This window comes from Synechococcus sp. GEYO (assembly GCF_900473955.1).
GTDB lineage: Bacteria > Cyanobacteriota > Cyanobacteriia > PCC-6307 > Cyanobiaceae > Synechococcus_C.
The window spans coordinates 443,415-497,861 of sequence record NZ_UCNL01000008.1 but is presented as its reverse complement, the minus strand read 5'-3'; the positions used below and the strand labels follow the sequence as shown (position 1 = coordinate 497,861).

At 55.2% G+C, this 54,447-nt stretch carries 61 protein-coding genes, 1 tRNA gene, 1 pseudogene and 1 riboswitch (2 of these 64 running past the window's edge); of the genes and pseudogenes, 36 read left to right on the top strand and 27 right to left on the bottom strand.

Annotated elements, in window-relative coordinates:
• The 7 genes in view from lysA to DXY37_RS09865 are tightly spaced (at most 27 nt apart) and all read left to right on the top strand, a layout consistent with a single transcriptional unit that may run on beyond the window.
• Nucleotides 1-1,309, top strand: the 3' portion of a protein-coding gene (gene lysA, locus DXY37_RS09895; protein ID WP_115126435.1) for a diaminopimelate decarboxylase. Its footprint begins 53 nt before the window's first position; the window shows 1,309 of its 1,362 coding nt (coding positions 54-1,362); its start codon lies beyond the left edge, outside the window; its stop codon occupies nt 1,307-1,309.
• A gap of 27 nt (nt 1,310-1,336) precedes the next feature.
• Entirely contained in the window at nt 1,337-2,170 is an 834-nt protein-coding gene (gene cdaA, locus DXY37_RS09890; RefSeq protein ID WP_170951845.1) for a diadenylate cyclase CdaA, read from the top strand.
• Nucleotides 2,167-2,964, top strand: coding sequence for an isoprenyl transferase (locus DXY37_RS09885; RefSeq protein WP_115126433.1), 798 nt, complete (start codon nt 2,167-2,169; stop codon nt 2,962-2,964). Before cdaA ends, DXY37_RS09885 begins: the two co-directional genes overlap by 4 nt.
• A gap of 26 nt (nt 2,965-2,990) precedes the next feature.
• On the top strand, nt 2,991-4,001 hold the full coding sequence (gene bioB / locus DXY37_RS09880; RefSeq protein ID WP_115126547.1) for a biotin synthase BioB: 1,011 nt from the start codon (nt 2,991-2,993) through the stop codon (nt 3,999-4,001).
• Entirely contained in the window at nt 3,998-4,978 is a 981-nt protein-coding gene (locus tag DXY37_RS09875; RefSeq protein ID WP_115126432.1) for a rhodanese-related sulfurtransferase, read from the top strand. Before bioB ends, DXY37_RS09875 begins: the two co-directional genes overlap by 4 nt.
• A complete protein-coding gene (locus tag DXY37_RS09870; protein WP_115126431.1) occupies nt 4,975-5,979 on the top strand; it encodes a DUF952 domain-containing protein in 1,005 nt (334 codons plus the stop codon). Before DXY37_RS09875 ends, DXY37_RS09870 begins: the two co-directional genes overlap by 4 nt.
• Nucleotides 5,979-6,476 carry a hypothetical protein gene (locus DXY37_RS09865; protein ID WP_115126430.1) on the top strand — a complete coding sequence of 166 codons (498 nt, stop codon included), beginning with the start codon at nt 5,979-5,981 and terminating at the stop codon, nt 6,474-6,476. The genes DXY37_RS09870 and DXY37_RS09865 overlap by 1 nt, the downstream gene beginning before the upstream one ends.
• Here DXY37_RS09865 and lipA read toward each other — a convergent pair.
• Both lipA and recR read right to left on the bottom strand, forming a co-directional pair.
• Nucleotides 6,458-7,468 carry a lipoyl synthase gene (lipA, locus tag DXY37_RS09860; protein ID WP_371638079.1) on the bottom strand — a complete coding sequence of 337 codons (1,011 nt, stop codon included), beginning with the start codon at nt 7,466-7,468 and terminating at the stop codon, nt 6,458-6,460. The genes DXY37_RS09865 and lipA overlap by 19 nt on opposite strands.
• Before the next feature lie 3 nt (nt 7,469-7,471).
• The gene (gene recR, locus DXY37_RS09855; protein ID WP_304623071.1) at nt 7,472-8,041 is read right to left on the bottom strand and encodes a recombination mediator RecR; all 570 of its coding nucleotides are present in this window, start codon (nt 8,039-8,041) and stop codon (nt 7,472-7,474) included.
• Between the two features lie 117 nt (nt 8,042-8,158).
• Between recR and psbP the strand changes: the two genes are divergently transcribed.
• Entirely contained in the window at nt 8,159-8,713 is a 555-nt protein-coding gene (gene psbP / locus DXY37_RS09850; protein WP_115126428.1) for a photosystem II reaction center PsbP, read from the top strand.
• A 113-nt stretch (nt 8,714-8,826) separates the two neighbouring features.
• On the top strand, nt 8,827-9,342 hold the full coding sequence (locus tag DXY37_RS09845; RefSeq protein ID WP_115126427.1) for an aromatic acid exporter family protein: 516 nt from the start codon (nt 8,827-8,829) through the stop codon (nt 9,340-9,342).
• 229 nt (nt 9,343-9,571) lie between these two features.
• Here the strand turns inward: DXY37_RS09845 and DXY37_RS09840 are convergent, their stop codons facing one another.
• The 3 genes from DXY37_RS09840 to DXY37_RS09830 are packed head-to-tail and all read right to left on the bottom strand — an operon-like array spanning nt 9,572 to nt 14,465.
• Nucleotides 9,572-10,474, bottom strand: coding sequence for an LCP family protein (locus DXY37_RS09840; RefSeq protein ID WP_115126426.1), 903 nt, complete (start codon nt 10,472-10,474; stop codon nt 9,572-9,574).
• Between the two features lie 56 nt (nt 10,475-10,530).
• On the bottom strand, nt 10,531-12,657 hold the full coding sequence (locus tag DXY37_RS09835) for a cation:proton antiporter (RefSeq protein WP_115126425.1): 2,127 nt from the start codon (nt 12,655-12,657) through the stop codon (nt 10,531-10,533).
• Nucleotides 12,657-14,465 carry an ABC transporter ATP-binding protein gene (locus tag DXY37_RS09830; RefSeq protein ID WP_115126424.1) on the bottom strand — a complete coding sequence of 603 codons (1,809 nt, stop codon included), beginning with the start codon at nt 14,463-14,465 and terminating at the stop codon, nt 12,657-12,659. Before DXY37_RS09830 ends, DXY37_RS09835 begins: the two co-directional genes overlap by 1 nt.
• A gap of 101 nt (nt 14,466-14,566) precedes the next feature.
• On the opposite strand from DXY37_RS09830, the gene DXY37_RS09825 reads away from it, so the two are divergent.
• On the top strand, nt 14,567-14,764 hold the full coding sequence (locus DXY37_RS09825) for a hypothetical protein (RefSeq protein ID WP_136975591.1): 198 nt from the start codon (nt 14,567-14,569) through the stop codon (nt 14,762-14,764).
• Between the two features lie 19 nt (nt 14,765-14,783).
• Here DXY37_RS09825 and DXY37_RS09820 read toward each other — a convergent pair whose 3' ends face one another.
• The 8 genes from DXY37_RS09820 to DXY37_RS09785 form a co-directional block, all read right to left on the bottom strand.
• On the bottom strand, nt 14,784-15,137 hold the full coding sequence (locus DXY37_RS09820) for an RNA-binding protein (RefSeq protein WP_115126422.1): 354 nt from the start codon (nt 15,135-15,137) through the stop codon (nt 14,784-14,786).
• A 290-nt stretch (nt 15,138-15,427) separates the two neighbouring features.
• Nucleotides 15,428-15,697: a hypothetical protein gene (locus tag DXY37_RS09815; protein WP_115126545.1), complete on the bottom strand. Its 270-nt coding sequence runs from the start codon at nt 15,695-15,697 to the stop codon at nt 15,428-15,430.
• Between the two features lie 32 nt (nt 15,698-15,729).
• Nucleotides 15,730-17,556 carry a DEAD/DEAH box helicase gene (locus DXY37_RS09810; RefSeq protein ID WP_115126421.1) on the bottom strand — a complete coding sequence of 609 codons (1,827 nt, stop codon included), beginning with the start codon at nt 17,554-17,556 and terminating at the stop codon, nt 15,730-15,732.
• 107 nt (nt 17,557-17,663) lie between these two features.
• Nucleotides 17,664-18,011 carry a phosphomannose isomerase type II C-terminal cupin domain gene (locus DXY37_RS09805; RefSeq protein WP_115126420.1) on the bottom strand — a complete coding sequence of 116 codons (348 nt, stop codon included), beginning with the start codon at nt 18,009-18,011 and terminating at the stop codon, nt 17,664-17,666.
• Entirely contained in the window at nt 18,008-19,696 is a 1,689-nt protein-coding gene (locus DXY37_RS09800; RefSeq protein ID WP_115126419.1) for an ATP-dependent RecD-like DNA helicase, read from the bottom strand. Before DXY37_RS09800 ends, DXY37_RS09805 begins: the two co-directional genes overlap by 4 nt.
• Nucleotides 19,696-23,352 carry a UvrD-helicase domain-containing protein gene (locus DXY37_RS09795; RefSeq protein WP_115126418.1) on the bottom strand — a complete coding sequence of 1,219 codons (3,657 nt, stop codon included), beginning with the start codon at nt 23,350-23,352 and terminating at the stop codon, nt 19,696-19,698. The genes DXY37_RS09800 and DXY37_RS09795 overlap by 1 nt, the downstream gene beginning before the upstream one ends.
• The gene (locus DXY37_RS09790) at nt 23,349-26,663 is read right to left on the bottom strand and encodes an exodeoxyribonuclease V subunit gamma (RefSeq protein WP_115126417.1); all 3,315 of its coding nucleotides are present in this window, start codon (nt 26,661-26,663) and stop codon (nt 23,349-23,351) included. The genes DXY37_RS09795 and DXY37_RS09790 overlap by 4 nt, the downstream gene beginning before the upstream one ends.
• Nucleotides 26,657-27,313: a metallophosphoesterase gene (locus DXY37_RS09785; RefSeq protein WP_115126544.1), complete on the bottom strand. Its 657-nt coding sequence runs from the start codon at nt 27,311-27,313 to the stop codon at nt 26,657-26,659. The genes DXY37_RS09790 and DXY37_RS09785 overlap by 7 nt, the downstream gene beginning before the upstream one ends.
• A 64-nt stretch (nt 27,314-27,377) precedes the next feature.
• On the opposite strand from DXY37_RS09785, the gene DXY37_RS09780 reads away from it, so the two are divergent.
• Complete coding sequence (locus DXY37_RS09780) at nt 27,378-27,647, top strand: hypothetical protein (RefSeq protein ID WP_244277033.1); 270 nt, start codon at nt 27,378-27,380, stop codon at nt 27,645-27,647.
• Nucleotides 27,648-28,002: 355 nt separating this feature from the next.
• On the opposite strand, the gene DXY37_RS09775 is transcribed toward DXY37_RS09780, so the two are convergent.
• Nucleotides 28,003-28,611 (bottom strand): HupE/UreJ family protein, encoded by a 609-nt coding sequence (locus DXY37_RS09775; RefSeq protein WP_115126416.1) that lies wholly within the window; start codon nt 28,609-28,611, stop codon nt 28,003-28,005.
• 33 nt (nt 28,612-28,644) lie between these two features.
• Nucleotides 28,645-28,794, bottom strand: a riboswitch (cobalamin riboswitch).
• Between the two features lie 245 nt (nt 28,795-29,039).
• Entirely contained in the window at nt 29,040-29,312 is a 273-nt protein-coding gene (locus DXY37_RS09770; protein WP_115126415.1) for a DUF3104 domain-containing protein, read from the bottom strand.
• Nucleotides 29,313-30,140: 828 nt separating this feature from the next.
• Here DXY37_RS09770 and DXY37_RS09760 point away from each other — a divergent pair.
• The 3 genes from DXY37_RS09760 to DXY37_RS13100 are packed head-to-tail and all read left to right on the top strand — an operon-like array spanning nt 30,141 to nt 31,184.
• The gene (locus DXY37_RS09760) at nt 30,141-30,608 is read left to right on the top strand and encodes a hypothetical protein (RefSeq protein WP_115126414.1); all 468 of its coding nucleotides are present in this window, start codon (nt 30,141-30,143) and stop codon (nt 30,606-30,608) included.
• Nucleotides 30,601-30,969, top strand: a complete 369-nt coding sequence (locus DXY37_RS09755) for a hypothetical protein (RefSeq protein ID WP_115126413.1) — start codon at nt 30,601-30,603, stop codon at nt 30,967-30,969. The genes DXY37_RS09760 and DXY37_RS09755 overlap by 8 nt, the downstream gene beginning before the upstream one ends.
• A gap of 5 nt (nt 30,970-30,974) precedes the next feature.
• On the top strand, nt 30,975-31,184 hold the full coding sequence (locus DXY37_RS13100) for a hypothetical protein (RefSeq protein WP_136975589.1): 210 nt from the start codon (nt 30,975-30,977) through the stop codon (nt 31,182-31,184).
• Between the two features lie 241 nt (nt 31,185-31,425).
• Here DXY37_RS13100 and DXY37_RS09745 read toward each other — a convergent pair whose 3' ends face one another.
• Nucleotides 31,426-31,641: a hypothetical protein gene (locus tag DXY37_RS09745; RefSeq protein ID WP_115126411.1), complete on the bottom strand. Its 216-nt coding sequence runs from the start codon at nt 31,639-31,641 to the stop codon at nt 31,426-31,428.
• Between the two features lie 180 nt (nt 31,642-31,821).
• Here DXY37_RS09745 and DXY37_RS09740 point away from each other — a divergent pair, with 180 nt between their 5' ends.
• A complete protein-coding gene (locus tag DXY37_RS09740) occupies nt 31,822-32,031 on the top strand; it encodes a hypothetical protein (RefSeq protein ID WP_067096821.1) in 210 nt (69 codons plus the stop codon).
• Between the two features lie 246 nt (nt 32,032-32,277).
• Nucleotides 32,278-32,469: a hypothetical protein gene (locus DXY37_RS13095; protein WP_136975588.1), complete on the top strand. Its 192-nt coding sequence runs from the start codon at nt 32,278-32,280 to the stop codon at nt 32,467-32,469.
• A gap of 393 nt (nt 32,470-32,862) precedes the next feature.
• On the opposite strand, the gene DXY37_RS09735 is transcribed toward DXY37_RS13095, so the two are convergent.
• The gene (locus DXY37_RS09735) at nt 32,863-33,057 is read right to left on the bottom strand and encodes a hypothetical protein (protein WP_115126410.1); all 195 of its coding nucleotides are present in this window, start codon (nt 33,055-33,057) and stop codon (nt 32,863-32,865) included.
• Nucleotides 33,058-33,181: 124 nt separating this feature from the next.
• Here DXY37_RS09735 and DXY37_RS09730 point away from each other — a divergent pair, with 124 nt between their 5' ends.
• The 4 genes from DXY37_RS09730 (at nt 33,182) to DXY37_RS09715 (ending at nt 35,669) form a co-directional block, all read left to right on the top strand.
• Nucleotides 33,182-33,580, top strand: coding sequence for a hypothetical protein (locus DXY37_RS09730; RefSeq protein ID WP_115126409.1), 399 nt, complete (start codon nt 33,182-33,184; stop codon nt 33,578-33,580).
• 229 nt (nt 33,581-33,809) lie between these two features.
• On the top strand, nt 33,810-34,862 hold the full coding sequence (locus DXY37_RS09725; RefSeq protein WP_115126408.1) for a fatty acid desaturase: 1,053 nt from the start codon (nt 33,810-33,812) through the stop codon (nt 34,860-34,862).
• Nucleotides 34,863-35,185: 323 nt separating this feature from the next.
• Complete coding sequence (locus DXY37_RS09720; protein ID WP_170951842.1) at nt 35,186-35,362, top strand: hypothetical protein; 177 nt, start codon at nt 35,186-35,188, stop codon at nt 35,360-35,362.
• A 37-nt stretch (nt 35,363-35,399) separates the two neighbouring features.
• The gene (locus tag DXY37_RS09715; RefSeq protein ID WP_115126542.1) at nt 35,400-35,669 is read left to right on the top strand and encodes a DUF1651 domain-containing protein; all 270 of its coding nucleotides are present in this window, start codon (nt 35,400-35,402) and stop codon (nt 35,667-35,669) included.
• Between the two features lie 154 nt (nt 35,670-35,823).
• Here DXY37_RS09715 and DXY37_RS09710 read toward each other — a convergent pair whose 3' ends face one another.
• The 3 genes from DXY37_RS09710 to DXY37_RS09705 all read right to left on the bottom strand — a co-directional run bounded on the left by DXY37_RS09710 (nt 35,824) and on the right by DXY37_RS09705 (nt 37,590).
• Nucleotides 35,824-36,372, bottom strand: coding sequence for a hypothetical protein (locus DXY37_RS09710; RefSeq protein ID WP_115126406.1), 549 nt, complete (start codon nt 36,370-36,372; stop codon nt 35,824-35,826).
• 68 nt (nt 36,373-36,440) lie between these two features.
• Nucleotides 36,441-36,593, bottom strand: coding sequence for a hypothetical protein (locus tag DXY37_RS13360; RefSeq protein ID WP_170951841.1), 153 nt, complete (start codon nt 36,591-36,593; stop codon nt 36,441-36,443).
• 166 nt (nt 36,594-36,759) lie between these two features.
• The gene (locus tag DXY37_RS09705; protein WP_244277031.1) at nt 36,760-37,590 is read right to left on the bottom strand and encodes an alpha/beta fold hydrolase; all 831 of its coding nucleotides are present in this window, start codon (nt 37,588-37,590) and stop codon (nt 36,760-36,762) included.
• A gap of 360 nt (nt 37,591-37,950) precedes the next feature.
• Here DXY37_RS09705 and DXY37_RS13355 point away from each other — a divergent pair, with 360 nt between their 5' ends.
• From DXY37_RS13355 to DXY37_RS09680, 5 genes are all read left to right on the top strand, one after another.
• Nucleotides 37,951-38,112: a hypothetical protein gene (locus tag DXY37_RS13355; protein ID WP_170951840.1), complete on the top strand. Its 162-nt coding sequence runs from the start codon at nt 37,951-37,953 to the stop codon at nt 38,110-38,112.
• Between the two features lie 78 nt (nt 38,113-38,190).
• Complete coding sequence (locus tag DXY37_RS09695; RefSeq protein ID WP_115126404.1) at nt 38,191-38,643, top strand: hypothetical protein; 453 nt, start codon at nt 38,191-38,193, stop codon at nt 38,641-38,643.
• Nucleotides 38,644-38,910: 267 nt separating this feature from the next.
• The gene (locus DXY37_RS09690) at nt 38,911-39,090 is read left to right on the top strand and encodes a hypothetical protein (protein ID WP_115126403.1); all 180 of its coding nucleotides are present in this window, start codon (nt 38,911-38,913) and stop codon (nt 39,088-39,090) included.
• A 143-nt stretch (nt 39,091-39,233) separates the two neighbouring features.
• Entirely contained in the window at nt 39,234-39,464 is a 231-nt protein-coding gene (locus DXY37_RS09685; protein ID WP_067096852.1) for a DUF1651 domain-containing protein, read from the top strand.
• Nucleotides 39,465-39,490: 26 nt separating this feature from the next.
• On the top strand, nt 39,491-39,760 hold the full coding sequence (locus DXY37_RS09680; RefSeq protein ID WP_115126402.1) for a hypothetical protein: 270 nt from the start codon (nt 39,491-39,493) through the stop codon (nt 39,758-39,760).
• Between the two features lie 63 nt (nt 39,761-39,823).
• Here the strand turns inward: DXY37_RS09680 and DXY37_RS09675 are convergent, their stop codons facing one another.
• Nucleotides 39,824-40,591, bottom strand: a complete 768-nt coding sequence (locus DXY37_RS09675; RefSeq protein WP_170951839.1) for a sulfite exporter TauE/SafE family protein — start codon at nt 40,589-40,591, stop codon at nt 39,824-39,826.
• 222 nt (nt 40,592-40,813) lie between these two features.
• Between DXY37_RS09675 and DXY37_RS09670 the strand changes: the two genes are divergently transcribed.
• Nucleotides 40,814-41,110 (top strand): hypothetical protein, encoded by a 297-nt coding sequence (locus DXY37_RS09670; protein ID WP_115126401.1) that lies wholly within the window; start codon nt 40,814-40,816, stop codon nt 41,108-41,110.
• Nucleotides 41,111-41,461: 351 nt separating this feature from the next.
• Here the strand turns inward: DXY37_RS09670 and DXY37_RS09665 are convergent, their stop codons facing one another.
• Nucleotides 41,462-41,926 (bottom strand): DUF6717 family protein, encoded by a 465-nt coding sequence (locus DXY37_RS09665; RefSeq protein ID WP_115126400.1) that lies wholly within the window; start codon nt 41,924-41,926, stop codon nt 41,462-41,464.
• Nucleotides 41,927-42,074: 148 nt separating this feature from the next.
• Here DXY37_RS09665 and DXY37_RS09660 point away from each other — a divergent pair, with 148 nt between their 5' ends.
• The 4 genes and pseudogenes from DXY37_RS09660 to DXY37_RS13350 all read left to right on the top strand — a co-directional run bounded on the left by DXY37_RS09660 (nt 42,075) and on the right by DXY37_RS13350 (nt 43,812).
• Nucleotides 42,075-42,269, top strand: coding sequence for a hypothetical protein (locus tag DXY37_RS09660; RefSeq protein ID WP_244277029.1), 195 nt, complete (start codon nt 42,075-42,077; stop codon nt 42,267-42,269).
• Between the two features lie 154 nt (nt 42,270-42,423).
• Nucleotides 42,424-42,570, top strand: a pseudogene (locus DXY37_RS09655) (DUF3104 domain-containing protein); the annotation flags it as partial.
• Between the two features lie 29 nt (nt 42,571-42,599).
• Entirely contained in the window at nt 42,600-43,367 is a 768-nt protein-coding gene (locus DXY37_RS09650) for a hypothetical protein (RefSeq protein ID WP_115126398.1), read from the top strand.
• Nucleotides 43,368-43,494: 127 nt separating this feature from the next.
• Entirely contained in the window at nt 43,495-43,812 is a 318-nt protein-coding gene (locus DXY37_RS13350) for a hypothetical protein (RefSeq protein WP_115126397.1), read from the top strand.
• Nucleotides 43,813-44,190: 378 nt separating this feature from the next.
• Here DXY37_RS13350 and DXY37_RS13345 read toward each other — a convergent pair whose 3' ends face one another.
• The 3 genes from DXY37_RS13345 to DXY37_RS09640 form a co-directional block, all read right to left on the bottom strand.
• On the bottom strand, nt 44,191-44,352 hold the full coding sequence (locus DXY37_RS13345) for a hypothetical protein (RefSeq protein WP_170951838.1): 162 nt from the start codon (nt 44,350-44,352) through the stop codon (nt 44,191-44,193).
• An 8-nt stretch (nt 44,353-44,360) separates the two neighbouring features.
• Nucleotides 44,361-44,495, bottom strand: coding sequence for a hypothetical protein (locus DXY37_RS13690; protein WP_256377375.1), 135 nt, complete (start codon nt 44,493-44,495; stop codon nt 44,361-44,363).
• 723 nt (nt 44,496-45,218) lie between these two features.
• A complete protein-coding gene (locus DXY37_RS09640) occupies nt 45,219-45,422 on the bottom strand; it encodes a hypothetical protein (protein ID WP_115126396.1) in 204 nt (67 codons plus the stop codon).
• Between DXY37_RS09640 and DXY37_RS09635 the strand changes: the two genes are divergently transcribed.
• Nucleotides 45,421-45,627: a hypothetical protein gene (locus tag DXY37_RS09635; protein WP_115126395.1), complete on the top strand. Its 207-nt coding sequence runs from the start codon at nt 45,421-45,423 to the stop codon at nt 45,625-45,627. The genes DXY37_RS09640 and DXY37_RS09635 overlap by 2 nt on opposite strands.
• A 116-nt stretch (nt 45,628-45,743) precedes the next feature.
• Here the strand turns inward: DXY37_RS09635 and DXY37_RS09630 are convergent.
• A tRNA-Ser gene (locus DXY37_RS09630) sits at nt 45,744-45,830 on the bottom strand.
• Between the two features lie 73 nt (nt 45,831-45,903).
• On the bottom strand, nt 45,904-48,240 hold the full coding sequence (gene nrdJ, locus DXY37_RS09625) for a ribonucleoside-triphosphate reductase, adenosylcobalamin-dependent (protein ID WP_115126394.1): 2,337 nt from the start codon (nt 48,238-48,240) through the stop codon (nt 45,904-45,906).
• A gap of 137 nt (nt 48,241-48,377) precedes the next feature.
• On the opposite strand from nrdJ, the gene DXY37_RS09620 reads away from it, so the two are divergent.
• The 5 genes from DXY37_RS09620 to DXY37_RS09600 all read left to right on the top strand — a co-directional run.
• Entirely contained in the window at nt 48,378-50,606 is a 2,229-nt protein-coding gene (locus tag DXY37_RS09620; protein WP_170951837.1) for a mechanosensitive ion channel family protein, read from the top strand.
• A 26-nt stretch (nt 50,607-50,632) separates the two neighbouring features.
• Nucleotides 50,633-51,316 carry a trans-aconitate 2-methyltransferase gene (locus tag DXY37_RS09615; RefSeq protein WP_244277027.1) on the top strand — a complete coding sequence of 228 codons (684 nt, stop codon included), beginning with the start codon at nt 50,633-50,635 and terminating at the stop codon, nt 51,314-51,316.
• Nucleotides 51,313-52,950 (top strand): peptide chain release factor 3, encoded by a 1,638-nt coding sequence (locus tag DXY37_RS09610; protein ID WP_115126393.1) that lies wholly within the window; start codon nt 51,313-51,315, stop codon nt 52,948-52,950. The genes DXY37_RS09615 and DXY37_RS09610 overlap by 4 nt, the downstream gene beginning before the upstream one ends.
• Before the next feature lie 610 nt (nt 52,951-53,560).
• Nucleotides 53,561-53,782: a hypothetical protein gene (locus tag DXY37_RS09605; protein ID WP_170951835.1), complete on the top strand. Its 222-nt coding sequence runs from the start codon at nt 53,561-53,563 to the stop codon at nt 53,780-53,782.
• Between the two features lie 75 nt (nt 53,783-53,857).
• Nucleotides 53,858-54,447, top strand: the 5' portion of a protein-coding gene (locus DXY37_RS09600; RefSeq protein WP_115126392.1) for a CPP1-like family protein. It continues 100 nt past the right edge of the window; the window shows 590 of its 690 coding nt (coding positions 1-590); it begins with the start codon at nt 53,858-53,860; the stop codon falls past the right edge of the window.

The window sequence follows — 54,447 nt, the reverse complement described above, 5'->3', positions numbered from 1 at the left end:
CGCGCCGATCACCGCAGAACTTGACGATCAGGGACGTCTTGCCGTTGGCGGTTGTGTTCTCAGCGAGCTGGCCGAGCGTTATGGAACACCTTTATATGTGCTGGATGAAGCCAGCATCCGCAAGGCCTGTCAGGCCTATCGCGATGCCCTGAAGCGTCATTATCCAGGACCCTCACTGGCGATCTATGCCTCGAAGGCCAACAGTTCAATGGCTCTGACGGCTCTTGTGGCGTCGGAGGGTCTGGGGCTTGATGCCGTCTCGGCGGGTGAATTGATGACGGCGCTCGACGGCGGCATGCCTGCTGAACGGATGGTGCTGCATGGCAATAACAAGTCGGTCGAAGAGCTTGAGTTGGCCTACAGCAAGGACGTGATGGTTGTTGCGGACAACCAGCACGACCTGGATTGCCTGCAGACGATTGTTCCGGAAGGAGGACGGCCTGTACGCCTCATGCTTCGCTTCACGCCTGGTATTGAGTGCCATACCCACGAGTACATCCGCACCGGCCACCTCGACAGCAAATTCGGCTTTGATCCTGATCAGCTCGAGCCCGTGCTCCGCAAGCTTCAGGGATGTTCCTGGGCGAGGGTTGAAGGCCTGCATGCCCATATTGGTTCACAGATTTTCGAGCTCGAGCCCCACCGCGACCTGGCTGCTGTCATGGCGGATGCCCTGCGTTTGGCCCTTGAGCTCGGTCATCCCGTTCGGGATCTAAATGTTGGTGGTGGACTGGGAATCCGTTACGTGGAAAGTGACGATCCGCCGTCGATCGATGCCTGGGTGAAAGTGGTGGCTGAAGCCGTCGTAACGGCCTGCAGAGAGAGAGATCTTGCGTTGCCGCGTTTGCTGTGCGAGCCAGGCCGATCGCTGGTTGCGACTTCAGGAGTGACTATCTACACCGTCGGCTCTCGCAAGGTGGTTCCGGGGATCCGTACTTATCTATCTGTTGATGGGGGTATGAGCGACAACCCCAGGCCAATCACCTATCAATCCCTTTACACCACTTGTCTGGCGGACCGCCCTCTGGCCAATGCTGAAGAGACCGTCACTCTCGCGGGCAAACACTGTGAGTCGGGAGATGTGCTGCTCAAGGATCTTGCCTTCCCCAGATGCAGCAGCGGTGAAATCCTGGCGGTCTTTGCCACTGGGGCTTACAACGCGTCTATGAGTTCCAACTACAACCGCATTCCAAGACCAGCTGCGGTGCTTGTGCATGCAGGAGATGCTGAGCTGGTTCAGCGTCGAGAGCAGCCGGAAGATCTGCTGCGTTACGACCTGATGCCTGAACGGTTGCGCTCTGTAAACTGAGAACACTAAAGGGCGAAGGAGAAGGTGTTGGAGGTGTTGCAACTGCGCCTTCTTCTCGACGTTCTCTGCGCTTCTCTCCTCGGCTTTCTGCTCTTCACCAGGGTTAATGAGCAACGCACGCTCTGGTTGTTGCGTGGATATCTCTTACTTGTGGCGCTTGCTTGGTTCGTCAAGCGCTTTTTCAATCTTCCACTCACCTCAACGCTGATTGATGCGTTGGTTCTGGCTTGCTCACTGTCGCTCGCCATCCTTTGGCAAGGAGAGTTGCGTCGGTTGATGGAACTGCTCGGCACGGGCCGTCTTGCTGTGTTGCTGGGGAATCCCCAAAGCAAAATGAGAGCGACTGCCAGCACCGTGGCTCAGCTCACCGACGCGGCAGGCCGTCTCTCCAAGAGTCGTCGAGGAGCCCTGATCGTTGTCGATCTCGGCAGTGATCTAAGACCGGAAGACTTCCTCAACCCGGGGATCACCATTGATGCCCAGCTGAGCAGCGAACTGCTGTTGAATCTGTTCGCTTCCGATACGCCTCTTCACGACGGTGCCGTCGTGCTTAAGGGCAGCCGCATCATCTCTGCGGGGGTGATTCTGCCGCTGTCACGGCAGGGCATCAGTCGCTACGGCACCCGTCATCTGGCCGCTCTGGGGATCACTGAACGCTTTGATCGCTGCATCTGCGTGGTGATTTCCGAGGAGACCGGAACCCTGTCACTGGCCAACCAGGGACGTCTGGAACGTCCGATCACCAGTTCACGTTTGCAGGATCTGCTCACCGAGTTGATTGCCGCGTCTGTGTCGACCGCGCCTGTGAAATCACCATCTCCGCGTAGCGTGAGTTCAGGCACTAAGGATTCCTTGCCTTGAGCCAACGACTGGCCGTCAGTACTGATCTAGCTGCACCACGGTGCTGTCCTGAAGCACTGGATCCACGCAGGATGCCTGGCCATGTCGCCGTGATCATGGACGGCAACGGACGCTGGGCCAAAGCTCGTGGCCTGCCACGGGTCATGGGACACAGGGCCGGTGTCGAGGCGCTCAAGTCCACCCTCCGGCATTGCAGCGACTGGGGGGTTGAAGCACTCACTGCCTATGCCTTCTCCACCGAGAACTGGTCTCGGCCAGGGGACGAGGTGAATTTTTTGATGACTCTGTTTGAAAGCGTTCTGCAGAGAGAACTGCAGGCGCTTGAGCAGGAACAGGTGCGAATTCGCTTCCTTGGAGACCTGGACGCATTGCCGGTCAAGCTCCAGGCACTGATCGCTGAGGCCACGCAGCGGACATCCGCAAACAGCGGCATTCACTTCAACGTCTGCACAAATTATGGAGGTCGTCGTGAGTTGGTGCGTGCCAGCCAGCGTCTGGCGGAGCGCGTTTCTCGTGGAGAGCTGGAGCCATCGCAAATCGATGAAAATGCCCTGGCCGCAGAGTTGTTCACGGCGGGCGAGCCTGATCCGGATCTGCTGATTCGTACCAGTGGCGAGCGGCGGATCAGTAATTTCCTGCTCTGGCAGCTGGCCTATGCCGAGATTCATGTCACCGATCTTTGCTGGCCGGATTTCGATGCTGAGGCTCTCCAGCTCGCACTGCAGGATTACCAGAGCCGTCAGCGACGTTTTGGTGGGCTTCAGTCCATGGAGCCCCACGCTCTGGGATCCTGAGTGCAGCAGCAATGGTGGCTGGTTCAATGACGGACACGGTGGACCTACGCCACGACTGGACGCTTGAGGAGATCCAAGCCCTGCTTGACCTGCCTCTGATGGATTTGCTCTGGCGCGCCCAAAGCGTGCACCGGGCCGCCAATCCTGGGTACCGGGTTCAGCTGGCTTCATTGTTGAGCGTCAAGACCGGAGGCTGCGAGGAGGACTGTGCCTACTGCTCCCAGTCGATGTACAACAGCAGTGATGTGGGTGGTCAGGCCGACCTGGAGGTGAAGGCGGTCCTGGAGAGGGCACGAGCAGCGGCCGCTGCCGGTGCCGATCGCTTTTGCATGGGCTGGGCCTGGAGGGAGATCCGTGAAGGACCTGCCTTTGAGTCGATGCTGAGGATGGTTCGAGGGGTGCGTGAGCTGGGTCTTGAAGCTTGTGTCACTGCAGGAATGCTCACCGATACGCAGGCGGAGCGTCTGGCCGAAGCAGGACTCACGGCCTACAACCACAACCTCGACACCAGTCCGGAGCATTACGACCGGATCATCACCACCCGAACCTATGAGGAGAGGCTGGAAACACTGCAACGCGTGCGTCGTGCCGGAGTGACGCTCTGCTGCGGTGGAATCATCGGCATGGGCGAAACGCTTCGCGACCGTGCCTCGATGCTGCGGGTTCTGGCCTGCATTGACCCACATCCGGAAAGTGTCCCGATCAATGGTTTGGTGGCTGTCGAGGGAACACCCCTGGAAGGTTTGCCCACCGTTGATCCGCTTGAGTTGGTCCGGATGGTGGCCGTTGCCAGAATCCTGATGCCGTTCAGCCGTGTACGACTGAGCGCTGGTCGAGAAGAACTCAATCGGGAAGCTCAGATCCTCTGCCTTCAAGCAGGTGCGGATTCGATTTTTTACGGTGATACCTTGCTGACAACTGGTAACCCTGCTGTGGATGCCGACCGGGCTCTGCTGGAAGCTGCCGGGGTTCAGGCCAGCTGGCAGGAACAGGAGGCACTCGAGCAGCAGCCAGAACAGGAGACAGCAGCGGCATGACGGCGGCGCAAGCCGACAGCCCATCGTTTCTCGTGGCAGCGTTTTACGCCTTCACGTCGCTTTCACCTGCTGCATTGGAGTCGTTGCTGACAGATCTGCCTGAACTGGCCTTTCGGGAACAGGTTGTTGGTTCTGTGTTGCTGGCACCAGAAGGTGTGAATGGCACGATCAGCGGACCCGACCAGGGCGTGACCGCAATCCTGAAGTGCTTGCGCAGCAGGATCACACTTGGGGATGCCCATTTCGAGCGCCTTCAGGTGAAGCGGAGCCGATGTAGCCGCCAGGCGTTCCGTCGTTTCAAGGCCCGTCGCAAGCGCGAGATTGTGAGCCTGGGACAGCCTTGTGCTGACCCCCGCCGCAATGTGGGGACCTACGTGGACCCTCGCAATTGGAATGCGCTCGTGGATGATCCCGACACGCTGGTCATCGACGCCCGCAATGCCTATGAGGTGGCCGTCGGCAGTTTTGTGGGTTCTCTGGATCCAGCAACGGACAGTTTCCGGGATTTTCCTGACTGGGTGGAACAGCATCTCCGTCCTCTGGTAGAGCGCACGTCTCCGGCGCGCATCGCCATGTTCTGTACCGGTGGAATTCGTTGTGAGAAGGCCAGCAGCTTTCTGCAACAGCGGGGATTCCCCGAGGTTCATCATCTTCAGGGCGGCATTCTCAACTACCTGGAGCAGGTGCCTGAAGAGCAAAGCCGCTGGGAGGGAGAGTGTTTCGTGTTTGATCAGCGAGTCGCCCTCAACCATCAGCTCGAGCCTGGCCAGCACAGCTTGTGCCATGCCTGTGGTCTGCCGCTGACGCCGGAACAGAGGCAACTGGAGAGTTACATCCCCGGGGTGCAGTGTCTGCAGTGCAGGGATCGTTTTACGGATGACGACAGGGCACGCTTCGCGATGCGGCAGAGCCAGCTCAGACAAGGCGTCCTTTCGCAATCTTCCGGCTGGCAATCACGTCCCGACACTCACGGATGAGCGCAGCACGGCCTGTTCTTTACAGCTTTCGTCGCTGTCCCTATGCGATGCGCGCACGCTGGGCTTTGTTGCAGGCAGGCCAGCTTGTCCAATGGAGGGAAGTTGAACTCAAGGACAAACCAGCGCCGATGCTTGAGGCATCTCCGAAAGCAACGGTGCCGGTTTTGGTTCTCGCTGATGGCACAGTGATCGATGAAAGTCTTGCGGTGATGCACTGGGCACTCAAGCAGGCTGATCCGTGCGATCTCCGCCGGCAGCGTTCTGGCAAAACGCAGGACAGCATCCAGCAGCTGATTGAGCTCAACGACACGACCTTTAAACACCATCTCGACCGTTTCAAATACACCGATCGATATCCGGGACAGTCGAAACAAGACCATCAACAGCAGGGGTTGGAGGTGTTGCGGAGTTGGTCGGATCAGATCGCTGACTGTGGAGGCTGGCTTGTGGATGCCAGCTGTTCCCTCGCTGATGTCGCACTGTGGCCGTTTGTGCGTCAGTGGCGCATTGCTGATCCTGAGGGATTTGACGCTGATCAATCCCTGAAGCCGCTGCATGGTTGGTTGAGGCGTTTTCTGCAAGATCCTGATTTTGAGCGCCTCATGCAGAGGGCTGATCCCTGGCATCCCGGGGGACTTCAGCCCCTGTTTCCCGCTGATGCCGTCGACGTTCCAGTTGACCAACCCTTGTTTCATCTGGCGCTGGCTGAGGACTGGAAAGTTGCAAACGTGTCGGGTCAGTACGACATGTCCACCCGAGGACTGCGACTTGACCAGGTGGGATTCATTCATCTGTCTTGGCGTGAACAAGTGGCTGTCACCTTTGAGCGCTTCTATGCGGATGCGGAGTCTGTGGTCTTGCTCACGATTGATGCGGCGCGGCTGACCGCCCCTCTGCGTGCCGATGCGATTCCAAGCGGAGAGTTGTTTCCGCACCTTTATGGGCTATTGCCGATTGAGGCTGTTGTCGATGCGGCTCCATACCTCGATTCGGAGCGGTGATGCTGGATCAACTGGAAATGGAGGCCCGTCAACGGGGCCTACTGCTGAGACTTCAAGTCGGCCGCCCTCTGGGGCTGTGGAGTCTGCGGCTTGTGGTGGCTCGTTCACAGTCGGAACGACTGCAGCTTCTCGGCGAGATGAAAGCCTGGGCTTACAGCGGTCCCCGTGGATTGCAACTGGATACGATGCGCGTGCTGCCGGCTGCTCCTGCTGGTTGCGGTGATCTCATCTGGGCGGCGACCATGGCCTGGGCGGTTGAGGCAACCCCTTGCCGACAGGCAAGGCTGCTGGCCATTCGTGATGACGAACGACAGCATCAACGGCTTGTGCGTTATTTCAGGTGTCGTGGGTTTGAATCCGTGCGCGAGGTGCAGGCCGCTCTCTGGGATCTGCCGCTGCGTATGGTCTGGGGCGGTGCTGGAGCACTGATGCTTGGAGACTGCGATCAGGTGCGGGAGAGGGCTCTGACGCGTTGGCGTCAGTCCGCTGCGTGGTAGCTGCTGCGCACTAGAGGCCCACTCCTCACCACAGCGAAGCCGAGCTCGCGAGCAACGGATCCCAGATCTTCGAATTCATCGGGATGCCAGTAGCGATCGACTGGAATGTGGGCCAGCGATGGGCGCAGGTATTGCCCGATGGTGAGCCGCTGGCAATCAACGGCACGCAGGTCGCGCATGGTTTCGATGACTTCATCCCTGCTTTCTCCCAGCCCCAGCATCAGGCCGCTCTTGGTTGGAATCTCCGGTGCCAGTGTTCGCGCGGCGGCCAGCAGGCCAAGCGATCGCTCAAAGGTGGCTCCCCTGCGAACCTCCCGCTGTAGGCGTTTGACGGTTTCGAGGTTGTGGTTGAAACACACCGGCGCAGCTTTCAGTACTGTTGCCAACCGCTCACGTTGAGCGGTGACGGCTCGCCGTGAGTCGGCGTGCCCTCCCCAGAAATCCGGAGTTAACACCTCGATGGCTATCAAGGGATTTCTGGCCCTGATTGCAGTCATGGCAGAGGTGAACAGGCAGGCCCCATGGTCATCGAGGTCATCGCGTGCAACGGCGGTGAGCACGACGTATCGCAGCCCCATTGCTTCCACGGCATCGGCAACTTTCTCCGCTTCGAGCGGGTTGACGGCCTGTGCGCGACCTTTTCCCACCTGGCAGAACGCGCAGCTGCGCGTGCAGATCGACCCCCCCAGCAGGAATGTGGCGGTGCCTGCGGCGTAGCACTCCCCTCTGTTCGGGCAGCGCCCTTCCTCACAGATGGTGTGAAGGGCATTGGACTTCACCAGCCCCTGAACGCGTTCGATCGCGGAGGCCTCTCCCAGGGGGCGACGCAGCCACTCTGGTAACCGCTCATGCGGCTGGATGGAGGAAAAGCGGCTGGTCTTGCGCACGCCGATGCACGGGTCTTCTTTCAGGGTGGCTCCATTTCCAGAAAGGGAGAACCTGATGGCCGACTCCACACCCGTCATCGATCGAATCGCTGCAGTCAGCAGCAAAGATCAGTCCACGTCGCGTCGACCCTCAAGTGCACGACTGAGAGTTACATCGTCGGCGTACTCAAGTTCACTGCCCACTGGGAGTCCGTATGCAATCCGGCTGACCCTTGTGAACGGTTTGAGCAACCTGGCCACGTAGAGGCTTGTGGTGTCGCCTTCCACGCTGGGGGTGAGGGCCAGAATCACTTCCTCCACGTCGTCGGCGGCCACTCGCTTCACCAGGCTGCTGATCTGCAGCAGATCGGGCCCAATTCCATCCATGGGAGAGATCAGCCCTCCCAGCACGTGATAACGGCCGCTGAATTCCCGGGTTCGTTCGAGAGCGAGCAGATCGCGTGAATCAGCGACCACACAGATCTGGCCGTTGGAACGCTCTTCGTTGCGGCAGATCTCACAGACGGGATCAGCGCTGAGGTGAAAGCACGTCTGGCATTGTCCGACCTGGGTGCGTGCGGCCAGCAGGGCATCCGCGAAACTGCGGATCTGCTCTTCCGGTTGCCTGAGCAGATGCAGGGCAAGTCGCTGCGCGGTGCGGGGTCCAATCCCCGGAAGTCGCTCGAACTGGTCGATCAGACGAGCGAGGGGTCGGGTGAATCCGCTCAGAACACTGAGGCAAGTGGCGAAAATCTAATCAGGTGATGGTGCGGGCAGAATGGCGCGCATTCGGTCAACTTCAATTCAAGTTCTTCAATGGGTTCATTGCTGCGTCAACCACTCCGGTCACTGCTCGTTCTGCTTTGTGTGCTCATGCTCAGCGCCTGCGGCGGAGCCAGCGCCGGCCTCAACTCCTTCAAGAGTCCCGATGGCCGTTATGCCTTTCTATACCCCACCGGCTGGACACGAGTTGCGGTGACCGGTGGGCCCGCAGTCGTGTTTCACGACCTGATCCACAGTGATGAGACTGTGAGTCTGGTGGTCTCTGAGGTCGACGCCGATGAAGACCTTGAGACACTCGGCAGTGCTGTAGCAGTTGGCGAGCGGTTGCGGCGCGAGGTGATCGCTCCTGATGGCAGTGGGCGGAATGCTGAGTTGATTGAAGCCCGTGAGCGTGATTCCGATGGTCATGTCTTCTACGACCTGGAATATGCCGTGCATCTAGAAGACCGCGATCGCCATGAGCTGGCCACAGTGGTGGTCGATCGCGGTCGCCTCTACACCCTTGCGACCAGCACCAATGAAGATCGCTGGTCGAAGGTGCAGGGACTGTTCGAATCAGTGATCAGTTCGTTCACGCTGTTGATCTGAGGACCTGCAATTCTCTTTCATTCCTTGTTCTTCAAGTATGGGGCTATTTGACGAGTCCTAACTGGCTTCAATCTTTATTGAACGCCAAGTATCGTTTCCTTGATTATTAAAAGATGATCAAAACGAGTGGAAGGCGCCAAATCAGCCGAAAAGAGCTTTTGATCTCTTTTCAGATCGCTCTTGTCGCTCTCTTGGCGTATTGGATCGGCTTGCGTTTTACTGCTTTGTTTCCAGGTTATTTCCCGAAAATAGGAGGCCTCTGGTCAGCGATTTCGGCTGTCATAGTAGTTCAAGTAAGCAAAAAAGATACCGCTGACTCTGCTTGGTTGAGGATTATTGGAACAGCTTTGGGAGCTGCCATTAGTGCTCTTTATCTCTTTCTCTTTCCGTTTCATGCGGTTGGAATGGGTGTATCGATTTTCTTTTCATCGCTTATTTGCACTTCTTTGAATATGAATAGCTGGATGAGGCTTTCGGCTATTACAGTGCTCGTGGTCATGGTGACTGCAAGTCTGAATCCGGCGCTGAACCCAGCGCTGAACGCGTTGTTGCGTTTCTGCGAATCTTTCATTGGCTCTGCCGTTGCAGTCTTCTTGATTTCTTTGTGGCCTAAAGCCTTGGCTGACTAAGGCCTGAAATTAATCCCCTTTAGGCATGGATGCTTTGAGAAAAGTTCTGTTCGTAATATTGACGAACCTAATCTTTGGAAGAAGGTAACAAGGTCTTCTTATTCCTCGCAAAGCTTAATGAGTAAAAATAACGATTTGATTTCGGCTTTGATCGAGATCAAAGAATTTGCGGATGTATGATTTTTATGAATTGCAGTCAGTTATCGTTTGAGAATAAAACTGATACACGTCAGTAGAGGAAGCGGTAGCGCCAGCTGCTGGATTCACTGGCATCACCACCGCTCTGTTGCGCAGGCCATTCAGTGTCGAGATAACTGATGCCATTCCGATAGAAGGGGCGTGCATCAAGACGTTCGGTTTCCAGTTCCGTCAGCCCCATCGCCGTAATCAATCCGCCCAGCTCCATGGCGCCGAGATCGGTTTCAAGGTTGTTGCCGGCTTCTTTGATCAGGGCGGGCAGTTTCACAAGATGTTCAGGCCGGGTCAGTCGGCTGAACAGGCTTTTCAGCACAAGCTGCTGTCGCGCTAGACGACCCAAGTCTCCTTCCTCATCGTGTCTCCAGCGCAGGAATCCCTCAAGGTCATGACCTTTGAGCAGCTGAGGTCCGGGTTGCAGATCAATCAGCAGCCCCTGACTGTTGTCTCGGTAGTAAAGGCGTTTCGGGACATCGACCTCAACGCCTCCGACCAGATCACTGAGTGTTCTGATTCCATTGAGGTTCACAAGGATGTGATGGTCGATCGGTCGACCCATCAGCCTGGATAACTCAGCCTTGACGGCTTCATGCCCCCCGTAGGCGTAAAGAGCATTGGCCTTGACAGGCCCGAAGCTATGGGAATCGATGTAGCTATCTCTTGGGATCTGAGTGATGGAGGTGCGTCCTCCTTCCACTTTCAACGTGAAGATCGCATCGGTGTTGCCGCCACCATCATCAATGCCAAGCACGAGAATCTCGCGGTTGTCAAAGACTGACCAGGCTGAAAAGGGATTGCTGAAGGGCAGCAGAAGAGGAGCCTCAGATTCAGGCATGAGCGAACGACTGAGCGGAATCGCCAGCAAAAAACCCCCTGTCAGCCCCACAATGGCTGAGAGGATTAAAGTTTTTGGCTGAACTTTTCTCGCATCATCCATTGGCGCACTTTAAGGCCTAAATCTCCATTTCTTAATCATTTCTTGGTTGACTTGGTTCAGGTCAAGGGTTCGCTGATCACCATCGAAGCGCAATTCATCAGAGACACCAGATTGCTGGTTCGATCACTTGCCGGAATGGGTAAACCTGCGACCTGACGGCGCTGAGAACGCAAGATCACCAGATCGTGATCGCGGCTGCTGCGTTCGATCTTGGTTTCAACCCCAGGTCCGGACGAGAGCTGAATCCGAATGACGGCGCCCAAGCTGTCGCGGGGTTGCCAGCGACGCAGTTCATGTTCGATTCGGATGCGTTCAGATCGATTGAGTCGAGGATCAACAATGTGTAAAAGCGTGATCAGGCCTTGCTCGCTGGACTGGCTCGCGAGAAGCCGTTGGGCAAGCTCAAACTGTTCGCGGGCGCTGGCGGAGAGGTCTTTGATGGGTACAAGAATGCGTTGAAGGGTTTCGACCGGGCGATCGGCCAGGTTGACCACAACAACGGGGCAGTGTGCGCTGCGGCAGACCCCGTCCACGAGGTCACCAAAAAACCAGCGCCTCACCTTGTCCGGTCGTCCCGCTCCAATCATCAACAGATCAGCACCCTGTTCCAGGGCGCTGCGACTCATTCCGCCTGCAATGTCTTCATCCAGTCGAAGCAGGCAGCGGGTTTTGACCTTGAGCTGCTTGCCAATAGTCGCAGCCTGGGACAGTCGTTCCCTGGCAGATGCCACGGCACGATTCAATCCCCCCCGCGCTTCTTCAAGACTGGGACAGACCAGAGCCAGCGGCAGTAATTGACCCTGCATTTCGGCACTGCCACTTAGCAGCCGAGACGCAATGCTCAAAAGCCCCTGTTCCGTGGAAGGATTCGCGATCGGAACGACGATGGTTAAAGGACGGCTGACCACATCGAGAGGAGTGTGATCACCTGACAAGGCCTGCTCGCCAAGCTCTGCGCCGTTGCGTCGTGTTCGTTTCGGTTCCACCAACTGCCTGACGGAACGTGCGGTGAGGATTGGTCCGAGGGTTGCGGTCACCACCATCATGGCAAGAACGGCATTCAGCACCGTTTGGTCGAGCAATCCAGCTTCGTAGCCAATGAATGCTGTGGCCAGTGTTGCGGCGACCTGTGGCATGGCCAGCGACCACATCATCACAATTTGGTTGCCGTTGTACCGGAAGGCTCGACCTGCAATCAGGCTCACCACGCCTTTGCAGCTGATCACTCCGATCACCATCAGAACAGGCAGCTCAAAATGGGTCATGGAGTTTTTGAGGCTGTTCAGATCAAGCAGGAGGCCGAGGTGAATGAAAAAGATGGGGATGAACAGAGCCGCACCAACCAGAATTACCTGCTGTTTTGACTTGCCCTCCGGTAAAACGGAGTTCACCGCCAGCCCCGCCAGAAAGGCCCCCACGATTTTTTCCACCCCGGCAAGCTCCGCTCCAATCGAAGCGATGAACAGGATGAGCAGGATGGTGAGGAAGATCCTGCTTTCGTCGTTGATGCTTCCGCGGAAGATCCTGCTTCCGACCTTGCGAATGATCGTGACAACGGCCACGGCAAAGATGGAGACGCTGGCGATCAGGCCGGCCAGATTGGTGAGCGAAAAGGACTGCTTGCCAAGACCGATCGCGATCGCAAGCACAACCAGAGAGGCGATATCGGTGAGGATGGTGCTGCCAACGCTGACCACGACAGCTTCATCTCGCTGTGCTCCATAACTGCGCACGATTGGGTAGCCCAAAGGGGTATGCGTTGCAATCAGGCTCCCGATCAGCAGACAGGGCACCAGTGGATAGCCGAGTAGGAGTCCAATGGCTCCCCCGGTTGTCATGCCACCGACAAAATGGAGAATTCCAGTGGTCAGAGATCGACTGCGAACACGGTTGAATTCATCGAGATCAATCTCCAGGCCCACGATGAACAGGAGGTAGATCGCGCCGATGTCAGAGACGAGTTGAAGGGTCTCACCGTCTGGCTGCAGAAGATTGAGAGCGCTGGGGCCCATCAGCACGCCCGCGAGCAGCAGGCCGACGAGATCGGGAAGACCCGTTCTCCTGAATAGGGGTGGAACCAGCATTGCCAGTGCAACGAGCAAGGCAAAGCTGCCCATTGGCTGATGTGCCAGATGGGACAGCGATGTGAACCCCGGTGACGCCGCAGCGAGCAGGTGGACCATCAAAGAATCAGGGCTTCATCGTGGCGAAGTCCGGCCTGAACGCGCCAGAGATCGGCATAGACACCAGCTTGATGCAGCAGTTGTTCATGGGTGCCATCCTCCATGATGCAACCCTGATCCATGACAACGATGCGATCAGCATGTCGAACTGTGCTGAGTCGATGAGCAATCACCAGTGTGGTGCGGTTCGCGGTAATCCGCATGAGTGAACGCTGGATCGCGGCTTCGGTGTCGTTATCAACTGCCGCCGTTGCTTCATCGAGAATCAATACAGGTGCGTTTTTCAGAATCGCTCTCGCCAATGCGATCCGTTGGCGCTGCCCTCCAGAGAGCCGTTGCCCTCTCTCGCCCACGATCGTGTCGAACTGTTCCGGCAGTGCCTGGATGAACTCGAGCGCTTCGGCCTCTCGTGCGGCGACGAGCACTTCCTCTGGAGAGGCGTTAGCTGCTCCATAGGCGATGTTCTCGCCGACACTGCCATGAAAAAGGTAGACGTCCTGACTAACGAGGGCGATTGAACGCCGGAGATCATCGAGCCTTAGCTGCTCAATGGGGATGTCATCCAGGAAAATTCTCCCTCCATTGAGTGGATAAAGCCTCAGCAACAGTTTCACCAGAGAGCTTTTGCCTGAACCGGTGGCTCCGACAATTCCCAGGGTTTTTCCCGCGGGAATGGTCAGGTTGAATTGGTTCAGCAGAGCCGGGCGATTCCGATAGGCAAAATCGACTAGCTCATAGCGGATGTCACCACGCACTTGCTCAGGGGCGAGACGGCAGCTTCCACCAGCGATCTGGATTGGTGTGTCGATCAGATCAAGCACCCGATTCGTAGAGGCCATGGAGCGTTGGTAGTCGTCCAGTGTGCGGCCGAGAGTGGTGAGCGGCCAGAGCAACCGCTGGGTGATGAAGACAAGAAAGCTGTAAGTACCAACTGCGATCAAGCCATTCCTGGCCTGAATCCCCCCGACAAGCAGAATGGCCAGAAATGCAAACAGAATGGCGAAACGGATCAGTGGAATGAAAGCGGCAGAGATCCTGATGGCATGGCGGTTGCACTCCCTGTAGGCATCACTTTCCCTGCGTAGCTGCTCAATCTCCCATTTCTCTTGGGCAAAGCTTTTGATGGTGAGCATGCCTCCAATGTTGTTGGTGAGTCTGGAGGCCATATCTCCTGCTCGGCGGCGTACATCGCCATAGCGTGGGGCGAGCCGGCGCTGGAAATTCAGCGAGCCCCAAAGAATGACTGGGATGGGCAAGAAGGCAAAAAGCGCCACACCTGGAGCCAACATCGTCATCAAACCACCCACCAGCAGCACCGTGGTGATGAGATGCAAGATTTCATTTGCTCCATGGTTCAGAAATCGCTCAAGCTGATTGATGTCATCGTTGAGCACCGTGAGCAACCGTCCGCTGCTGTCGTGTTCGAAGAAGTCCATCTCCAGTTTCTGGAGATGGTCATAGGCCTCAAGACGAAGGCTGTGTTGAGCGCTTTGGGCGAGGTTGCGCCAGAGCAGGCCATAGAGATACTCAAAAAAGGATTCAGCCGTCCAGACCAGGAACGACAGCACTGCCAGCACGATCAACTGACTGAGCACCGTGGTGGCGCCGAGCTGAGCAAGCCATGACGTGTCCTGCTGAACAACGACATCCACAGCGAGCGCGATCAGCACCGGTGGTGCCAGATCGAAGATTTTGTTGATCACCGAGCAACTGGCCGCACACCAAACCCTGCTGCGGTAAGGGCGCAGATGCTGAAACAAACGAATCAGAGGCGCCTGCTCACTGGCATGGGGCTTGGAATTGGGCATCCGTTCGGCGTGCTCACTGTCTTATTCAAGCGTTGTGTTGAGCAGTTGCTTGAGTCCATTCACAGCCGAGCTAGACCATGAAAGGAGAACGAGGAGGTTGCATGACCCGTTCACGCGCGCTGAACCGATTCCATCGGTATTTGGCACACCGTCATCTGCAGACCCTGCGCAGCAGGATTACGGACGCTCAAGCTGAATGGGGTGGATATCAACGACTGGACGTGAGTAAGCGCCTACAACGGCGTGCTCTTCAGCGTGATCAGTGGCTGGACGGCTTAGAGCAGGAGCCAGCTCTCTGAGCCGGCTCCAAGGCGTTGATCACCAGCGATTTCCGCCACCGCCGCCGTAGCCACCGCCACCGCCATCACGGCCGCCGCCGCCGCCGCCGCCATAGCCACCGCGGCCACCGCCGCCACCGCCGCCGCCACGCTCACGGGGTGTGGCTTTATTGACACGGATCATCCGACCCATCCATTCGACATTTTGGAGGTCGTCGATTGCTTTCTGTTCGTCTTCGTCGGTGTTCATTTCAATGAAGCCGAAGCCGCGCTTGCGACCTGTCTCTCTGTCGAGAGGAAGGCTGGCGCTCTTCACTTCGCCGTACTGGCTGAACAGGTCAAGCAGATCTTCCTGCTCAGCCTGGAAGGAGAGATTGCCGATGTAGATGGTCATTTCCTTTTGGGACCGATGGACATTTGATCAGTGAAGCCGTGGTCCGAATTGGAAAGTCCTTGATGCTGTAGCCGAGAAGCTGAAGCCTGGGGGAGCGAGCCGATCAGAGCCGAACGATAATGCTGATGCTGTTACACGCTACAGCCTGGACAGGAAAGAGACGCGAAAAAAGCGTCGAATTCCAGTTGGAGCTTGTTGATAGAGGTATAGGCGGTTTGCGGGTCAAGTTCAAAGCACACCGATCAACAGTTCAGCTTTGGGGAGGCACCCCGACCAACTTTGGCTGGAATTCAGATCTTGAAGCGTTTCGCTGCCTGTTGTTTGCAGGTTTCCTGTGCCGATTCAATGGTGCTCAGCAGAGATTGCCACTGAATTGAATTGCCCTTGTTCATTTCTCTGAGAAAACAGTCACAGGTGAAATCTCCCATCCCCTTTGGCGGCACTTTGCCGGCCTGAATCATGGCCGTCTTGAAGCCCGCAAGGCAAAGCTGAGTGATCTTGTTTTCAGCTTCCACGGAGTGTGCGGGCCCGCAGACTGGGATCAGCGTGGCGAGTGCCATGCTGATCAAACAAAGGCGGCCGACCATCAGGGTCAGGAGGCTGGAGTGATCTGCAGCTCTCGGTTCATGACTTTCAGTCTGCGAAGAGCGTTGTACACATCCTCAGGCATGCCTTTGGGAAGATCCACAAGACTATGCGCATCAAAGATCTGAATTCTTCCGATCATTCGCCCCTGCAGGCCTGATTCATTGGCGATAGCGCCGACGAGGTTCCCCGGTTTGACCCGGTCGCGATAACCCACCTCAACCCTGTAGCGCATCATGTTGTCCTCAGGAGGGCGTGACTCTCGATCGACGCGGCGACGATCGCGACCGCGTGGATCGCGCCGATCATCGCGACGATCGGCGCGAGCAGGTGTCTTGAGCCAGCCTTCGTCACCCTGCACCAGCAGCGGTTGATCACCCACTGCAAGCTTTAGGGCTGCCACTGCCAGTTGCTCCATGCTCAGCTCGTTCTCCTGGCCCACCCTTTGAATCAGCTCCTGTAGCAGGGTGGTTTCTTCGTCGCTTTCGGCTACAGCAGCCTGACTGAGGCGGCTACGCAGCCGATTCAACCTGCTCTCGTTGATTTCGGCATTGCTGGGAATGTCCATCGGTTCAATGGCCTGACCCACCGCCCGTTCGAGGTTGCCGACAAAGCGACGTTCCCGAGGCGTGATGAACAAAATGGCTTCGCCTGTGCGGCCTGCTCGACCTGTGCGCCCGATGCGGTGCACGTATGCCTCGCTGTCGAATGGCATGTCGTAGTTGATCACCAGCCCAATCCGGTCCACATCAAGACCACGGGCTGCCACGTCTGTGGCGACGAGGATGTTCACCGTGCCCTTGCGAAGGCGATCAACCGTGCGTTCGCGCTGGTTTTGCGGAACATCGCCATTGAGAACCGCCACATCATGACCTGACGCCTCCAGGGACTCAGCAACGGTGAGAGTGATGGCCTTGGTGCGGGCGAAAATGATCACGCCTTCCCCGGTTACAGCCTCCAGGACCCGATTCAAGGCCTCGAGTTTGTGACTGTTCTGAAGGGTGATGGATCTGTGACGGATTCGTTTGGCTTCACGGTCTTGGGTCTTGATGGTGATCTCTGCTGGTTCGCTCAGATAGCGCTTCGAGAGACGACGGATCTCATTCGGCATCGTTGCTGAGAACAGCACCACCTGGCGCTCTTCAGGCAGTTGCTCAAGAATCCACTCCACATCGTCGATGAAGCCCATTCGCAGCATCTCGTCGGCTTCATCCAGCACCAGACTGCGCAGTCCTGAGGTATTCAGTGTTCCCTGGCGCATGTGGTCCATCACGCGGCCAGGAGTCCCGACCACCACATCCACACCACGCTTGAGGGCGTGAATCTGCGATCTGAAATCTGATCCTCCGTATATCGCCAGCACATTCAGATGGGGATGTCCGGCGGCGTAAGCCTTGAAGGAGTCGGCAACTTGCATCGCCAGTTCACGAGTGGGTGCGAGCACCAGCACCCTCGGCTGATTGCTACGCCCCTCAAGGCGTTCCAGTAGAGGCAGCGCAAAGGCAGCGGTCTTGCCTGTGCCGGTCTGAGCTTGGCCGACCAGATCGCGGCCCAGCATCAGTTCTGGAATTGCTGCTTTTTGAATCGGGGATGGTTCCTTGTAGCCCTTGTCATCAAGGGTCTTCAGCAGTGCTTCGCTGAATCCGAAACCAGCAAAGCCCGATGGTTTGGTCTCCTCAGTGCTTGGGTCTGCGCCGGATTCGTCGTCCCCGCTCGGTTCAATCACGGTGGTGAACAGATCCTGTTCTGCGGCCTCGGCTGTTGGTATAGGAAGCTCTGAAACAGTGAGATCCACTGCGCAGGGCTCAACGGCCTGCGATTGCGTCTGGGTCATGTCGATGAAGGCGGTCTGCCTGATTGATCCTTCAAATCAGGCCTGCAACGTCCCATCGGCATGTTGTGCCGCGCTGTATTGCTTGCCTTCTTTTCAAAGGTGAATGGTCAATTTATCACCCTCCCGAAGTCATCCTCCAGTCGTTCGATGTCGGATTCCAGCAAAATTGCGCCGCGTTGGACTTCGATGATCAGAAGATCTCCGGGACCTCCGAAGGCCCGATGAATGGCTCTTACAGGAATTTCAAAGGTATTGCCAACCGCAGCGTCCATCCAGGTGCCATCGCAATAGACGGACCCACTTCCAGCGGCAATCACCCAATGTTCGCTGCGATGTTGGTGGCGTTGCAGGCTGAGCCGCGCATTCTCCTTCACAAGTAGTCGCTTCACTTTGTAGCCAGCTCCCTCGGCCAGCTCTTCGTACCAGCCCCAGGGACGATCCACTCTTGTTGTCACACCGACCCCTGACGATCGATCGCCCCCAGCTTGCCGCTGCTCTTTGAGGATGCCAGTCGCACCACAGTCAGTTGATGACGAGCTCTTGTGATAGCCGTGTAGAGAAGCGCTGTGTTGCTTGTGTCATCGCAAGGTGGCCATAGCAGTACCACTTGATCAGCCTCGCTGCCCTGAGCTTTGTGAATCGTGAGAGCCAGAGCAGGCTCGATTCGGCGGACTCTGGCTGGATGCAGTAGTCGATAAACACCGTGGCCTGATTCATCACTGCATCGGAACAGCAGTCTGCGTTGTTCGCCGCTGCCGATGCAGAGCCCAAGGTCGCCGTTGGCAAGACCCAGTTCCATTTGATTGTCGCTGCAGAGAACAGGCAACCCCTCGGGCCAATCACGAGCATCACTGCCCGACACCAAATGCCGGTGAAGACTGTCCACTCCCCATAACCCTCGACGCCGCGGGCAAAGCACGATCAAGGCATCGAGGCGCTCTAGAAGGGCATGGGCTCCTTCGGGATCGGGAGATCCATCAGGACTGACCTCCAGGCTGATGGCCGCCAACCTCAGGCTCTCCAGCTGCTGATGGACGGCATCGGTCACCGTCGCTGGAAACCGAGAAGACTCAGAAAGCAGTTGATGCACGTTGGCCGCGTCATCGAGATCCGCGAGGTCGGTCCAGAAGGCTTCTGCCCCCTGATGGCACAACAGCGAGCTCAAGCGAGCCAGGTCTCCTCGGTTTCTGTAGACCTGATTTAGACGCACAGCAGCAGTGCCGAATCGCTGCTGCAGATCTGCTTTTTGTAGGTGTTGCCAGACCGCGCCGACTCCGATCGGTGGTAGCTGGTTGGCATCACCAACAAGCAGCAGTTGTGCCGTGGCTGGTAGAGCATCCATCAGTGCCTGCGCCAGGGTTAGGTCGACCATTGAGGCTTCGTCGACCACCAGCAGATCCAGGGCGAGTGGGTTGCGGCGATGACGGCTGAAGCCGCCTGGTCTGGCCTGCAGCAACCGATGCAATGTGGTGCAGGGCAATTCAGCTGTTCGTTGATCGCCGCGGATTGCGTCCTGCAGTCGCCGTGCCGCTTTTCCTGTCGGAGCTGCCAGATGAATGCGCAGGTCTCCGCGATCCGCCATGGCTCGGATCAGCATGGCGCGCACGGTGCTGGTTTTGCCGGTGCCGGGCCCTCCGCTGAGCAGCACCACCCTGTGATTGCTGACCGCATTGACCGCCGCAAGCTGCTCCGGGTTGAACGTCTGCTCCGACGTGAATCTCTTGGTGTCATCTCTGCGGCGACGTCCGTCTGGCTTGCCAACGGGGGACAGTGCGCTGCGTTGGATCAGTGTCTGCTCAAGCGTCTCCATGCCCTGATGCCAACGTCGCCAGAGCAGCTGATCCCCTTCCATCACCATCAGCACAGGCTCTTTCTGCAACCAGCCGCTGGCTTCAATCACCCGTCGATGCGTCTCGGGCCAGCCATCGGCCTCCAGCTCACTGGGTTGCTGGTTGCTGGTGCCCAGATCGATACTCATCTCACCCTGGCTGAGAGCCTGGGTCATCGCCTTCACAAGATCTTTAAGAGCACTGAGCTCGTTGTTGCCGAACTCCGCCGGAGGTGGGTAGCGACGCAGCAGCATCGATATCATTCCTCGACTCAGAGCCGATGAGGTCGCTGTCTGATCGCGGGGATCCATCAATCCTCACCTCTCAAGACACAGTCGAGCGCACGGAGGCGTTGCAGAGGTGCTGCTTCAAGAATCACGCCACTGCCGCCAGATTTGGAAACACCACGAAGGAAGACGTAGGCATAGCCGCCGAGATGTCGCTCAGGCTGGTAGCCGTCGAGTCGCCACTGCAGGAATCGATGTAGGGCGACAAGGTAGAGATGGGCTTGCAGAGGATAGTGATGTTGATACATCTGCTCCTCCATGGCGCTCTGGGAATAGTGCCGTGGTCCGCAGTGCAACGGACGCCCATCCACGTCTCTTTCGCCGATCCAGTTGCTTTTCCAGTCCGCAACCCACCAACGAGCAGTGGTGGGATCGTCGCTATCAGTGAAGACCAGATCGATGGAGCCAGTGAGAAAGCCTCGGCTGAGAAATTCCAGATCTTCCAGTGAATCGGCGTAGCGTTCACCGAATCGGCGATCGGGTTCAACGCGAAAGGCCCGCGCCAGTTGTTTGGGCTGGACCGCTCTGCCCTGATGAGCGACAGGTAGATCAAAGCTGAGTTCATGCAAACGCCGTCGACTGTGCAACGACTTCAGTTGCAGATTGCCGAGTGGTCCTCCGAAGGGGGCCTGCATCAGTGTCTCTAGACCCTCGAGGACTGCGTCGTCCAAGGCGGTCTCCAGGCCGGATCGCGTCAGTTCTCGCTCCACCAGAGCGCGGTTGTTGTCCTGTTTGATGTCTTGATCAAATGGAACCTGCTCCAGGATGCGGTGCAAGCAATCACCGGCTGCTGCACCCCTGGGGAATGCTCCCAACGGGCTGTCTTTGGGATCCACCGGTTCGCTTTGATCGCTGAATGAGAGGCTTTCGGTATCTGCACCGGTCTGGGCATCCACATCGCGCCCTTCCTCAAGGTTGCGCGGGTCTGGGCTGGAGGCTTTCGCATTGCCATGGCTTGAGATCCAGGCCGAGTAGCTGCTGCGCCCCCAGCTGCGGTCAAAACCATGATCTGGTACGGCACCACATTGCAAGTTCCGTTCAACCATGCGGGGGTGCCATCGGTCGGATACGGCGTTGACTTCGGCTCGATGCAGGCTGATCAAGGGACCCGGTGGGTCAGCGAGTTGCTCTAGCCATGGTGCGAGTGGATTGCCCTCCTGCCGCGCTGCCCTGGCCTGAAACAAAACCAGATGGCGTTCGGCCCGTGTCATCGCGACGTAGGCGAGACGTTCCGCTTCAGCTCGACTTTCCAGTTCGTCGCATTGGCTGGCCGTATGCCCCAGTCCCCAATGTGGATTCAGCGCTACGCGCCAGCTGCCGGACTCGTCCCCTGCCGGCACACGCCACAGCGGACCTTTTGCAGGTGAGGGCGCTTCCCACAAATAGGGACAGATTACGACCGGATACTGCAGACCTTTGCTGCGATGAACAGTCACAACCGCAACCGCACTCTCGGCTAGATCGCTGAAGGGCTGGCGCTGCTCTGGGATCGTGTCGGGAGGGTCAAGGCGTTGGCGTCGCAACCAATCGGCACCACTTGGGGCATCCAAGCCCTGGCGGTGCATCGTGTCCTGCACGAGTCGTGCACATTGCTGGAGATCACCGAGTAAGCGGCCGCGGCTGGATAGATCGGCCACGGTCTGCCCATCCATCAGGCGTGCCAGGCAACCCATCAGCCCTAGTTTCGGAAGATCCACGGCGAGCTGCTGGAGCTGTGAGGCCAGTTGATCCAGCTGACCGTTGCCATCGGCGGCTGCCAGCTCATCGCTTCTCCACTGCAGGAGTGAGGACACGGCCAGTTGCCGTAATCCACCGGCATGGGCAGGACGTGCGAGTGCGTCAAGGAAGGTCTGCAGATCCGAGGCTCCCTGGCTACTGAAGACATCCCCTTGACTGACAAGGCGGCTTGGCAGTCCAGCAGCCGCCAGCTCTGCGCGGATGGCTTCGGCTTGGCGATGCCTGCTGACCAGGATGCACAGTTCGGAGGGATTCAGGTCTGGATCTTGTCTGAGGGTGTGCAGGATCAGGCCGGTGGCAACGCGGGGAATCTGCTCCTCCAGAGATGTACGGCTACTACCCCCCTCGTCGTCATCGGGATTGATGTCGTGGATCTGGAGTGATGCACTCCCCCCAAGCAGTGGCAGGGGTTGTGCGGAAGATCTTGGTATCACCTCAGGTACCGAGAGTTCGGAGAGCAGCAATCCTGGAGCCATCAGCTGATTCATGGCCTGCATCAGCAGGGGTGTTGTGCGGCGGTTGTCGAGTAGGTCATCAACACAGTCCGCTTGCCGCCGTGCCACTTTGTAGGTGTTCAGATCTCCGCCGCGGAAGCGATAGATCGCCTGTTTGGGGTCCCCGACCATCAGCAGCAGGTGGTTCGGCGTCGAGAACGCGGTTTTCAGAAGTCTCCACTGAAGCGGGTCGGTGTCTTGAAATTCATCGATCAGCACCGCCCGGTAGCGCGCCCGCAGAGGAGTGAGCCAAGCTTCCGCTTCATCTGACTGCGCGGGGTCGAGTGCATCCAGCAGCCCTGAAAATCCAACCACTCCGCGTTGTCTGCGCCGCTCGATGAGCTGATTCAGCCCTTTGATCAGCAGATAGCGCCAGGTCTGTTCGGCTGGTCCGTCCCAGAGGTCGGCGATGGCGGTCTGCAGTGCGGCTGAAGCAAGGCTGGGGTCGGCTTCAGCGCAGGACCGCGCCGTTTTCTGAAAGCTGCCTGGATGGAAATAACCACCGAGGAGCATCTGATTGCGTACTTCGACGTAGTGCATCGAAGGTCCACAGGTCTTGCTGATGTGGTCAATCCAGGTGTCGAGCTCCTGGCTTCGGTCTTTCCTAGGGCGGGCACTAAAGGGTTTGGTGTCGGTGCAACCGAGGCTGCGCCATTCGGCTGCGCAGCTTCGAAGGGCTTGTTCCAGAGCCGCTCCACCGCTATTCCATTCAGCAAGGAAGTGCTTCCAGCGGCTCTGCAGCCAACCCTCAAACACCTCGCCAAGCGTTTGCTCGGGCGCGATCGGCTCTGCATCCTCAGCGATGTGCACCGCACAGTCACCATCCAGTCTTTGAAGTGCTGAAGCGAATGCTTCGGGCGACAGACCTGCTTGCAGCAGTCCTGCAACGTGCCCTGGTTCAAGCTCGAGGACCTCTTCTCGCCAGAGGTCATGAGCGACCTGGATGGCCAGGGTCTGTGGATCATCATCAAGGGCAAGATCAATGGCCTGACCGTTCTGAAGCGCTTGCCGGCGAAGGCTGCGGCGGCAGAAGCCATGGATCGTGGTGATGTCGGCTCGCTCCAGGGCTTCGAGGGCCTCGAGCAGTCGGCTGGCCAGCAGTCTGCGTTGCTGGGAATGCTGTCCGTGCTGCTCAAGCCAGTTCTGCAGAACTGCGTCGGTTTCAGGCAACAGGCTGCTGCTTCGTTCCTTTTGGAGTAGTCCCTGCAGCGTCGCGTCAAGTCGGCGTCCGATCCGGTCGCGCAATTCATCAGCCGCGGCTTCCGTGAAGGTCACCACCAGTAGTTGATCGAGGCTCAATCCTTGTTCCGTGACCAGCCGCAGTACGAGGTGGGCCAGTGCGAAAGTCTTTCCTGTTCCAGCACTCGCCTCCAGGAGTCGAATGCCAGGCGTCAAGGGGTAGGTATTGGCTTCGAATCGTCGCGTGCTGCTAGCTGTTGCCATCGTCATAAGCACCGCGCCTCGAGCAACGGTTGATACAACGCCTGAAAAGCGGCTTCAAAGCCTTCCAGGCTTAACAGCAACTCGGCATCGCAGTGGCTGCCAAAGCAGACTTTCTGCTCGGGCCGATCCCGTTCGGCCCAGCCGCTGAAGCCTCCCTGCCAGCGATTCATAAAGGCCTTGTCCGCCGCTTCTTCCCCCTTCGACCACGCCATTGCTCTGGCCAGGCCGCTGTCCGGTGGGACCGGCCAGCACAACTCTGATCCCTGCTGTGCCAGGCTTTGCAGAGCTCTGATTTCGTGATCAGCCTCCTGGGGTTTCAGCGCTCTCCAACGCATGGCGATGTGGAATTGATCGGCTTTTGCACTGCTGTCTTGTCGGCACACCACAGCGGTGTGGCAGGCAGCATCATCCAGTTGGGCTAGCAGGTGCTTCAGCCAGCTCTGCAACAGAGAGCGTGACCTCAGCCTTGACGTGCTGATTTGAACAGCTGTCTCGCCTGCCATCAACAAGGCTGAATGCTGGGACGCCGGTTGCTGCTGCAGCCGAAGAGGTCCCAGGCTCAGAACAGTTTTTTGGAGGTTTTGCCAGCGTCTCTCCAGCCGATTGTTCTCCAGTTCAGCTGCCGCGCCAGGAGGCATGAAGCCTTGCCCGCAACTACGGGCAATCCAGTCTTCCGTCTCCTGAACGTCCCAACGGGCTTCGGGATCGTGCGCCAGCAGATCGAGCTGTTCAGACAATCGCTGGTTGAGCAACTGATGACAGTCCAACTCCGGTAGCGATAGGGGAGAAAGATTGTTGACAGGATCACACCATTCACCCGCATCGATGCCTTGACGTTTCAACCATTCCTTTTGCGGGGCCTGCAGCCAGCGTTCAAGTCGTTCGATTGCTTCCGCGTTGATTGGTAAGGCTGCATCGGTTGTTGGAGGCTGCCAAACAAGCGGTAAGGCCAGGCCTAGATCACGATGTGCATGATCTTCCCCGATCTGTGCATCGAGATTGCGTCGTGCGTTTAAGAGCCGGCGGTCGCAACTGATCGCGTCTCTTTGTGGAGTGACAATGAAATTAGCGACATCCAGAGGATTGGCGGGAGGCTGAATCAGCAGCCGGTCCATTTGCTCAGTCTCCAACTGCTCTGCCAGCAGACTCAGCCACTGTTGAACCGGTGGGCATGGCGGCAGTGGGTCACCTTGTCGCTCATCACGGTTACTCCAGCTGATCAGCAGATGCTGCCGAGCTGAGAGCAGTGCTTCAAGCAACACATAGCGATCCTGGTCTGTACTGCTGGGGTCGCCGAGTCGACGTTGTAGTTCGAGCAGGTGAAAGCCTGCACGTTCCTGATGTCTTGGAAAGGAGGAGGCATCAAGACCCATCAGGACGATCACACGGTGTGGGATTGCTCGCATCGGCTCCAGAGCGCTGATCGTGAGGGCACCGCTGCGGTGGCCGAAGCGGCCGCTTTCCGTGGAGAGCGCTTCCTCCAGCACGCTGATCACAACTGCAATATCCAGTTCCAGAGCGCAGTCATTGGCTTGGAGCTGCCAGGTCTCAAGGCACTGATGAATGGCCTGCAGCTCCCAGTCCCAGTTGCCACCATCATTGAAAAGCTCCTGAAGCAACCTGCGCAACCGATCCACCCATTCAGGGCAGGGAGCACTGCAACGCAACTGGGCGATCCACCCCGCCAGTTGATCCAGCAGCGGCCACCACATCTCGAGTTGCTGCAGGCTCAGATCAGTCAGCGCGGGTGCGCAGGAATCAACTGCCAGTCCTGGTTCTTCCGGTAATGCCAGACCCAGCAGCCAGCGATCCAGGCACCAGCGCAAGCTATTGGTGTCATCTCCGTTGCGTTCAGCTGCATCCAACCCCCAGCGGAAGCCACTGCGCTGCAGTGCTTCGCTGATTGCCATCGCGTCCTGCGATGTCAGCTGTTTCAGGCTTTGCAGTGCAGGATTGACAAGCAGTGCCTCTAGTCCGCTTGCGGTGAGCCGATCCGCGCTCAAGCGCAACAGGCTCATGAAAGCCTGCTGAAGTCCAGGACAGTTCTGTTGACTTCGATCGGTTAATCGCCAGGGCAGGTCCACACCAGTGGCATCCCGATCGGAAAACACAGAAGCCAGCAGCGGTGCATAGCGCTCCACATCGGGTGTCATCACCAGAACATCCCTGGGCTGCAGGCTTGGATCAGCGGCCATCCAGCTGAGGATGCGATCACGCACAAGCTGCACTTCCCTCCATGGACCTGCGCAGCCCATGAACAACAGCGAATGATCACCTTGCCTGAGTGACAGGGTTGCTTGGTCCGATTCGCTGCTCGCGAGCTGCCGTTGCAGCTGTTCCAGTAGAGACGCCTGGGAGTCTTCTGCCGTTCTCATCACAGTGGGATCAGCGAACAGGTCGCCCTGTTCCCAGCTGCCCAGCAGACACTCGCCGCTTCCCTCGAGCAGCAACTGAAATTCGGCACCCATGCGGCCCAGGATTCCTTCCAGACGGGGAGCTTCAATTAGCCAGGAGCCATCGGGGGAGTTGATCCAGTCTTCACCCAGTTGCCTGCGTCGTCGCTGCGACCGCTGCCAAAGGTCTGGACAGGGTGTGAGTAAAAACAGATCAACGCTGATGCGTCCGGCCAGGGCCTGCAACAAATTGATCTGGACCGGGGCCAGATTGCTGACGCCGAAGAGGCGTAGGCGTGGCGGTAGGGGTAGAGCAGGCTCTTCCCCGTTGCGGAGTCGTTCAATCACCTGTTGCACCTGCAATCCGAAAGGCCTGCATGGCAACCGCTCTGCCAGAGCACGGGCCAGACAAGGTTGCCACCGCAATCCCTCCGGAAGTTGATCGCCCGCGCCTCCTGCCAGCCAGTCAGCGAGCTCCTCTGGCCTGTAGAGCGCATAATCGTCGATTGCATCGGCCAGGCTGCGGGCCAGTTGCCACTGGTCACGATTCAGTTGTCGCTCTCGACCGCCATGGAGCTCCCACCACTCCCTGAGGTTCGACGCACACTCTTCTTCAAGCAGGTTCGGCAGAACGTCCAGGACCTGCCAGACCAGACGCTCCGCTCTCCATGGATCTTCGATGGCAGGCGCATCGCTGAGCACGGTCTGGACGAGCTGCCGCAGGCGACTACCAGGGAATGGAAAGCGCACCAGTGCACTGATCCCATTCACTCTGGCCAGCTGTTCACCGAGCCAACGGCTGGTTGGCCAGGTGTTGACCACCACCTCGATTTGTTCAAAAGGGCCAGGAGGCTCAAGCCTGAGTTCCTGCGCCAGAAGCTCAGCGAGTAATTCCGCTCGGTTGCTGCGGTAAACCCTCAGCAAGGCACTTCTGCGAAGAGCTCATAGCGGTCTGCGGGCGTTGGCCTGTCAGTGGGCTCTCCGATCACCTGCACCACCGCTTCAGTTTCTGGGCAGAACGCGGTGAGCAGACCGCCGTAGACCGCGCCGGTGTCAATCATCACGATCTGGCCGCGATGTTCCACGGCCGGTCGGGGCGTATGGCCCACCACCACGGTTCCATAGCGACCGTCGTAGCCCTCCCAGAAGGGTTCGCGCACATTGAGGTCTGGTTGACCCTGTTCATCAAAGCCGGCATGGGTGGCCACCCATCCATCTCCGGAATACATCAAAGGAAGCGTGCTCAGGCGTTGTTGCCATTCCCTCGTCAGCGAGTCACCCAGTTGTCGGTAGGTCTCGATCGCGAGCAGATCATCTCTTTCCTCAGCGGAAATGGCCTGAAGGCCTTCCACCAAACTTTGCTCGTGGTTTCCTCGCAACCAGGTGGCTCGACCGCTGGCCACTAATCCCCATACCTGATTGATGCATGCGGCGATTCCAGTCCCGCGATTGATCACATCCCCACAAAACACCAGGTGATCTTCAGCTGGAAGCACTGAAATCAGACGATGCAGGGCCTCGTGACATCCATGCACGTCACCGATAACCCAGTGATGGCCTCGAGTGGACGCCATTTCGAGCGCTTTGATCACTTGATTCTGACTGTGTGAACCAGAGCTGTCAGCGAATGTGATTACGGTGGGTCGCCAAAGAGCTCTGGATATGGATCCCCGTTCTCTTTCCCCTTTCCGTCGAGTGGCTTTGTTGGTCAGGGCACTTGATGGTGCCAAGAAAACAAATCAGGCCTTGGCTCGGTGTAGCGATGGAGAGGAGATGCTGGATGTGCTGCTCGGAGCCTCACAGAAGCTCAAACTTGGATTGACGCGTGAAGAGCTGCGCAACACGCCACCCATCCGCGACTGGGTGTGGTGGAAGAACAAGGAAGCACTGGTCACCATTGGGAAGTGATGTATGGGGCAGGTATGGGGCCCCTGTTATTCAAGTCGCATCGTCTGAACCTAATCTCGTCCTAAATAACTATTTGTCTGGCAGTAAACCGAGTCACTGAAGGCAAAGAGAAAAGTGGTGAGGCCACCTAGAGGTGTTAGCCGAGTGTCCTCAACCTTCTTGTCCTCTTCACTCCAGCCAGAACAGGAGCCAGAGAGACCATGCAGAAGTCAGGCGGGTGGAAATGGTGCCCACAAAATTGGTGAACACTGTCTCGGTGTGATTTTTCAGGTCTTCTCGGGGTAATCCCGCACAGTTGGTGTCACAGCCTTGAGTCATTCGGACTCTGTGGCATTAAGGCATTTGGCACTCTTGATCAGTCGATCAGGGCCACCCAGGCAAAAGCCATACCAATGCCAATCCAGATACCAGCACTAAGCCGTTGCCCCTGAGCGCCGATGAGCTTCAGCAGGGCCTTGGACCAGCTGGTGACCACCAGGAGCAAGGCTCCCTGAGCGATCAGCAAGCCCAGGAAATAGGTCGCCAGAGGCGTGGGTTCGGCACCCACAATCGTGCTCCCGAGCAGAAAACCGTGCAGGGCCACCAACGGGAATAAAAGAGATGTAGGTATGGCGATAAGAGCCATCAAGCCTTCTGCAGCAAGAGTGAGAGATACCAGTGCCTCGGCCCAGGGAGCCACTGCATCCGGCAGGAGAATGAATTGAGACAGAACACTGCCGCTCAGACCAGCCGCCAGCAAGGGCAGCACCCAGGTGCGGGGGCGCGGTAGGCCGATTAAAGCGATAGCCAGTAGAAACAGCAGATGGTCAGGTCCCAGTAGCGGGTGGCCGATGCCACTCAACAAGCCCTGCAGAGCGGTGAGGTTTGTGCTGTCTCCCATCCCGAAGGGGTGATGGGCATGGGCAGGGCTGAGCAGAGAAGCGGCTAGCAATCCCGCAGTGGAGATCACACCAGCCCGCAGCATGGGGCTGGACTTTGACAAGTAGTTCATACGATCCGCGTCGTGAGGAATCCTGGCGGGCGTTCTGACTGACGCGGGCGGAAAGCCGACGTTTCACAGCTGCGGGACAGCGACGGATTCGCACCGTTCTTTCCCCGTTTCCTTCAGCGGCTGATTCCCGCTGAAACCAGTTAACTCACACTACGGGACGGTTTGGAGACCAGGCCGCTGATGGGTGATGGTCAGCCTGCGGTCACGCGCATGTTGTGCCTCAATTTCATCACAGGTTTCCTTTTTTCTTGTGGTATGTGTTACGTAAGGGGACGTTCGAATTTCTCAGTAGGCATCCGTATGTCCTGCCTGTGGAAGAACAAAGAAGCGCTGGTCACGATTGGGAAGTGATGCTGGGACCAGGGTGGGACTTCTTCTGCCTCTGGAGAACGACCTGTCCTTCAACGGTCAGCAAGGATGTGAGTCACCAGGTCTGCGTTGATCCAACGAATCACCCCTGAATCCACATCGGCCACCTGAAAAAGGTTGTGGATGCTTGGGTCACGAGCAGCGCCGCCGCAGTGGATCACTTCTGCCATCCACCAGTCCTGGTCTTGGGTTTCGCCAGGTCGCTCGTCATTCCTCACGATGACCTTCATGCCAGGTTTCACATCCAAGAACCCTGGCTTCGCCTCATCAGGAGCTTTGGTCGCGGCGACGTGATCGACCGACACAGCATGACAGTACGAAGGTACTGGTTACGCTAGGACGCTCGTCGGGCTTCGTCACTTCTTTCGTCTCAGATCAGAGCCCATATCGGCGGCGAATGGGGCGATCGCCAGATTCCAGGAATAATTCGAAAGACGTTCAATTGGGATCAATGACTTTCGGGCCCATGGTGCGGGATCTCCGTGGTTGCGAGGCATCTGTCACCTGACAATGCAATAGCAGTAACGCACAATTCATAGGTCAGGCGAAACTGCATGAGTCCTACGTATCTGATCACCACACCTGTTGAAGTCGATGTGCTCTGGAAAGTCAACGCAGCTTCTGAGGAAGAAGCTGTTCAAAAGCTCTCAGAACACTGCACAGAGCTTCAGAAAACACCCGATTCAACGACATTAGGTTCCATCACTAGGGGGATCTCATACCGAGGATTGCCAGACGAAACGCAGAATATCCAACAGATGTCGATCCGCTTCGCTGCAGATAATCCTCATCGATGTGTTGTTTTCGACGAGCTTGACGAAGTCGAGATTTGACCAATGCGGCTTAGCGATCTGATTGCACACCAGTGAAGGGTTACGAACCGGTACTCAAGCCGATATTGATGTCGATATGCGATTTCATTGAGGGTGGGTAAACCGCATACTCATTCTCACGCAATATGACCTTCCCGACTTTTAAATTTTTGGGGTCACCCTCGTTTGGGTGATGACGGACCTCGGGAGTAGTTGGTAGCTACTCCTTTTTCCTGATCTAGCAAGGAGACCATGAGTTTTTCCTGCCTAGAGTCGTGAGATTTCGCTTGTTTTTGATTGGTGATCGCCTAACGTAAGTCCATGCAAAGCAGCCAGCCACAAGACAATCGAGGATGGGAAGAAAAATTCTATTCCATTAAGGATGATCTGATTGAGCATGCGAAAGATTATTCAAGGTATGAAAGTGGTTTTTATTGGAATGATGCTCAACACTCAGGATTATTATTTGTTTCGAGCAGGATGGTCGGCAAATACCAGCTCCGCCTGATTCCTGATGACAATATTGAAAGCTGGATTGAACACTGTGGCTTGAATGAAAGTGAGACGGCAAAGTGCCTTGAAAGGTATGATCACGCAATTTATGTTCACCATGCGGAAGCCTTTTCTATCACAAAAGATGGGTTGGATTTTTCAAGTGGTACTTATACGAAAACACCTCACGGAGAATGCTATTCTCGCGAATTTGTCGCTTGGTTTAACGACTTTCCCGTTGATCTGCTGAAGGAAGGCAAAGAAGATCTGAAAATTGTTCAATGGTGTGATGGCTAATTTGTCAAATTGGTATGAATCAAAGAGTTTGCTTGTCCAAGCACTCGTTGATCTGATCTGTCAGAGGACTTCCTTTGTGCTGAAGGAAACCGAAATTGATAAGTTTCTTTTGATGCTTGCAGATTATGGTATTAAATCGGAAAACGAGTTTGCAGATTCATTCTTCGGTGAGTACGAGGGTAATGAAGATGATGTCTTGCAGCAGTTTGTGCAAGACTGGTGCGCTTTGGCTAAGGGATGTCTTCCTAAGCAGTTGTTGAAGCAGAATGATTCAGCGAAGCTTTGGCATGAGTTGATTCAGTTTGACTTTCACAGGTTTGTTTTCAATGGCAACACCTATTTCTTTAAGAGAAATTATTAGATTCTATGGTTTTAGAGAGTAACCAATATTTTATTCATGTCTGGGTCAAAGGTGAAGAACATCTTGACAGTGATTTTACTGCCTTGGAGGCGGCTGTAAAAAGATTTGAATACCTGAAAGACCATTGGCAAGAAGTATTCCCTGATGGATTGACTGCTGTTGAGTTGGTAGATCAGTACTTTGATCAAATTGATCAATTCGATCCCATCAATTGAAGCCTAAAATGGATTCGTCTATTAATATTTGATTGATTTTTGGTTGAGCGATCTATTGCTTTCCTCAGTACTTATCACAATTTGCTTGATCAATATTGAACGCGTTTGTCTCTGAAAACTGTGTTAGCTGAACAGGTAGCTAAGAACCTTCTCGAACCTCATTCCTCCCTTCATATAGAGAAGCACGACGCATGAAATGATCATCGAGTTGAGAACCAAGAAGCTTGTGACGACTTTGATTTCATTTTTCATTTTCTAATTCTCGCCAATGTTCCACTGCTGCTGTGGTTTGAAAGCTGTTGTGATCTGGAAGAAAATCACTTGGAGAACCCTCGATCAGGTCTTGCTCTCTGACTTGCCTGGGCTGTGTTGTTGTCTGTTCCAGCTTCTCTGCAGATGTCCTTTTAACTTCGGTGGTGTCCTTAAAGATCAGCCTCTGATTGTCTTGAGGCCCCATGCTGGATCCAGAACCAGTCTTGTCTTGTTGGCGGACGATTGAGGCGGGGCAACTGGTTGTGCTCTGAGACCAAGCTGTTGGCTGATCTCGTCTGGAGCTGCTTTATGGAAAAATCATGAATTAAGGAGCTTTGTAGGTGGTTACAGCGACTCACTCCTGAGTCTGGAGCAGCCTGGAACTATGAGCATGACGCTTCAACTGGCTGTAGCACGCGGCACCGCCCGTGGTCTGATCAACGGCACAGCCGCTGCTGACTACGGCGATGTCATTTGCCTGAGGCGTCTTCTTTTGCGTGAAGGTGAGCATGGTCTGGCAACTGACTTGCTTGTACTGGCGAAGGCGATGAGTCCCACTGCTGCTGAGCTTTCCGAATATGGTCCTGCAGCGTGAATAGCCAATGAGTTGATCCTTTGCCCATGATGTTTGCATTGCTTCTTTGCTGTTTTTTTACGCTGAATAGCTTGTTGTGATTCTGATGTGCATTCAGCTAGAGAGCTTGCTATGCATTTGCTGAATGTGATCATGCCCAAATGTCAGAGAATTCGGATCCCCAAATTGTTGATGTCACGGCGATTGTGGAATCTCCCCCCCCCCCCCCCCCCCCCCCTTCTCGATGAGGATGATCTTCATGGAGGAGTGGCTGAAAGGCTGAAGCATTCCAAGGAGTTTGGAGCGCTTGTCTGGGATGCTACTAAGGATTATGTGCAAAAAATGAATCTCACTTCTGAAGAGAAAGCTCATGTCAGTACTTGGCTCTCTTCAAAAAAAGATCGACTGCAGAAAACAATTGTTGAAAAGCTCCATCAACTCCATCAGCGTGATACCTGATCAGTGAGTCACTCGTCTTCCATGCTTCCCTGACATATTTTCTGTCAATCGTTGGAGGAGATCACTTCAATCTGCTGGAGTGGTCACGCACTGACGAATGCTCGTCTTTAAGCTAAACACATAAATTTTCCGTTGTTGATGATCCCCAACGAAGACAACCAGCTATCAGATCATCTTCTGAAGATTTCTCACAAAACTGTGCGCTTGCGTGATTGGCTTGATTCGCGACTTCGACAACTCGCACGTGAGCAGCGTATCCAAGATGCGAGATCAATCAGAGATGAGTTTTTGATTGAATAGTTTTTTCAAGATTGGCCGGAATCGGCAAGACGAGATTTGCCAGTTGCTACGTTTTAAACGGTTTGACGCTTGAGTCGTCAAGTTGTGCTGTTTTTAAGCTACAGCAGCCTCCAAAGAATCATTCAGTTCTTCAGGCTCATTCGTGAGATCATCAAAACGCTCACCCTCTTCAATGGCGTACAACTTGTAGAGAGCCATTGCTGCTTCATCCCATTGCTCCCCTTCAACAGCTTCGATCATCTGTTGGAAGAAGAGCACATTGACGACTTCAAGATCGAGTGAGTTCATCGAGTCCCGATTTCTGCCGCCAACCTATCTGCATTGCGACTCTTGACTAGGTCTCAAAGTAGTAGAGAGGTGGAAGATTCAGCTGGAGCCTGGCTCTGCTTCGCTTTCGCTTTGGGTCAAGGCGATGGTTGCTCTGGTGAGTGTCGTTACTGCGGGCAGTTGTCACATCGAAGCTGTTGGGGTGGTGCATCACTCAAGGACTCGGGGTGCTCATTCCTGCATTCCTGTGTCTGAATGTCGTTCAGTTCCTTCTGTTCACCTTCGTTTTCTGACGCTTGAGCAACTCTCAGGGCTCACACCAGGGCTGCGTCAGCACGGTGGTCGCTGTCCTGCCAGCATGGCCTGGTCGTCGCGATCTGCCTGGTTACGGGGCTTTGGTGGGTTCGTGATCGGTCGACAGCGACCCAATCATGGTTGTGCTTTGAGTTTTGCGGCCGCTCGCCCTTGGCGGCTCGAATGTTTCTGGCTGAACCTCACCCCAGAACCGCTGGAGCCACTTCGCAGCTGCGCTGCTGCCGCTTAGGCGGACGGGCCTGCCCTCACTGGAATCTGTCCACTCACGACCCCATCGATCCCTTCAATGTCCTTGTCTAGTCAAAATGATTCAACCCCGGTGAGGGATTTTCGATAACTTACTCTGGAGTTTCTTTCGAGACAGAACGCCAAAATGCATCAATCATTTGAATAGTTCTGCGACCTGCGCCCCAAAAAAGAGACCTGTTCGACGAGTCGACTTTGATCTCAAGTCTTATATGGCTAGTGATGATCGCATCGCTACCTGGCAGATTGTTAATACTGTTGTTCCCTTGGCTCTATGTGCATTCGGATTATCTGCAGTCACAACATCGTTTGATTTGACATCGGTGGTGATGGCCCCATTTTTCTTTGTGCTCATCATTCTTTTGATGAGCCGAAGTTTTTCCTTGATGCATGACTGTGGTCATCAAAGCTTGTTTGGCTCTAAGCGAGTGAATCGTTTTGTTGCTTTTTTGCTCAGCATCATTCACGGGATCCCTCACCATCCGTGGTCGAGAGGCCATGCTTTTCACCATAAATACAATGGCAACTGGGATCGTTATAGAGGCCCTTCGGCTTTGACGACGCGGGTGCAATATGAAGCGAAGAAATCAGACGAAAAGGCTTTTTATCGGTTTTTGCGTCACCCATTGTTGTTGTTCCCTGGAGGCTTTTATTACCTCATTCTTAAGCCGAGGATTGCCCTTATTCTTGGTTTCTTTGAATGCTTTTTTGTAAGCCTAAGAAAGGTTGCTTTTGCGATCTCTAAAGGAAAAATTCCCAATATACGTTTGATCATTGATAAGCATCAATCAAGTTTTTTCTACACGCGAGGTGAGGTCTACGACACCATCGCAAACACCGCAATGCTTTTTGCTTGCTGGTTCTTCATTGGTCGTTCGATCGGTCACTGGCATTTCTGGCTCCTCTACGTATGTGTCATGAGTACGAGTGCCGCGTTGATGATTGCAGTGTTCTTTGTTCAGCATAATTTCCCAGGCTCTTATGCCAGTGATGAGAAGGATTGGAGTTATTTTAAAGGTGCTATCGAGGGATCTTCTTTTCTTCAGATGCCAGCAATTTTGAATTGGTTCACTGCAGATATTGCTTATCACCACATCCATCATCTTTCCGAAAGAATTCCTAACTATCGGCTCCGGGATTGTCACCATGCAAACCTTCATCTGCTTGACGACGTTCAGCCTCTTTATTTGCATCAAATCCCTTCGTGCTTTTCTCTCATCCTTTGGGACAACGTTAATTTGGAGCTTGTGCCTGCTGGGCTCTAAATATTGGTTAAAGACTTCTTTGATTGCTTGATTCAGGATGCTTTGACCTGGCCGTTCGTCATTTAGGAGTCCTTCCATTCCTCAAGAACGTGTGCTTGCTGTTATGTCGTGATAACGGTTGCTAGCAAGAAACAATGATTGTGCGATCTCTATCTGCTCCTTGGCTGAGCAGGCTCGTGTTGGTACTGGAGTGACTGCGTTGGATTGCTTCGGCGCCAATCAAGCGCCAGACCGGCTTGCGTCAGTGTTGATGAAGGGCCAGAACAGAAACAGTGGAACTGCAGCCCATGCCGTCAAACCCTGTCCAGAACTTGTCTGTTGACTTGACGACCAGAGTGATCGTTGTGATTGGTGTTTTGTCTGGTCTGAGCTGTCTGGCAGTTGTGGTCATCGGTGGCTTCATCACGGCAACGGCGGTCAAAGAGGGAATCAAGCAAGTGCCGGTGGAGGCCCCCATTCCGATGGAGGATTCCCAAGTTCCGCCACTTCCGCTGCAATGATCAGCTGCGGAGTTTTTGACTCTCGTCAGATTCAATGATGTCCAACGATCATCCTGACGCCTCTCAGTTCGACCAGCTGCCCCAAGCTGGGGCATGGCTTGTGAATTCTCAGGAAGGTCTGTTCATTCACCTCAAGCCAGACGCTTCGACAGAGCAGCCTCAGTTCGTTGTGCTGAGCACGTTTCGTTGGTCACCTGTTCTGGGTCAACCAGTCCGCCAGCAGCGGATGCTTCATTCCCTCGGTGTTGAGTTATGGAAGAACCTGCAGAACACCGGCTGGATGCCCTGTTCTCCCCCTCTTCGTTGACTTTGCGGAAAGAGGGAGTGTGACGTCTCCCTCTCCCCAACGCACATGAGCCGGCTGCTCGACTTGCCTCTCATGTCACTCTTCAAGGTATCAAAGCGAACACCTCTTTGCACGCTTGCAGGAGGCCTTGCGGCCTTGTCTGCCCAGCCACTTGTCAGCACTCAACGTGTTCGCTTTGGCGATAAGGGGTAATGAAGTTGTCGCGAACGGCATGAATCAAGGCTTCAGGTAGTTGAAGACCGCAGCCCTTGCTGTAACGCATCAGGCTTCCATCAAGCCATGGGGAAAGCGCGATGCACTGTGCCGCTGATAATGCCAAAGCCAGTTGGTATCTCTCCGGGTGTTTTTTGCCCGCATGAAACAACCTGCAGCCTTCATTGATCACGGCTCGAATCTCTGGGGCTCTGAGATCCACGGTTCCCTCAGAGCCAAGATGCATGATTCGATCGCGGATGGCCGCTCGAACCAGTACGAACGATGCCTTCGCCAATTCAGGCCCAAAGCAATCTTCGCTTTCTCGCTTCTCTCGGATCTGCAAAAGAGCATTCACAAGCTCTGCTGATTTGAAAACAGACAGCTTGTGCTTGTGTTCGCAGCTGAGCGTTTCAACTGTTGGGAGATACGAAGCCACAGCATCCAGAAACTCAGGAGACCTGTTCTGCAGTGGTTCCAGGGATCGCCACAACTCCTGACCCGATGCCATTAGCCGTGAATCTGACTTCTGAAAAGCTAGCGATTGGTGTCTGGTTCAAAAACAATGGTGCCTGTGGTTTAGCCAGCGAGCGAAAGCCCAATATTGACCAGAGCTAGGCCACCTAAAAAGAATGCCGCTAGCAGGGAGGATTCGGGGAAGAATTTGGCCAACGCCAGCCCTGCTCCCATGAAGGTGGATGAAACCAGAATCGCCGTGACATCAACGGGCATCTGAACGCGGCCTTGAGCAGTGCTTTTTAACAGATGACGGCTTTTCGTGAGGTCAACTGCGATTGATCCTGCAGATCACCTGTCTGCAGGCTCCAGTCACCTCTTAAGAGCCTCGGAGCTTTCGCTGCAGCTGACCATTGTTCTCGTTGGCACTTGGCGGGCCTGATTAGAGCGCTGCCAGCCATTCCCTAACGCTGTTGACGCACTCCTCTGTGGATTCATAAGGAAGAACGTTTCTGCCAGGGATGGTGCTGATCGAAGCGTTGGGCAATTGTTCTTTGTAGGTACTGAGCCGCTCGTTGAGATCATCCCAGTTCTTGGATGAACCAATGCCGGTGGCCTTGGTTCCAAAGATGATTTGCACCGGGATCTTCAATCCGGTCAGCAGCGGTTCCCAGTCACGTCGCCAGAATCCTGCCAGGAATGAATACACGGCCCAGCGGGTGTCCATCGCGCGTGATCCCTGATTGAGCATCTCAAGCCATTCCTGATCGACGGCTTCAGGTTGTGCGAACAAATTTTTTCTAGAGAAGGCGTCTAGAAATTTGCGCCGCCGCGCATATCGGTAAAACAAGTTGCCAATCAGTCCACCAAATAGCAATCGCCAGAGCCAACGTGCTCTCCTCTGGGGGAATTCCTGCTTGAGAACCAGCCAGGCTGGAGGGCTGATCGCCACTAAAGCGCTCACCATCTCTGGCGCCTTGGCTGCCACCGCGAGTGCTATTGGCAAAGAAGCTCCTTGGGAGACCAAGACAGCAGGTCCGTTGTTTCGCTCGCGAAGCAGATGGATGAGCGGCTCAGCCCACTCTTCAGGCGTGAGTGGCCGTGCTGGGCATGGTGCAGTTCCGCAACCGAGCAGATCGGGCGTCAGTAGCTCTGCTGTGTTGTTTCCGCTCTGCCAGCAAGCTCCGAATCGATCCCAGAACCGTGAAGACAAGCCAACGCCAATGGGGTGAATCAGGAGTAGCTGCTGTTCAGCTGATGTGGTGCCGGCCAACGTCTTGGGCGAAGCAAGTGTTCTTGATTGTGATGAACAGAATCACTCAGCGCGACGATGCTCTTGATCCAATGCACGTTGCTTTTGACCCAAGACAGGATGATCGCGTTCTGCCGGGATATCAGCTCGAGACCATCAGCTCAAAAACACTGGCGAGAGAACAACTTTCACTGGCTCATAGTCCCCACCAGTTCGGTTCAAAGACCCAGCCTTTCGGTGTCCATAGCCAACTTGACTGGGAACGCATGATTCTGAGTCGATGCATGCAGAGTGATTTGATAGCACTCTTTGACTGTTCTCTGCGCCGTTGCCACCTGAATGGTTGACGTCATTGAACGAACAAACAATTCTAAAATGTGAATGAATTCGACTGAATTGATGTCGGTGAATGAATTGTTGGCAGATACCTTGCTTCAATACATCGCACAACAACAACAACTTTTCAACTTCATTGAGTCTGTTGCAGTGATGGGTGATCTTGGCTCCTGTCCCCTGCTGAGCGATGTGTTTGGCGTGGGTTGATCGAGCCGGTTTTAATCTCTACAGCGAAGAATTAAAACCATGGCCAATCTGGATGAATGATGATTGCAGGTCAGTCGGATGACCGTCGCCCCCACCGATCTCAAAGAAGCTCATGTGAGGGTGTGGGCTCTTATCGAGTTTGGTCTTGAATCCAATTCCAGCTGGCGCGAGATGTTTGTGGACTACGGATTGCTTGCCACTGTTGGCTTCGATCAGCCGTTTGACGAGGACGACGACAAGGTCAGCGAGCTAGCAGAACAGCTTGACCTGTCTGCGGAGGTGGTTCTTGGTGAGCTTTGTTTTTTCATCCGTCAGAACTGTCTATGGACCACTGACGAGCTTGTTGCTGATATGGATCGTGCGATCAATGTTCTTGTCGAACATGGCAGCCATGAGCAGATCGTCGACGGTCTGCTCGACTTTTCTCCCTATGCGAAACGCCCTGAAGTGTTACGAGCATTGCGTTTAAGCGCTGCTAAGCGAGATGACGCTGCGGCTTTTCAATCAGCGTTCTCAAAATTCGACCAATAACTGTGTTGGTGGTGCTGCGTGGCATTTGATCGCGGAACCTGATGAAGTAACAAATGAACTGGAATTTGTTTTCAGGCGTTAGCTACAGAAAGTGCAGGAGCTCTTGCCCTGTTAGAGGTGACTTGGACTCGAGCTCAGGCGGTTTGGCCAGTACCAGGCTGGATCGTCCTGCCTGGAGTTAGGTCTTGGTGTTTCGACCTGGTCGATCACTTTTGAGACGAATCCTCCGGTGATGCAGCTTGGTTCAGAACAACTGTGATTCTTTCTATGGCGAAGGACCAGATTCAAATCAACATTCCTGCTTCTGACTTCTCCAGGCTGAGGTCTGCTCTTTGCAGGGTTGGTTGCGGCAACACTCCTGATGCCGAAGAAGCAGCTTTGCTGCATGAGTTGATGAAAATCCTCGAAAGTGCCCAGGATCAACTTCTTGGAGGCTCACTCCCCTAAGACAGCTTCGATGGCTCAGCTGCTTACTGACTGTCCTCTTCCCAACGATCGGGTGAGGATGACTCCTTGTATTTATTTGTACTTGGCTGGGCATCAGGGGGTACGGGTCTCTATCGATAAGAGCAAGACCTCAGCAAGTGACGATGTCTGACGCCTGGCTGGAAGACCCCAAGACCCATTGGGCGATGAGGTTCCATCAGCAATCAAAAACACTTGATGGAGATGTGCAGGTCGTCGTGGAAAACGGCAGACCCATGCCTCATAGCCAGCCAGCTCTGATCAAGTCACGCATCCATATGGCTTATGAGGATGCAGTGTCTCTCTACCAAGAGTTGCAGCAGATTGGCTGGATGCATTGCCCAGCCTTTTGGTAAGGCTCCGTGGCAGCCATCCTGAACTCATGACGACTGATCCCATCTCCGCGGTTTTAGAAGGAGTTTTGCTCGGAGCAGAGGATCTGCAAGGCACCCATCCATGGAAGGCCACGACGGAGCAAATCATCAGCGCTTGTATGCGTCTCGTTGAGGACTACGGCATCAAGGTGCCGGGGAGGGGGAGAGATTGCAGCAATTCACGATTCCATCTCGGAGGCGACGACGAATTTCGGTATTCGCACCAGAAAGACGATGCGGGCAATCCAGCTGTTTTGGTTTTGTTGGCGGAGGGCTAAGGCTCTGTCATACGTCGCACTCAGGGCAGCAGCCAATCTTGTCTTGATCTGTGAGTGATCAGCTCACAGGCTCCGGATCAGGAGAGACAAGCCCATCAGTAGAGCGAGGCATTCGAAAGCAAGCTTGACAACTCGGCTTCCTTTTTTGAGTGAGAGGTGAGCACCGAGATATCCCCCGATCAGAGATCCTGCGATCAAGGCCGGTACCCAGTCCCAGCGGATCTCACCACTGAACCCGAGCACAAGAGCACCGGTGCCATTCCAGGCCAGACCCACCAGGATCAGTGTGTGGGCAACGGCTCTTGGATAACTCAGGCCGAACCAGCGAACCAGCCACAGTGTGACGAACAGGCCCGAGCCAGAGGTGAGTGAGCCGTTGAGCACTCCGATGACGAAAATCACAGCAGTGCCGATGAGCTTTTGCTGTCGGTTGTGGTTCACCAGCCTGTCGGTCTGTCCCAGTTCAGGCTTGCGGGTGGAGTACAGCCCGAGGGACAGGGTGAGCAGCCCAAGTGCTGCTGTGGCGATGCGATCCGGTAAAGCCATCACGCTGCTGGCGCCGATCCACACTCCCGGCACACCTGCGAGCAGAACTAACAGGCTGATGTGGGGATCAAGGCTGCTCGCCCGCCAGTGGCGACCGGCGGCACCAACGCCGAGGGCCACGCTGGCCAGTTTGTGGGTGGCGAGAGCCGAAGCGAAGGGAAGCCCCAGCAGGATGAGGCCTGGTAGCTGCACCAGGCCTGCACCGCCACCGGCAAAGGCTGAAAGGCCATTGGCCACAACCGCAATTGCAGCGAGTGCCAGCTGCAGCAGCAGCTCACTGACCATGGGACGACATCGATTCAGACATCCGTGTCATCAGTGTCCTCCTGCAAGACAAGCTCTCCTGCCGCTGGCACGAATGCCCTGTCCGCACAGCTCTGTTGGATGTCTGAGGGGTGAATCACTTGTCCTGTGCAACTTATTCATGTTCCTGGATAGGTATCTCTATGGCGGCGGTGATTGTGAAATAGCACTTGCAGGTCAGGGACGGGTGACTGGGGCTTGTGGATGGGGCGAGTCATCCATCTCTACGGAGTTGTCTTTTCACCAATTCTGCTCTACTTGCTAGAACTGCTGGTGAGACTCGTTTCTTTGAGCATGAGCGATTACTGGGCAAACCGCATGACTGTTCCCGTTGTGCGTGCCAAAGAGTTCGCCGAGCTATCCGCTTGTTATCAGGAAGCTCTGAAGGACCGTGGTGCTTTGGATTGCACCTATAAGCTTTGGTCAGAGATGACTGCTGCCGAGAAAGCCAAAGTTGCCAAGAGATTGCCTAGTACAGCTAATAATTGGTATGTCAATTGATTGGACGGTTATAACCTTTTGGTTTTAATCAAATAAGGTCGGCTGATTCTGTCTTCCTTGATGGTCTTTTTCTGGCAAATCGTTAGCCAAGAGAAGTCTGTTGCTGCAACATGGATTTGCAATTCAGCTTCCAAACGGAACTAGGTTGTCCGTATTAATCGCTTCTGCTATGCGGCTGATTTCCGGCACTGCTAGTTGAAGAATGTGACTTTATTTTTTAAAAAAAACTGTTATTCGGGTGCACTGATTGGAAGCCCTCGAGATCTAGTGAAGATGAGATCACGATTGTTTGTTGGCCAGACAGTTCAAGGAAAGTTCCTTTTGTCAGTTAGTTGTTGCTGTTTGCCTAACTCATGATGTGAGTTCGCAGTGGATATACATCAGCTCAGGTGCTGGGTCCCAGCACAGCTTGAGCCATGGGCAGAGCCAAGCTTGCTTTCCAGTGACTTCGTCTAACCAGTAAGTGGATCCTGGGTTTTTAGAGTCTTCTCTTAGCTTGGTGAAGGTGGTTGTTTGTTCTTCTAATGGCACGCGACTGACAGTGACTTCCATCGTGGAAAAGCGATCAGGCTTCACTTCAGATATTGATCGATAGATATCGTCCATGATCTGCTCAGTGCCGCCCACGAGCAATTCGTTGTGTGTCTTGTACTCGGGCATAGAGAACTGCCACATGCCGTCATCACGACGTTCCATATTGAAGGACCACTTGTCTTGATCTGGTGCTGAAGCATTGACAAGTGCACGCTCTTCATCAGTCAGCTGCCAGTAACTACAATTATTTTCGAGCAGGGCTGTGTTTTCTTTGATTGACATTCAGTTAATTGAATGAGGTCTTGCTGAAAGCAGCATAGGTATTAATTGCGACAATCATTGAATATCTTGGTTTATGCATTTGATCCCAAAATAAAACCAATGGTTTGTTGATAGAGGTTCAGTGTCGCTGGAGACTTTGGGTAACTCCATGGCTCGATCCATGAAAAGCCACAAGCGCTATACAGTCAGACATCGCGAGACCAGTAGTCGAAGGATTGAAAGCTGCTATTACGCAGGTGACGCTTTCGAAGCCCGTGTTCTGGCTATGGAGGTGGTTCCCTTTATCAAGGCTCACCCCAACTCCATTGAAGAGATCCGCTGCGAGGAGCCAAAGCAGGGTTAGATCGACTCCAAGCCATCCGACAATGAAATACTTCCATGTCCAGAGCCTGGCGGTATTGAGTTGCCAACCAATGCAACATTGCGCCTGTCATCGCAATGCCTCAGCCGGTCCACACTCCATGCAGGATTCCGATAGTTAGGCCCGAAAACCAGACAAAGATTGGTGGATGGGAGAGGTGATCCACTGCGGCGCTGTCCTTGATCCAAAGACCCACAACTTGTGCCATATCGCCGATGTGGATTCAGGCGTGATCCGCTGGGTCAATGCCGACCTGGTGATGCACATCCTTCCTTCGATCTGAGAGGAGTGTGACCAACCTCACAGCACTGGTTGAGATGGGTCATCAAGTCAGCTGTTGAATCCGGTGATGGTGTGTCCATCGAGAGGGAACAACCCTCCACCGCTTTTAGACCCATGCCTGCTTACGGCGCGATGCACTTCAGCTTCTCCGCTCAACCCGAAAAGGAGAGCTTTCACACACCCTTTGGCACCTCCAGATTCAAAGAGAGCTTTGGCAGCTTTGAACCTCGCGAAGTGAAGTCCGTTGAGATTGGAGAGCCACCTGAACCAGAAATTGGCGGTCTCAAAGGTGAGTTTCAAGCAGATGAGCTGACTGGTGAAGGTCGTCCAACGAAAATCTGGACAAACGGTGGTGCCAGCACCTTTGAAGACATACACGTTGGTGATTACGACGCCAACGATGCGGTGTTCAGCATGAGGGAGAACGTCGACTGGACTGCAGCTAATGGTGGTCCTGGTTCGAGTTACCTGGCAGCAAAGACCGTCAGCCAGAGCAATGCTTATGTCGGTGAAAACGATGGTGTTCTGAACTGGCTCGTCGATGGCGATATGAAGCTCGGCGATATCAGGGGCGAATTACAAACAACTGACCTCAGAAGCGATAACAGGTTTGTAATCGAACGCTTCGAACCAGCCGCTGGGATGGACAGCTTCGGGGAATCACTCAACCCTGTTCTTGAACTCGGCGGCGACTCTGGTCCTGGTGCTGCGACCTTCATGACAGGCAGCATTGGCTGTCAGACCATGCCGCCCGACAGCATCAGCGGCAATGCTGGTCCTGGTGCCCAGAGCTTCTGAGCCACGACGTTTCAACGCAATGCCCGGCTCTCACGAGTGGGGTTTTTTAGTGGTGATGCTCTGGGTCAATGCAGACCTTGTCACCCATGTGATTCAGGACTGCTGAAGACGTTGCCATCCTTCGCGTATGAACAGAACAGGCGGAAGGGTCTGGAACAAGACCTGGAGAATTCTTTCCACACTGCTGATCGCGTTGTTGATCCCGCCAGGCATGGGCTTATGGGCTCTTGTTTATGGAGGTTTCCAAGAAGGGCTCAGGGCGTGGGTCTGGGATCTGAGCTACTGGCTTCCCCCATGGGTTTTTCCAATGTGGGCAACCACAGCTCTCTATTGGTTAGTTGCCTTCCTCTGGTTCGGGCTGCCTTGGGTAGTAATTGTCCTGCTCCTGATCAAGATCTGGAGGAATGCGAGGTGGAAACCTCGGATCACTGAAAGCAAGAACTAAATGTCTATGACGTTGGGGAGAGGTGGAGACCTCTCTCTTTTTATTTGCCCCTTAGATCCGCTCAGCTAATGCGGAAGCCGGTGACGCCCAGGCTCCAGGGCAATGAAAAAGCCCTGCGCTCGGCAGGGCTGCTGAAGACAGGTAGATCGACTTATGTTCCCTGGGATACACAGAAGCTAGAAATGGCCCAAGGCCAGAGGCTTCCGGGAGCGGCCTCAAGGCCACAGGGTCCCCGCCGGGGCCCTTCTTAATGGCAGAAATGCGGAAAACGAATTGCCGCCCACGTTGAGCAGGCGTCAATTTTTACCGTCTACGGGTCACCCGATCGTGACGGGTGGCATTGATGAGGGTTGGGGAGAGGTGGAGACCTCTCCCTTTTTATTTGCCGCCGGCCTCGTCAGCTCGCTTTTTAACGGACGGAATCACCAAATCGCTTGAGCGAGTGCAGTGATCGATGGTCCGCATTTGTCGTTTGGGGATGGGGGCGTAAGGCTGACGCTTGGTTTTGGGTTCGGTGGTCTGAGGGGTGGGTTCGGTCATGGGTTGAATCAGAGAAATGGATTTATGGACTCAGCAGTGCTGGTGCCCTCCACCTTCTGGATGTTGCGCTCCAGCTGCTTGACTTTCTTCTCGGATTTGCTGGTGTTGACGTCGAGAAGAATGTCAGCGTTGAAAGAAGCCACCGTGCCAGCCCTGGGTGTTATCAACTTCAGTCTAATTCGCGCTCAATTTGTACTACAAATCTATGATGGTTAAGCTATCTGTTCTCGTCAGCAGAACAATCTAATAGCTTCATCAGGGCGGGTATTTGGCTTGATTGGAGCCCATCCCATTTTGTCATTCCATATTTCTTGTTTGCTGCATTTGAGGGAGTGACTTGTAGCGTAAGGCTTTTGCGAAGGACCACTCTGGCGACCTGTGCTACTGGATTCGACGCTAATACGATCTCCCGTTTTTCTTACAAGCCTTGTCCATGAATCTCTGCATCTATTGCGACTATATGGTCCGACATATATCCAGCCAGAGCCCAGCGGTTTAATCTTTGGCATGCGTGAGAAAAGAGCCTTGCAGCCAGCGTGCCAAGACGTTTGTCTTGTAACCCATGCTCGGTAGGCATCGCGCCACGCTGTAGAACCACTTGGATACTTTCTGTAAGTCATATCTCCTCCCTGCTTATAAATTTCGCCAACTCTGGCGCGCTACAAGTTACCGGAGTGGCGGGTGGAAATCTAAATTCGCGTTGCTGAGCAGCAGCGCCTTGTGGCACTGCAAAATGAATAGAAGAAAGTGCCAAAGATGTGCACAATCCGAGAGCAATGGGCTTGCTATTAACCAAAGGTGCGACCTGAATCTCTATTCATTTAGGCATCCCCTTGGCTTGACACGCATCCCCTAACCGGGGGAATTCACCACACCTTGAAGTTGGTTTGGCCAGGGGTGCCGGAGTAGCGCTGGTCTGCGGTGGCCATCAGCAGATAACGGCAGGCGTCGAGGCAATGGTCGGCGTTGAGCACAAGATCGTCTTGCTTGCTTGTGTCGTGCTGGGCCAGGGGTGCGGTGGCCCAAAACGCCTCGCATCGTTCGGTGGCGTAGAGCCCTGGCCAATCCATGCGAATCGGCTTTGAGAGACAGAGGCACCCGCTGCTGTTGCGGAGGTTTGCCTGGCGTTTTCGATGGAAGCGTGGACAGCAAGGCCAAGCCCTGGCCTCGGCGGTTGATCGAGACACCCGCACGCTGAGCTTTCAGACCCTGGTTGATCAGGGCCAGCTGCTGCTCGAAAGCGTCAGCGCGGGATGGCATAAATCCATGGCATAAATCTTTCGCTTTTATGCCAGATCCTTCGCGAAAAAACCAGTGCCCTCTGCCGAAACCACCCCCGCAGGGCTGAGCCTAGACACTAAAAAACCCAGTCAGAGACTGGGCTTCTGAAACGGAGAGGGTCGGATTCGAACCGACGGTGAACTTGCGCCCACGCTGGTTTTCAAGACCAGAGCCATAAACCACTCGACCACCTCTCCTCACTGCGTGACATCAGCGACATCCGCCCAGGCAGTTTAAAGGAGTCACCTCCGGATGACTCCTTTCTTTGCTTCAGTTGTTGGGCTTGGCCAGAGGCAAGAGGCACTTGTCTGAATCGCAACCGGCGGGGCCGGCTTCGCTGATCTCACCCATGTCATATCGCTGCAGCGCCTCGAAGAAATCAGAGCTCACGCGTCGTTGGATGACCTCGGTTTGCATCCGTTCGTACGTTGCGGCATCGATTGGTTCGAATGGCAGGCGGGGGAATGTGGCGTTGGCGTCGAAACGGGCCAGCAAGGCCGCTGAGATGTAGCCCTCTCCACGTTCGATGGTGCCGTGCAGTGCATCGGTGAGAGCTTCGATTTCATGCTCACGGAACTCGATTGTTGCCGAGGTGTTGTGAGCGGTGTAGTGGGTCTGAACCTGCATGTAGAAATCGAACTGGGCCATGGCCGAGAAGGCGTTGATGTCTACTGCATCCGCGCCGGGCAGATTCGCCCAACTCACTTCGGTGGGAATTTCCACCAGCCATTCGGTGCAACGGGGATCGAACGGATCATCCAGCAGTCGACCTTGCTCATCTTTGTCGGACTGAGATGGCACCACGGTGTAGCCGTAGTCCATGCAAGCCATGGCCACCGGGTCGTTCTTGCCGAAGGTGATGCGGCGGATGAAGCGCTGAGCCTTGGGGGGGTGCCAGCCAGGGGCAGCACCGGTGAGCAGGCTTTTGGTGCCGGCGGGTTGCACTGTTGTGCAGCGGTTAGGACGACGCAGTCCATGACGGTCGCAGTATTCCCAAACCGCTTCATTCACGGTTGTCTTCCAGCGACTGAGGTACTCCGCTTCCTGGCGTTTGAAGTCCTGGCCCTCCTCGGTGTCTGGGCGACCGGCTTCCCACCATTTCAGCCAGGGCGTTCCGAAGGCGTGCACAAAGAAATCGAACAGGCCCGTGAAACTCACGCCAACGATCGGATCCCAGGCGCGGCTTTGGCGATAGCGTTCCACTTCGAATTGATGGTTCAGTAGGCAAGCCACTGACAAGGCACCAGCTCTGAAGGCGTCGCGTTGACCCTCGTCATCGCTGGGGTCGATCTGGTTGAGATGAACTTCTGCCAGGTTGCAGTGGAAGTCGGCACCGAGAATCTCCCCACAGGGATTGAGCCCGTAGCGTCCGAGTCGATGCTCGAGTTCGTCATCTGCAATTGGGCCGTGATTCAGATTCAGCCAGCGACCAGCCTCTTCTTTGCCTTGATCGCAATAAATGTCGATGAATTCACGACGCAGTTCAGGTGTAGAGAGAAGATCAGCATTGGAGCGAGCAATCGCTTCAGGCGCGAACTGGATCGCTCCCTCACCGCTGTGGAACTGGCGGGTCACCGCTTCTAACAGCACTTCACGGCTGGGGCGGGTGTGATAAACCCTGGTGTGATTAGCCATGCGCAGGGCATCACGCTCGGGATCAATACGCCAGTTGCCATCTGCATCCTGCTGCCAGAGGTTGTCTTTAGCGCCGGCCGCGCTGGTGTCGTTGTACGCGAACTGACGCATGCCCGCGCTGCGACGGATGTTGCCGGCCACGATGGTGACGGCAGCCTCATCAATCAGCAGGCAGCATTCAACCGAGGTCAGCCTGCGCCCAACGGCTTTGCCCAGAAGACGGGCGACACGTCCGTAGAGATCCTTGAGTTTGACCGGATTGGCCATGCCCCCGAAGCCCTTGAGGGTTTCGCCAACAGGTCGAACGTCGGAAAGATCAACATCAACTTTGATGGTGCGTCCTGCAAAACGCTCATCACTGCTGAGGTTGAGCAGCAATTGATAGCTGTCGACCCAGCCCCGACGGGTGTCGCCAACACGGATCGAGACGGTGTCACCATCGATGGTGTGGCTGGTGGAGTCTTGGCGCTCGCCGGCTGGAGTGACGCCGATGTCGGTGACCTTGACCACTTCAATCGGATTGGTGACCACCGGCAGGCGGTCGATCAGGTGCGGTTCGATGATGGCGCCTGTACCGCAGCCCATCATCGCCAGGTCCATCATCAGACCGAAGGCTTCCCAATCCACCAAGTTGGTGGAGGTGCAGTTGTAAGAACCGGAAAAATTTTCTTGGCGTTCGATCCAGGGGGTGCCGCCGATCCAGAGCCAACGACCAGAAGGCAAAGCTTTTTGATTGGCCTGCATCCGGGCCAACAGCGACACTTCTTCATCGGTTAGCTGGCCGAGCTTCTGTAAACCGCCGAGATTTCGCGATCCAACTTCGCTCCAACTCTCTCTTCCGGAACTGCTGCGTCGGCTGTATGTCCGATAGAAAACGGGGTTGGCGGCAGGAGCTGTGGCGGGGAAGTTGCCGTTGCTGGACAGAGTTTCAGTGATGTCCTGGGTGTCACTGCGGCTTGGAGACAGGGTCACGTTGTCGGGCGGGTCAGTTCCGGCACACTAACGCCAGCAATGGGGGTGGCAACCGGTTGGTGGCACTATCCGCAGTGTCGCTGGTCAAGAGGGTGCAGAGACTGCCACCATTTCGATCAGTCATCGTCAGCAGGTAGATGGTTTGTGCTCAGCGCCTGGTGGGGCGATTGTTCACGCGAGTATTGACCCGACCGTTCACGCGTGCGCTGAGATTTCTGCTGGTTGGTCTGGTGGCATTGGCCTTGAGCATTGCCCCACCTCTGCTGAATGTGAAAGCCACTGAGGCTTTTCAGCAGCAACCCATGACCTCTAAGGGTTTAATTCCGATTGAAGATCAGCCGTTTTATCCGCTGCTGCTGAAGTCTTCCGAAACCTGGAGTGATGTCGTACTTGATCAGGTGGTGGGCGACAGCCCTCGAACCACCTTGCTGAACTTTTATTCCGTGATGGCGGATGTTGGTCTAAGGGCCGATCGTCTTGGTCAGAGATCTTCCGCCAAGGAACAGTCACGTCAGGAACAGATTGACGACACAAATTTGTTGTTCGCTCTGGCTGTTAAGGCACTGGATTCCAGCTCAATTCCCAAGAGCGTTCGCGATGACATGGCCGATGAGGCAGCGATTCAGCTCAAGCATGTGCTCGATTATGTGTTCACTCACAGCCGGCAGTTGATTGAAGTCCCCGATGTGGAGGGGATGAAAGAGCTCAATGACCGACGTTCAACGCCGACAAATTCATGGCGCATTCCTGGAACGGCAGTCACGCTCACCTCGGATCTTGATGATGATCCGGAAAATGAAAGTTTTTATTTCTCTGCGTCAACCGTGTCATCGATCCGCTCGATGTATGACGAGATCAGAACTATCCCAGAGATTCAACAACCTTTCGCCACCCCACGTTTCTACTCAGATTTCATCCACACTCCCGGCTATCTGGTACCACCAGATTGGTATCTGGCTCTTCCAAAGAGCTGGCGTGGCTTGTTCGAATGGCCAATCGGTGATCAGACGCTTTTTCAGGTTTTTTGCGCAGCACTCTTGATCGGTGTGTACGGGTTCATCTATCTGCGCTTGCTGCGGATGTTGTTCAACACTTACAAATCTGGCACTCATCGAGTCGAGAATGATCGCTTGATTTTTCAACTCGATTCTTTGGCCTGGAAGCGGGTTTTGATTGTTCTGCCCGCGCTGCCTCTCACTTATGCCACTGAACAGCTGATCGATAACTTTCTCAATTTCACGGGATTTCCACTCGTGGTGGCCATCTATTCCTTTTATGTGATCTGGTATTTCTCGGCCAGTGTTCTCGTCTTCTTTTTATTCGAAGCGGTTGGTCGAAGCAGTTCCGAGTTCCTCGCACGGGTTCGTGGTGGTGAGTCTCCGATTCGATTGCGCAGGATCACCAGTCTGGTGATGCCAATCAGTCGCGTCGTCGGCGCATTGGTTTCGGTCGTGCTGATTTATCGGCTGCTGCTCCTGCTGGGTCTCCCTTCCAGCACCGTGCTGGCCTTTTCAGCCGTACCAGGTCTCGCTATCGGTCTCGGAGCTTCCAAGCTGCTCGGCAATCTGTTTGCTGGTTTGTCGATCCAAACCGATCGTCCTCTGCGGGTTGGTGAATTCTGCGAAGTCGGAGGCAATCTCGGCTTCGTGACCAAGATCGGTCTGCGTTCAATGGAACTGCAAACGCTGGAAAGCCGCGTCACGATCCCCAATTCCGTTGCGGATGAAGCCACGATCGTGAATTATTCAAGACGCGGTGTCAGCTGGGAGCGTCAGCCGGTGCAAGGGCTTGAGTTGCGCTTGCCGATTCGTGACCCTCTCTCACCGTTTCAGCTGGATGAGCTGATGCGTCAGGCCAGGCGCATGGTTGCCGCACCTGAAACGCTGCAGTTGGAGGTGGAACTGTATGAACCTGTGGTGAGTCTCGAATCATTGGAAGACGGCACGAATCAACTGATTGTGTTTGTGATGGTTGAACTTCACGGTTGGACAGCATTTTTGAAAGTGCGTGAAACGCTGCTGGTGGCCCTTGAGGAGTTGCTGGAACGCGTTTCACTCAGTGAGCTTGTGGTGGGTGTTGCCTACAGCACAACTCCTCAACAGTTGGAACGTATTCCGGAGCTGATGCGATCAGTGGTGGCAGAAGATTCTCAGCTTGATTTCGAGGCCTGTCGGCTCGTGCGCATTTCAGCGTTCAGCTACGACCATGAATTGGAGATCCGTTCATGCCACGCCATGCATGACGACTTTGAAAACAGTTTGCACCGCCTCAATCGCAGGATCCTTGAGGTGCTCTCGCAGCATCGCATCGAGATCCCCTTCCCCACACAGACCTTGGAGCTGCATTCCTCTGAATCAAGTCAATGATTCTGCGCATTCCAGAACCTGAAGTGATGAACGACCCGCTGCAGGTGGATGCCTACGCAGCAGCAGATTTCAGTGGAACGGACCAGGCGATGGTCGAGCGAATTGCCACGTTGCTTCACTCATCTGGCGCATCGTTCAAGCCTCAAGCACGTTTGCTGGATCTCGGATGCGGACCAGGAAATATCACGGCTCGTCTCGCCCAGAGATGGCCGAAGTGTTCAGTGCTCGGACTCGATGCGGCTGACCGGATGATTGCTGTGGCGGATGATCGCCGTCGTGCAGCCGGTCTGTCGCGCGAGCGCCTTCGCTATGAGCAGGCTCTGCTGCCGATTCACCAGGCGGATCAACCAGCGGATCTGATTGTCAGCAATAGCTTGCTGCATCACCTCCACGACCCTCATCAGCTTTGGTCGTCATTGATCCCACTGGCAGCGCCTCACTGCCTGGTGCTGCATCGCGACCTTCGCCGCCCAGACAGCGAGGCAAGCATTGATCGACTTTGTCAGTGCCATGTCGCTGACGCTCCGTTGGTGCTGCAACGGGATTACAGGGCATCGCTGCATGCGTCCTTCTCGTTGGAGGAGGTCAAAGCGCAGTTGCTGCATGCTGGTCTGCAGCATCTGCAGGTGGTTGCCGTTGAAGATCGCTACCTGGAGGTGAGTGGCTGGATCACGGGCTGTCAGGCTGGATCTGGTCAACGCACACCATGAGCACCGATTCAGCACTTCAGGACGGACGTGAGCTGCTGGATGCGGTGGCGCGACGGCGCAATTTTGCGATTATTTCTCACCCTGATGCGGGTAAAACCACGCTGACCGAGAAATTGCTGCTGTACGGGGGAGCGATTCAGCAGGCTGGTGCGGTGAAAGCCCGTGGTGAGCAGCGCAAGGTCACGTCCGATTGGATGGAGCTTGAGAAGCAACGAGGTATTTCGATCACCTCCACTGTTCTTCAGTTCGATTACACGGGTAACACCATCAATCTGCTGGATACGCCCGGCCACCAGGATTTCTCGGAAGACACCTACCGGACCTTGGCAGCAGCGGATAACGCCGTGATGCTTGAAGATGCGGCCAAGGGACTTGAGCCGCAGACCCGCAAGCTGTTTGAGGTTTGCCGCATGCGGGAAATTCCTATCTTCACTTTCATCAACAAGATGGACCGACCGGGTCGGGAACCTCTGGCACTCCTCGATGAAATTGAATCGGAGCTGGAACTCACCCCTTGGGCCGTGAACTGGCCGATCGGCAGTGGCGAGCAGTTCCGTGGAGTGATTGATCGTCGTTCCCACGAAGTAATTCTGTTCAGTCGTGCTGAACGTGGACGCCAATCGGAAGAACGTCATCTCTCTTTGGATGACCCTGATCTCAAAGACCTTGTGGAACCCGAGCTGCTGGAGCAGGCGGTTGAGGAGATGGAGCTGCTCGAAGCGGCAGGGGCTGAACTTGATCTCGAGCTGGTGCATGCCGGCGAGCTGACGCCGGTGTTTTTTGGTTCGGCGATGACCAATTTCGGCGTGCGTCCCTTCCTGAATGCGTTTCTGGAGATGGCTCAGAAGCCTGTGGCGCGTCAGGGGCAAGACGGTCCAGTCGATCCGTTGCGGCCTGACTTCAGTGGTTTCGTGTTCAAACTGCAGGCCAACATGGATCCTCGTCACAGAGACCGGGTCGCTTTTGTCCGTGTCTGCAGCGGGCGTTTTGAAAAAGACATGACAGTCCGTCATGCCCGCACGGGCAAGGCCATTCGCTTGTCACGCCCACAGAAACTGTTTGGACAAGATCGTGCGGTTGTGGAGGATGCGTTCCCAGGTGACGTGATTGGACTGAACAATCCCGGGATGTTCTCAATCGGCGACACGCTCTACACCGGAACCAAGGTGGAGTACGAGGGAATTCCCTGTTTCAGTCCAGAGATCTTCAGCTGGCTGCGTAATCCCAACCCCTCAGCATTCAAGAATTTCCGTAAGGGGGTCAATGAATTGCGTGAAGAGGGAGCTGTGCAGATCCTCTATGACAATGACGAAAGTAAAAGGGATCCAATCCTTGCTGCCGTCGGTCAGCTGCAACTTGAGGTTGTACAGCATCGTCTTCAGAACGAATACGGTGTCGAAACTCGCTTGGAGCCTCTGGGCTATCAAGTGGCTCGTTGGGTCACTGGTGGCTGGTCTTCCCTGGAGAAAGTCGGTCGGATTTTTAATTGCAAAACCGTGAGGGATGCATGGAATCGACCGGTTCTGTTATTCAAAAACGACTGGAATCTCAATCAGCTTCATGAAGAACATCCCGATCTTGAGCTCAATGCTGTGGCTCCTGTCGTAAGTGGAGTTGAGCCGATCAGTCTCTGATCACAGAACTCGCTGATTGACCAGCTGAGGAAAAGCCCTCTCAAGCAGGAAGAGCTTTTTTGTTGTTTTTTAAATCTGGAAAGCTGTTCAGCCGATCACTCGTCGCCTTCTTCATTCGTTGAGCCAACAGGAATCAAGCGAATGGCTTTGCGAGCGAGCTTGATTTCACCATTCAGCATCAATAAACCTTGTCTATGTTTATTGATCCATGACATGCATTGGCTCGTCAACGATTTAATCCCGATTTCATCTGTACGAGCCTGAGTTGGAGGCGTGTTGCTTTGAAATGCACCTCTGAAGTCAATGGTTTTTCTGGAGGATGAAAATTGCAAAAATCCTATTCAAAAAACTCTTGATCAATATTGAAGAACTGCCTTAATCAATGTGTAGGTCTTGGTCGCCGGCTCCTCCAACCCTGTTCTCTGCAAAATCTGCGTTGGTCTGCTCGAAGCTGTTCGCAAGCTAGTTCAGAGTTGTCTTCAGATCTGATTGGAGCCGTTGTTGGCTTCAATCCCAATCCTTGTTGAAATGTTGAGATTCACTCACGACCGATTTTCAGTCACGGGCAAGCAAATTAATCGCCAGAATGTTGCCTCTGAAGCGGTCTGCTGTGAACACCCTCTGGCTGCTCCGTCCTTGTGATGACGGCGGTACTGATTACGTCTGTTTTCGTGATCATCGCGATCACGTTGAGGTGCTGGAGGGATATCACCAGCCTCCCCAAATGCCCCTGATCAAGCACCGTCAGGTCTTGCTCAATGCTGATGTGCCCCGTTTTCGGCACCGTTTCGAGCGCCAGCAAGGATTTCGCCACGGTCCACCTCTGTTCTGAGTCGCTTCCGAATTCAAGGTTTGTGCTCGCTTGAGCGAGTCTCTCGATAATCTCTAAGGAGATTTCTGTATATCAATGGCTGCAGGGCTGGAACCAGGCTCGGATTCGGATCCAAAAGATCCTTATTCCATGCTCGGCGTCACTCCTGGCGCCGGATTTGACGACGTTCAAAAAGCAAGAGATCGGGTCGTCGCCTCTTGCGGTGATGATGCAGTTGCCCGCGCTCGTGTTGAGGCTGCTTACGACGCAGTCCTGATGGAGCGTCTACGAGATCGACAGTCTGGCCGTCTCAGTTCGGCCGCCGCCTCTGCTTCACAAGTGGAACGCCAACAGGTGTCTGCAGGAGTGCCCAGTAGTGGCAATGGTCCTGCCGCTTTGCTCACCCGTTTACGCGGCATGTCATTGCCGGCGCCGTCACTGAGTGGTGCCGGTTTTATGCCCGATCTGCAATTGGTTCAAGGTCAGGGTCTTGTGGTGCGCTCCATCGCAGGAGCTTTGGCCTTACTGCTTTTGCTGCTGGCTCCCCAAACGGTCGACCTGCTTCTGCCCCTGTCAACCATTGCGGTGTTCATCAGTCAGGTCAAGCGAGGCCGTCGGCCCTTGGGCTCCCTTGGCTGGACCCTCCTGCTTCTGGTTGTTGGCCTGGCTCTGGGTGCATTGCTCAG

Bases quoted from the DNA above. Each gene is read 5' to 3' on its own strand.
- bioB (WP_115126547.1), top strand. From the start codon at position 2,991: ATGACGGACACGGTGGACCTACGCCACGACTGGACGCTTGAGGAGATC.
- DXY37_RS09875 (WP_115126432.1), top strand. From the start codon at position 3,998: ATGACGGCGGCGCAAGCCGACAGCCCATCGTTTCTCGTGGCAGCGTTT.
- DXY37_RS09870 (WP_115126431.1), top strand. From the start codon at position 4,975: ATGAGCGCAGCACGGCCTGTTCTTTACAGCTTTCGTCGCTGTCCCTAT.
- DXY37_RS09865 (WP_115126430.1), top strand. From the start codon at position 5,979: ATGCTGGATCAACTGGAAATGGAGGCCCGTCAACGGGGCCTACTGCTG.
- psbP (WP_115126428.1), top strand. From the start codon at position 8,159: ATGGGTTCATTGCTGCGTCAACCACTCCGGTCACTGCTCGTTCTGCTT.
- DXY37_RS09845 (WP_115126427.1), top strand. From the start codon at position 8,827: ATGATCAAAACGAGTGGAAGGCGCCAAATCAGCCGAAAAGAGCTTTTG.
- DXY37_RS09840 (WP_115126426.1), bottom strand. From the start codon at position 10,474: ATGGATGATGCGAGAAAAGTTCAGCCAAAAACTTTAATCCTCTCAGCC.
- DXY37_RS09835 (WP_115126425.1), bottom strand. From the start codon at position 12,657: ATGGTCCACCTGCTCGCTGCGGCGTCACCGGGGTTCACATCGCTGTCC.
- DXY37_RS09830 (WP_115126424.1), bottom strand. From the start codon at position 14,465: ATGCCCAATTCCAAGCCCCATGCCAGTGAGCAGGCGCCTCTGATTCGT.
- DXY37_RS09825 (WP_136975591.1), top strand. From the start codon at position 14,567: ATGACCCGTTCACGCGCGCTGAACCGATTCCATCGGTATTTGGCACAC.
- DXY37_RS09820 (WP_115126422.1), bottom strand. From the start codon at position 15,137: ATGACCATCTACATCGGCAATCTCTCCTTCCAGGCTGAGCAGGAAGAT.
- DXY37_RS09815 (WP_115126545.1), bottom strand. From the start codon at position 15,697: ATGGCACTCGCCACGCTGATCCCAGTCTGCGGGCCCGCACACTCCGTG.
- DXY37_RS09810 (WP_115126421.1), bottom strand. From the start codon at position 17,556: ATGACCCAGACGCAATCGCAGGCCGTTGAGCCCTGCGCAGTGGATCTC.
- DXY37_RS09800 (WP_115126419.1), bottom strand. From the start codon at position 19,696: ATGGATCCCCGCGATCAGACAGCGACCTCATCGGCTCTGAGTCGAGGA.
- DXY37_RS09795 (WP_115126418.1), bottom strand. From the start codon at position 23,352: ATGACGATGGCAACAGCTAGCAGCACGCGACGATTCGAAGCCAATACC.
- DXY37_RS09785 (WP_115126544.1), bottom strand. From the start codon at position 27,313: ATGGCGTCCACTCGAGGCCATCACTGGGTTATCGGTGACGTGCATGGA.
- DXY37_RS09775 (WP_115126416.1), bottom strand. From the start codon at position 28,611: ATGCTGCGGGCTGGTGTGATCTCCACTGCGGGATTGCTAGCCGCTTCT.
- DXY37_RS09760 (WP_115126414.1), top strand. From the start codon at position 30,141: ATGCAAAGCAGCCAGCCACAAGACAATCGAGGATGGGAAGAAAAATTC.
- DXY37_RS09755 (WP_115126413.1), top strand. From the start codon at position 30,601: ATGGCTAATTTGTCAAATTGGTATGAATCAAAGAGTTTGCTTGTCCAA.
- DXY37_RS13100 (WP_136975589.1), top strand. From the start codon at position 30,975: ATGGTTTTAGAGAGTAACCAATATTTTATTCATGTCTGGGTCAAAGGT.
- DXY37_RS09745 (WP_115126411.1), bottom strand. From the start codon at position 31,641: ATGGGGCCTCAAGACAATCAGAGGCTGATCTTTAAGGACACCACCGAA.
- DXY37_RS09740 (WP_067096821.1), top strand. From the start codon at position 31,822: ATGAGCATGACGCTTCAACTGGCTGTAGCACGCGGCACCGCCCGTGGT.
- DXY37_RS09735 (WP_115126410.1), bottom strand. From the start codon at position 33,057: ATGAACTCACTCGATCTTGAAGTCGTCAATGTGCTCTTCTTCCAACAG.
- DXY37_RS09730 (WP_115126409.1), top strand. From the start codon at position 33,182: ATGGTTGCTCTGGTGAGTGTCGTTACTGCGGGCAGTTGTCACATCGAA.
- DXY37_RS09725 (WP_115126408.1), top strand. From the start codon at position 33,810: ATGGCTAGTGATGATCGCATCGCTACCTGGCAGATTGTTAATACTGTT.
- DXY37_RS09715 (WP_115126542.1), top strand. From the start codon at position 35,400: ATGTCCAACGATCATCCTGACGCCTCTCAGTTCGACCAGCTGCCCCAA.
- DXY37_RS09710 (WP_115126406.1), bottom strand. From the start codon at position 36,372: ATGGCATCGGGTCAGGAGTTGTGGCGATCCCTGGAACCACTGCAGAAC.
- DXY37_RS13360 (WP_170951841.1), bottom strand. From the start codon at position 36,593: ATGCCCGTTGATGTCACGGCGATTCTGGTTTCATCCACCTTCATGGGA.
- DXY37_RS13355 (WP_170951840.1), top strand. From the start codon at position 37,951: ATGAATTCGACTGAATTGATGTCGGTGAATGAATTGTTGGCAGATACC.
- DXY37_RS09695 (WP_115126404.1), top strand. From the start codon at position 38,191: ATGACCGTCGCCCCCACCGATCTCAAAGAAGCTCATGTGAGGGTGTGG.
- DXY37_RS09690 (WP_115126403.1), top strand. From the start codon at position 38,911: ATGGCGAAGGACCAGATTCAAATCAACATTCCTGCTTCTGACTTCTCC.
- DXY37_RS09685 (WP_067096852.1), top strand. From the start codon at position 39,234: ATGTCTGACGCCTGGCTGGAAGACCCCAAGACCCATTGGGCGATGAGG.
- DXY37_RS09680 (WP_115126402.1), top strand. From the start codon at position 39,491: ATGACGACTGATCCCATCTCCGCGGTTTTAGAAGGAGTTTTGCTCGGA.
- DXY37_RS09675 (WP_170951839.1), bottom strand. From the start codon at position 40,591: ATGGTCAGTGAGCTGCTGCTGCAGCTGGCACTCGCTGCAATTGCGGTT.
- DXY37_RS09670 (WP_115126401.1), top strand. From the start codon at position 40,814: ATGGGGCGAGTCATCCATCTCTACGGAGTTGTCTTTTCACCAATTCTG.
- DXY37_RS09665 (WP_115126400.1), bottom strand. From the start codon at position 41,926: ATGTCAATCAAAGAAAACACAGCCCTGCTCGAAAATAATTGTAGTTAC.
- DXY37_RS09660 (WP_244277029.1), top strand. From the start codon at position 42,075: ATGGCTCGATCCATGAAAAGCCACAAGCGCTATACAGTCAGACATCGC.
- DXY37_RS13350 (WP_115126397.1), top strand. From the start codon at position 43,495: ATGAACAGAACAGGCGGAAGGGTCTGGAACAAGACCTGGAGAATTCTT.
- DXY37_RS13345 (WP_170951838.1), bottom strand. From the start codon at position 44,352: ATGACCGAACCCACCCCTCAGACCACCGAACCCAAAACCAAGCGTCAG.
- DXY37_RS09635 (WP_115126395.1), top strand. From the start codon at position 45,421: ATGCGAATCGGCTTTGAGAGACAGAGGCACCCGCTGCTGTTGCGGAGG.
- DXY37_RS09640 (WP_115126396.1), bottom strand. From the start codon at position 45,422: ATGGATTGGCCAGGGCTCTACGCCACCGAACGATGCGAGGCGTTTTGG.
- DXY37_RS09620 (WP_170951837.1), top strand. From the start codon at position 48,378: ATGGTTTGTGCTCAGCGCCTGGTGGGGCGATTGTTCACGCGAGTATTG.
- DXY37_RS09615 (WP_244277027.1), top strand. From the start codon at position 50,633: ATGAACGACCCGCTGCAGGTGGATGCCTACGCAGCAGCAGATTTCAGT.
- DXY37_RS09610 (WP_115126393.1), top strand. From the start codon at position 51,313: ATGAGCACCGATTCAGCACTTCAGGACGGACGTGAGCTGCTGGATGCG.